Origin of the sequence: Pseudovibrio sp. Ad26 (assembly GCF_001623285.1) — a bacterium.
GTDB classification, from domain to species: Bacteria; Pseudomonadota; Alphaproteobacteria; order Rhizobiales; family Stappiaceae; genus Pseudovibrio; species Pseudovibrio ascidiaceicola.
The window spans coordinates 221,743-279,413 of record NZ_LMCE01000094.1 but is presented as its reverse complement, the minus strand read 5'-3'; the positions used below and the strand labels follow the sequence as shown (position 1 = coordinate 279,413).

Annotated in this window: 42 protein-coding genes and 1 pseudogene (2 of these 43 only partly in view); 35 read left to right on the top strand and 8 right to left on the bottom strand. The window is 51.6% G+C overall.

Annotated elements, in window-relative coordinates; all coding sequences use genetic code 11:
• From PsAD26_RS20990 to PsAD26_RS20900, 19 genes and pseudogenes are all read left to right on the top strand, one after another.
• Nucleotides 1-124 carry the 3' portion of a phage tail tape measure protein gene (locus tag PsAD26_RS20990; RefSeq protein ID WP_063311969.1) on the top strand. Its footprint begins 422 nt before the window's first position, so the window shows 124 of its 546 coding nt (coding positions 423-546); its start codon lies off the left edge, out of view; it ends in the stop codon at nucleotides 122-124.
• A 210-nt stretch (nucleotides 125-334) separates the two neighbouring features.
• Nucleotides 335-979: a DUF2460 domain-containing protein gene (locus PsAD26_RS20985; protein WP_082831095.1), complete on the top strand. Its 645-nt coding sequence runs from the start codon at nucleotides 335-337 to the stop codon at nucleotides 977-979.
• Nucleotides 980-1,001: 22 nt separating this feature from the next.
• Nucleotides 1,002-1,889: a DUF2163 domain-containing protein gene (locus PsAD26_RS20980; RefSeq protein WP_063311968.1), complete on the top strand. Its 888-nt coding sequence runs from the start codon at nucleotides 1,002-1,004 to the stop codon at nucleotides 1,887-1,889.
• Nucleotides 1,890-1,891: 2 nt separating this feature from the next.
• Nucleotides 1,892-2,332, top strand: a complete 441-nt coding sequence (locus PsAD26_RS20975) for a peptidase P60 (RefSeq protein WP_063311967.1) — start codon at nucleotides 1,892-1,894, stop codon at nucleotides 2,330-2,332.
• Nucleotides 2,333-2,350: 18 nt separating this feature from the next.
• Entirely contained in the window at nucleotides 2,351-6,229 is a 3,879-nt protein-coding gene (locus PsAD26_RS20970; protein ID WP_063311966.1) for a glycoside hydrolase TIM-barrel-like domain-containing protein, read from the top strand.
• A gap of 137 nt (nucleotides 6,230-6,366) precedes the next feature.
• On the top strand, nucleotides 6,367-6,660 hold the full coding sequence (locus PsAD26_RS20965; RefSeq protein ID WP_208985787.1) for a hypothetical protein: 294 nt from the start codon (nucleotides 6,367-6,369) through the stop codon (nucleotides 6,658-6,660).
• A 107-nt stretch (nucleotides 6,661-6,767) separates the two neighbouring features.
• On the top strand, nucleotides 6,768-7,433 hold the full coding sequence (locus PsAD26_RS20960) for a response regulator transcription factor (protein WP_057465896.1): 666 nt from the start codon (nucleotides 6,768-6,770) through the stop codon (nucleotides 7,431-7,433).
• Nucleotides 7,426-8,847, top strand: coding sequence for an ATP-binding protein (locus PsAD26_RS20955; RefSeq protein ID WP_063311964.1), 1,422 nt, complete (start codon nucleotides 7,426-7,428; stop codon nucleotides 8,845-8,847). Before PsAD26_RS20960 ends, PsAD26_RS20955 begins: the two co-directional genes overlap by 8 nt.
• Before the next feature lie 224 nt (nucleotides 8,848-9,071).
• Nucleotides 9,072-9,503 carry an RT0821/Lpp0805 family surface protein gene (locus PsAD26_RS20950; RefSeq protein ID WP_208860523.1) on the top strand — a complete coding sequence of 144 codons (432 nt, stop codon included), beginning with the start codon at nucleotides 9,072-9,074 and terminating at the stop codon, nucleotides 9,501-9,503.
• 208 nt (nucleotides 9,504-9,711) lie between these two features.
• On the top strand, nucleotides 9,712-11,178 hold the full coding sequence (locus tag PsAD26_RS20945) for a hypothetical protein (RefSeq protein ID WP_063312031.1): 1,467 nt from the start codon (nucleotides 9,712-9,714) through the stop codon (nucleotides 11,176-11,178).
• A gap of 138 nt (nucleotides 11,179-11,316) precedes the next feature.
• Entirely contained in the window at nucleotides 11,317-12,477 is a 1,161-nt protein-coding gene (gene ccmI / locus PsAD26_RS20940; protein WP_063311962.1) for a c-type cytochrome biogenesis protein CcmI, read from the top strand.
• Between the two features lie 155 nt (nucleotides 12,478-12,632).
• A complete protein-coding gene (ccmE, locus tag PsAD26_RS20935; RefSeq protein ID WP_084403756.1) occupies nucleotides 12,633-13,106 on the top strand; it encodes a cytochrome c maturation protein CcmE in 474 nt (157 codons plus the stop codon).
• A 70-nt stretch (nucleotides 13,107-13,176) separates the two neighbouring features.
• Nucleotides 13,177-15,192: a heme lyase CcmF/NrfE family subunit gene (locus tag PsAD26_RS20930; protein WP_063311961.1), complete on the top strand. Its 2,016-nt coding sequence runs from the start codon at nucleotides 13,177-13,179 to the stop codon at nucleotides 15,190-15,192.
• A 5-nt stretch (nucleotides 15,193-15,197) separates the two neighbouring features.
• Complete coding sequence (locus tag PsAD26_RS20925; RefSeq protein ID WP_206600023.1) at nucleotides 15,198-15,680, top strand: cytochrome c-type biogenesis protein; 483 nt, start codon at nucleotides 15,198-15,200, stop codon at nucleotides 15,678-15,680.
• A 167-nt stretch (nucleotides 15,681-15,847) separates the two neighbouring features.
• Nucleotides 15,848-16,603 (top strand): annotated as a pseudogene (locus tag PsAD26_RS20920) (alpha/beta hydrolase); the annotation flags it as partial.
• Nucleotides 16,604-16,778: 175 nt separating this feature from the next.
• Complete coding sequence (locus tag PsAD26_RS20915) at nucleotides 16,779-18,329, top strand: Do family serine endopeptidase (RefSeq protein WP_063312029.1); 1,551 nt, start codon at nucleotides 16,779-16,781, stop codon at nucleotides 18,327-18,329.
• A 299-nt stretch (nucleotides 18,330-18,628) separates the two neighbouring features.
• Nucleotides 18,629-19,309: a response regulator transcription factor gene (locus PsAD26_RS20910; RefSeq protein ID WP_063311959.1), complete on the top strand. Its 681-nt coding sequence runs from the start codon at nucleotides 18,629-18,631 to the stop codon at nucleotides 19,307-19,309.
• Nucleotides 19,293-20,789: a HAMP domain-containing sensor histidine kinase gene (locus PsAD26_RS20905; protein WP_063311958.1), complete on the top strand. Its 1,497-nt coding sequence runs from the start codon at nucleotides 19,293-19,295 to the stop codon at nucleotides 20,787-20,789. Before PsAD26_RS20910 ends, PsAD26_RS20905 begins: the two co-directional genes overlap by 17 nt.
• Nucleotides 20,753-23,782 (top strand): bifunctional [glutamine synthetase] adenylyltransferase/[glutamine synthetase]-adenylyl-L-tyrosine phosphorylase, encoded by a 3,030-nt coding sequence (locus PsAD26_RS20900; protein ID WP_063311957.1) that lies wholly within the window; start codon nucleotides 20,753-20,755, stop codon nucleotides 23,780-23,782. The genes PsAD26_RS20905 and PsAD26_RS20900 overlap by 37 nt, the downstream gene beginning before the upstream one ends.
• A 74-nt stretch (nucleotides 23,783-23,856) precedes the next feature.
• Here PsAD26_RS20900 and PsAD26_RS20895 read toward each other — a convergent pair whose 3' ends face one another.
• On the bottom strand, nucleotides 23,857-26,232 hold the full coding sequence (locus PsAD26_RS20895) for a PAS domain-containing sensor histidine kinase (RefSeq protein ID WP_063311956.1): 2,376 nt from the start codon (nucleotides 26,230-26,232) through the stop codon (nucleotides 23,857-23,859).
• 192 nt (nucleotides 26,233-26,424) lie between these two features.
• A complete protein-coding gene (pepN, locus tag PsAD26_RS20890; RefSeq protein ID WP_063311955.1) occupies nucleotides 26,425-29,061 on the bottom strand; it encodes an aminopeptidase N in 2,637 nt (878 codons plus the stop codon).
• Nucleotides 29,062-29,331: 270 nt separating this feature from the next.
• Between pepN and PsAD26_RS20885 the strand changes: the two genes are divergently transcribed.
• From PsAD26_RS20885 to PsAD26_RS20855, 7 genes are all read left to right on the top strand, one after another.
• Nucleotides 29,332-30,507: a CaiB/BaiF CoA-transferase family protein gene (locus PsAD26_RS20885; protein WP_063311954.1), complete on the top strand. Its 1,176-nt coding sequence runs from the start codon at nucleotides 29,332-29,334 to the stop codon at nucleotides 30,505-30,507.
• A 171-nt stretch (nucleotides 30,508-30,678) separates the two neighbouring features.
• Complete coding sequence (locus tag PsAD26_RS20880; RefSeq protein ID WP_208985786.1) at nucleotides 30,679-32,466, top strand: adenylate/guanylate cyclase domain-containing protein; 1,788 nt, start codon at nucleotides 30,679-30,681, stop codon at nucleotides 32,464-32,466.
• 140 nt (nucleotides 32,467-32,606) lie between these two features.
• Complete coding sequence (locus PsAD26_RS20875) at nucleotides 32,607-34,508, top strand: ABC transporter ATP-binding protein (RefSeq protein WP_063311952.1); 1,902 nt, start codon at nucleotides 32,607-32,609, stop codon at nucleotides 34,506-34,508.
• The gene (locus PsAD26_RS20870; protein WP_063311951.1) at nucleotides 34,505-36,421 is read left to right on the top strand and encodes an ABC transporter substrate-binding protein; all 1,917 of its coding nucleotides are present in this window, start codon (nucleotides 34,505-34,507) and stop codon (nucleotides 36,419-36,421) included. The genes PsAD26_RS20875 and PsAD26_RS20870 overlap by 4 nt, the downstream gene beginning before the upstream one ends.
• A 126-nt stretch (nucleotides 36,422-36,547) precedes the next feature.
• A complete protein-coding gene (locus tag PsAD26_RS20865; protein WP_063311950.1) occupies nucleotides 36,548-37,576 on the top strand; it encodes an ABC transporter permease in 1,029 nt (342 codons plus the stop codon).
• Nucleotides 37,573-38,745, top strand: a complete 1,173-nt coding sequence (locus PsAD26_RS20860) for an ABC transporter permease (protein ID WP_063311949.1) — start codon at nucleotides 37,573-37,575, stop codon at nucleotides 38,743-38,745. The genes PsAD26_RS20865 and PsAD26_RS20860 overlap by 4 nt, the downstream gene beginning before the upstream one ends.
• Nucleotides 38,746-38,762: 17 nt before the next feature.
• A complete protein-coding gene (locus PsAD26_RS20855) occupies nucleotides 38,763-39,347 on the top strand; it encodes a class I SAM-dependent methyltransferase (protein WP_063311948.1) in 585 nt (194 codons plus the stop codon).
• On the opposite strand, the gene PsAD26_RS20850 is transcribed toward PsAD26_RS20855, so the two are convergent.
• From PsAD26_RS20850 to PsAD26_RS20830, 5 genes are read right to left on the bottom strand one after another with little or no spacing between them, the layout of a single operon-like run.
• Nucleotides 39,331-40,242, bottom strand: coding sequence for a polysaccharide deacetylase family protein (locus PsAD26_RS20850; protein WP_208985785.1), 912 nt, complete (start codon nucleotides 40,240-40,242; stop codon nucleotides 39,331-39,333). The genes PsAD26_RS20855 and PsAD26_RS20850 overlap by 17 nt on opposite strands.
• Nucleotides 40,172-41,371, bottom strand: a complete 1,200-nt coding sequence (locus tag PsAD26_RS20845; RefSeq protein ID WP_063312027.1) for a glycosyltransferase — start codon at nucleotides 41,369-41,371, stop codon at nucleotides 40,172-40,174. The genes PsAD26_RS20850 and PsAD26_RS20845 overlap by 71 nt, the downstream gene beginning before the upstream one ends.
• Nucleotides 41,371-42,501 carry a glycosyltransferase family 4 protein gene (locus PsAD26_RS20840; protein WP_063311947.1) on the bottom strand — a complete coding sequence of 377 codons (1,131 nt, stop codon included), beginning with the start codon at nucleotides 42,499-42,501 and terminating at the stop codon, nucleotides 41,371-41,373. The genes PsAD26_RS20845 and PsAD26_RS20840 overlap by 1 nt, the downstream gene beginning before the upstream one ends.
• On the bottom strand, nucleotides 42,501-43,739 hold the full coding sequence (locus tag PsAD26_RS20835; RefSeq protein WP_063311946.1) for a glycosyltransferase family 4 protein: 1,239 nt from the start codon (nucleotides 43,737-43,739) through the stop codon (nucleotides 42,501-42,503). The genes PsAD26_RS20840 and PsAD26_RS20835 overlap by 1 nt, the downstream gene beginning before the upstream one ends.
• Before the next feature lie 2 nt (nucleotides 43,740-43,741).
• A complete protein-coding gene (locus PsAD26_RS20830; protein WP_063312026.1) occupies nucleotides 43,742-44,983 on the bottom strand; it encodes a glycosyltransferase in 1,242 nt (413 codons plus the stop codon).
• Between the two features lie 253 nt (nucleotides 44,984-45,236).
• On the opposite strand from PsAD26_RS20830, the gene PsAD26_RS20825 reads away from it, so the two are divergent.
• The 8 genes from PsAD26_RS20825 to ilvD all read left to right on the top strand — a co-directional run bounded on the left by PsAD26_RS20825 (nucleotide 45,237) and on the right by ilvD (nucleotide 56,523).
• Nucleotides 45,237-47,828, top strand: a complete 2,592-nt coding sequence (locus PsAD26_RS20825) for an ABC transporter ATP-binding protein/permease (RefSeq protein ID WP_063311945.1) — start codon at nucleotides 45,237-45,239, stop codon at nucleotides 47,826-47,828.
• A 100-nt stretch (nucleotides 47,829-47,928) separates the two neighbouring features.
• Nucleotides 47,929-48,369, top strand: coding sequence for a cyclic nucleotide-binding domain-containing protein (locus PsAD26_RS20820; protein WP_193758324.1), 441 nt, complete (start codon nucleotides 47,929-47,931; stop codon nucleotides 48,367-48,369).
• Between the two features lie 13 nt (nucleotides 48,370-48,382).
• A complete protein-coding gene (locus PsAD26_RS20815) occupies nucleotides 48,383-49,204 on the top strand; it encodes an MBL fold metallo-hydrolase (RefSeq protein WP_063311944.1) in 822 nt (273 codons plus the stop codon).
• A gap of 86 nt (nucleotides 49,205-49,290) precedes the next feature.
• The gene (locus PsAD26_RS20810; protein WP_063311943.1) at nucleotides 49,291-50,760 is read left to right on the top strand and encodes an adenylate/guanylate cyclase domain-containing protein; all 1,470 of its coding nucleotides are present in this window, start codon (nucleotides 49,291-49,293) and stop codon (nucleotides 50,758-50,760) included.
• 111 nt (nucleotides 50,761-50,871) lie between these two features.
• The gene (locus PsAD26_RS20805; RefSeq protein ID WP_057465964.1) at nucleotides 50,872-51,639 is read left to right on the top strand and encodes an SDR family NAD(P)-dependent oxidoreductase; all 768 of its coding nucleotides are present in this window, start codon (nucleotides 50,872-50,874) and stop codon (nucleotides 51,637-51,639) included.
• 184 nt (nucleotides 51,640-51,823) lie between these two features.
• Complete coding sequence (locus tag PsAD26_RS20800) at nucleotides 51,824-53,164, top strand: FAD-binding oxidoreductase (RefSeq protein WP_063311942.1); 1,341 nt, start codon at nucleotides 51,824-51,826, stop codon at nucleotides 53,162-53,164.
• An 18-nt stretch (nucleotides 53,165-53,182) separates the two neighbouring features.
• Nucleotides 53,183-54,484: an FAD-binding oxidoreductase gene (locus PsAD26_RS20795; RefSeq protein WP_063311941.1), complete on the top strand. Its 1,302-nt coding sequence runs from the start codon at nucleotides 53,183-53,185 to the stop codon at nucleotides 54,482-54,484.
• Between the two features lie 191 nt (nucleotides 54,485-54,675).
• Nucleotides 54,676-56,523, top strand: a complete 1,848-nt coding sequence (gene ilvD, locus PsAD26_RS20790) for a dihydroxy-acid dehydratase (protein ID WP_063311940.1) — start codon at nucleotides 54,676-54,678, stop codon at nucleotides 56,521-56,523.
• 83 nt (nucleotides 56,524-56,606) lie between these two features.
• On the opposite strand, the gene PsAD26_RS20785 is transcribed toward ilvD, so the two are convergent.
• Nucleotides 56,607-57,257 carry a peroxiredoxin gene (locus PsAD26_RS20785; RefSeq protein ID WP_063288202.1) on the bottom strand — a complete coding sequence of 217 codons (651 nt, stop codon included), beginning with the start codon at nucleotides 57,255-57,257 and terminating at the stop codon, nucleotides 56,607-56,609.
• 238 nt (nucleotides 57,258-57,495) lie between these two features.
• On the opposite strand from PsAD26_RS20785, the gene PsAD26_RS20780 reads away from it, so the two are divergent.
• On the top strand, nucleotides 57,496-57,671 hold the 5' portion of the coding sequence (locus tag PsAD26_RS20780) for a metalloregulator ArsR/SmtB family transcription factor (RefSeq protein ID WP_063296315.1). The gene runs 163 nt beyond the window's last position; the window shows 176 of its 339 coding nt (coding positions 1-176); it begins with the start codon at nucleotides 57,496-57,498; its stop codon lies beyond the right edge, outside the window.

The window sequence follows — 57,671 nt, the reverse complement described above, 5'->3', positions numbered from 1 at the left end:
CAACACGCAGCCCAGCGTCACAATAAATGTGGCGACACAGGATGTGCGCAGCTTTGAAAGATCTCAGGGGCAGGTTGCGATGATAATGGCCCGCGCCACCGGACGGGGGCGACGCGGGCTATGACGTCGGCATTGAAGAGGAGGGACTCAAGGACCGACGTGGCTTTGCTACCGGACGGTGGTAGCAAACTTTTTGGAAAAATCCGTTGCTTTGCAAAGAGGGAGGAGCATCGACAACGGGTCTACGCAAATCACGCAGACAACTTTCCCATATCAAATCTATTAGATGCTTCGCGGGCGCCCAGCCTTGAGCCAAGTCAAACCGGAGGGTGAAATGCAACCATGTTTTGTTGATGAATCATTCCCACTTGGAATTTCCCTAGGGGCTTCTGTCAGAGTAGAAAAACGCAGTCAGGTCACAAGGTTACTCAATGGCGCCGAAACCCGAAACGCCATCTGGAAGGGAACGCGACGGCATTTTGATGTGGGGACCGGATTGCGCAGCTCAGCAGACCTGCAACGAGTACTCTCCTTCTTCGAAAAAGTGGGTGGTCGCCTCTGCGGATTCCGGTTTCGTGACCCCATGGACCATAAATCCTGCAGTTTTGATGCAACTCCATCTGCAACCGATGTCGCAATCGGAACAGGCGACGGGACAACAACGACGTTCCAGCTCATCAAGCAAGTGGGTGCTGCAAGCGTCACCTGGCAGCGTAGGATCACGAAACCAGTGGCCGGAACCGTGTCTGTTGCAGTCGCTGGTCAACTGAAAACCGTCGGCAGCGATGTGCTGCTCGATCCGTTAACAGGCATCCTGGAATTTCAAGCAGGCCACATTCCCTCAAATGATCAGGCGATCACGGCGGGCTTCCTGTTCGACACGCCCACACGCTTTGAAAGCGACCAACTGGAAATCAACCTCCTACACTTCGAGGCAGGGCAGGTGCCGTCCATCCCACTCGTCGAACTTCTCATCTGAAACCAACTCCGCGAGTAAACCCATGTTCAATGCTGCTTTGAAAGAACACCTGACCGGTGAGGGCACAAGCGTGGCCTATTGCTGGCGCTTAATCGCCCCATCTGGCCTCAGCCTAGGTTTCACCACCCACGACCACCCCATTACATTGCTTGGCAAATCCTATGAGCCCGGCATCGGGTTGGATGGCACGCAGACCATGGCTCAATCCGATTTTCAGACCGGACAGGAAGAAGCGCTGGGCTTCCTTTCTTCCGACAGCTTGAGCGAAAAGGAGTTGAGTGCGGGCCTTTGGGACAATGCTGAGGTCGAGGTCTATCTGGTCAACTGGCAAAATCCAGAACAACACCAGTTGCTCCGGCGCGGCTCTCTTGGCGAAATCACAAGAGATGCCGATGTGTTCCGTGCTGAGTTCCGCTCATTGGCCGCCAAACTTTCCGAGCCCAAAGGCCGACAACTCTCCCACCAATGCCATGCGGATCTGGGAGATGCCAAATGCGGGATCGAGCTGAACACAGCCACCTATTCGAGACAGGTGAGTATCATAGGCAAAGAAGACGGCAATCGGCTGATCATCCAAGGCAATACCGATATCAGCACAAACTGGTGGTCCTTCGGCAAACTCACCTTTCTGTCCGGCCCCTACGCCAATCAACCCCTGCGCATAGCCAGTCACCTCATAGAGCAAGGCAAGCACAAGCTCACGCTCTGGGCACCCTTGTTATTGGAGCAAACCTATCCGGTATCTGCATCCGTTTCCGCAGGCTGCGATAAAGGTTGGGGCAGCTGCCAGACTAAGTTCCAAAACACAGGAAACTTCCGAGGCTTTCCTCATATGCCTGGCAACGACTTCATCCTTGCCGGACCTGAAAGCCAATCAGCGGCCAACAACGGCGAGAAATTGGTGGGGTAATCATGCAGCAATCTCCCCACACCCTCCTAAGGGAAGCGCACAGCTGGGTTGGAACGCCTTACCAGCATCAGACAACGACCAAAGGCGCAGGCTGCGATTGCCTCGGTTTTATCCGCGGCCTCTACCGCTTTTTGCATCACACCGAGCCGCCCGTTCCCACCAGTTACGCACCAGAATGGGCAGAGCTGAAGGGGGAGGACCAACTGCTCAATGCCGCGCATCAATATTTGCATGAGATGCAAGGACCTTTGCAAAAGCCCAAACCAGCGGAGGTCATCCTGTTTCGCTGGGCGCCGCAGGTTCCCTGCAAACACCTCGGCTTCATGACAAGCAAAGACCGCTTCATCCATGCCTATGAGGCTGTGGGAGTGGTTGAAAGCCCGCTGGTGCCCATGTGGCGCAACAAGATTGCAGGGCGTTTTTCATTCTTCTCAAGTGAGTGATCTGGAAAGGACAGGACCATGGCAACAATGGTGCTTTCAAGCGCTGGTGCAGCCGTTGGCGGTGCACTTGGCGGTCCCATGGGCGCTATCATAGGGCAAACATTGGGCGCTCTGGGTGGAGCATGGATCGACCAGCAAATCTTCGGTGAAAACAGAGAACTCTCCGTCGGTAAGTTAGGTGACCTGCAATTACAGACTGCTGCTGAAGGGGCGTCATTGCCCTTTGTCTATGGCCGCGTGCGTGTCACCGGCAACATCATCTGGGCCACGCGGCTGGAAGAGGTCGTCTCCGAAGAAAAGCAGGGCGGAAAAGCCACGGGCTCTTCGACCACAATCACCAGCCACAGCTACTTTGCCAACTTCGCAGTTGCGCTGTCCGAGGGCCCCATCACAGCGGTACGCCGTATCTGGGCCAACGGTAAGGAGTTGGACTCCAGCGCGATCAATATGAGGGTGTATCTGGGGGCAGAAGATCAACAACCCGACCCACTGATTGAAGCCAAGCAAGGCACTGCGCCAGCCTATAAAGGCACCGCATACGTAGTATTTGAGCGCTTGCCTCTGGCAGAGTTCGGCAACCGCATCCCCCAACTCGCCTTCGAAGTACTCCGCTCCATTGAACCGCTGGAACAGCAGATCAAAGCTGTCACGCTTATCCCTGGAGCCGGAGAGTTTGCCTATCACCCGCAGGAAGTCATTGAGGAACTTGCGCCCGGCAACACCCGGAGCGTCAACCGCCATGGTAAGGGCGGGGAAACCGATCTGGTCCGTTCTTTGGATGAGCTTCAGACCCTCTGCCCCAACCTGAAAAGCGTTGCACTTGTCGTCGCCTGGTTTGGCGATGACCTACGCGCTTCCCAGTGCACCATTCAGCCCAAAGTGACCTACCAGACCACAAAGCACTTACCTGAGAACTGGAGCGTTGCAGGCCTGACCCGCGCTGAAGCGCAGGAGGTCTCCCGCATCAATGACAGACCTGCTTATGGTGGCACGCCCTCCGATGCTTCCGTCACAGAAGCCATCAAGGAACTGAAGCGTCGTGGCCTTGCTGTCATGTTCTACCCGTTCGTGATGATGGACATCCCCGATGACAATCAGTTGCCCGACCCATATGGCGCAACCAAGCAGTCCAGCTTCCCCTGGCGCGGACGCATCACCTCTGACATCGCAGCAGGACAACCCGGAACGCAGCAGGGAACCAGCGCAGTTACGCCTCAGATAGACGCTTTTGTCGGCTCAGACAGTGACTGGCGGTTCCGCCGTTTCATCCTGCACTATGCCAATTTGGTAAAAGAGGCCGGTAGTGTGGAAGCGTTTCTCATCGGCTCAGAAATGCGCGGTCTCACCCAATGTTGGGCGGGCGGCAACGCGTTTCCTTTCGTTGATCACCTGAAAACACTAGTCTCAGAGGTCAGTCAGATTGTCGGCGACCAGACCAAACTTTCCTACGCAGCCGACTGGAGCGAATATGCGGGCCACAGCCCTCAATCCGGTGACCTGCGCTTTCCTCTGGACCCACTCTGGGCGCATGCTGACATCAATTTTGTCGGCATCGATAACTACCTGCCACTATCGGACTTGCGTCAGAACGATGACCCGCAAACAGCCTACAACCTCAAGGAACTGCGGGAGGGAGTAGCCTCCGGCGAATATTACGACTGGTATTATGCCAATGACACAGACCGAGCTGAGAAAACCCGCAGCCCGATTACAGACGGAGCCTACAACAAGCCGTGGGTGTTCCGGCAAAAAGACCTTAAGAACTGGTGGCAGAACCAACATTTTGAACGTGTTGCAAGTGCTGAACAAAACACGCCAACCCCCTGGGTGCCACAATCCAAACCCATCTGGTTCACCGAGCTCGGCTTTCCTGCTGTCGATAAAGGAACGAACCAGCCCAATGTCTTCGTGGATCCTAAATCTGCCGAAAGCGCATTGCCGCACTTCTCCAGCGGGCAACAGGATGACCTTGTCCAGCGTCGTGCATTGGAAGCAAGCCTCAGTTATTGGGGAACAGACCATCCGGACTGGCCGCAAGGCGACAATCCAGCCTCAAGTGCCTACGCAGGTACGATGGTCGATGCGGACAACTCCTTCCTCTGGACATGGGACGCCCGCCCGTTCCCCGAGTTCCCGACATATTCTGATGTCTGGGCAGATGGTCAGAACTGGCAGCTCGGCCATTGGCTGACAGGTCGTCTCGGTGCAACCTCTCTCTCAGGCCTCATCCGTGCCATGCGTGATGATTTTGGACACACACAAGAGCTGACAGAGATCGCTGAACTGGGCGAAACCCTCGAAGGCCTGATCGTGACAGGCCCAACGTCCTTGCGTTCTGCGCTCTCTCCCATCCTGCAACTCGCTGGAGGCATCGCCGTTGATCGTGGAACCCATCTGGCCATCCTCCCCAAATACGCCAAGGCCAACCCCAATGGGAAACTGAGCCTTGCTGACCTGTTGGAAGCTAAAGAGGAGGAAGGCTACATCTCTATCAGCCGCAATGATGGCAGTGATTTGCCAGCAGAACTCCGACTGCGAAGTATGGACCCCAATAACAATTATGAGGCTCTTGTTGTCTCTTCTCGCCGTCTGGAGGGCATGGATCGGCGCACGTCCAGCATTCAACTCTCCATCACAGCCTCGCTCCCCTCTGCCCAAAAACTGGTTCAAAAAATGCACCAGGGCTTATGGCTGGATAGGGAGACTCTTCAGTTCAGACTTGCTCTGAGCAAAATCGACCTGAGACCGGGGGATATACTGGAACTTCCCGGCGAGCTTTTGGGTGATGACACGACGTCCTTTCAGTGCCGGATTGATCAGATCTCATCTGGTGCTCATCTGGACGTTCAGGCCATACGGCTCAACGGATACCCTAATATAGCTGCAGCAGTCACGGATGGATCATCACAGCGATCTTTCAACGACACCACCTCAGGTCCGCCGGTTGTCAGTATCTTGGATCTGCCAAGGTTTCACGGTGAGGGAGCGGACGACGGAAGCCCGGTCATCGCTGTCTACAATTCAAACTGGCCGAGTGCCTATCAGCTCTATGCTTCCAGCTCAGGTGAAGAGTTCACGCCGCTATTGCAGGTGACGGAACCAGCCACCATGGGCATGTTGCAAGAGCCTCTCATCTCTGGCCCACTTTGGCGCTGGGGTCTGGCCTCCCATATCACCGTAAAACTCTATGGAGGCCAGCTACAAAGCCGAAAGCTGCTCGATGTGCTCTCAGGCGCAAATGCCTGTGCCGTTCGCAAGAATGAGGAGTGGGAGGTGATACAGTTCTGCAAGGCTGAACTGATCGCCCCCATGACTTACAAACTCACGCAGTTACTCAGAGGGCAATTGGGGACGGAGCATCTGGTTGCTTCGTCGAGCGCTGAGAACGCTGAGTTCATCCTGTTAGATCAATCCCTGCTGAAACTGCCATGGACCAGTGACAAAGTAGATGTTGCCCTCTCATATCGGATAGTACCAGCTGGAAAGCCTCTGGGCTTTAAATGGGCAGAGAACACAAGCCATGCTGGAAAACAAAGCTCACTAAAACCATTCGCACCCGCTCATCTAAAAGCAAGCCAAACAGATAATGGGGATTTAGAACTTAAATGGATTCGCAGAGCTAGATGGGAGGCGGACAGCTGGGCAATTCCAGATATTCCCCTCCAAGAGGATAAACTTCAGTTTTCGGTCACGCTTTATCGTCAGGATGGGAGCGAAAATGAACGAACTGTTCTGCGTGAATACGAGCCGACACAGGAAAGCCTGATAATCCCGCATACCGAGTTACAATCGCTCCTTGAAGCAGGTCAGCATCTTCTGACGTGTGAAGTTGCTCAAAACTCAACGAAATTCGGTTTGGGGACAACTTCAGATTGCTTGGTGAGCGTAACACTTTAACAATTGCTTTTACCGGATTATTTGCAAACCAAGCCAAGAAACATCACAGACCCCAGAGAATCTGCTAGGTCTTTGTTTTGAAATAAATAACACCTCGTTCATGTGAGGTTCAGCCAGTGCCAGTTAGAAGACGCCCTATGAGACACCAATTCCACAACCTCTTTTTTCGCTCATTGATGGCACTGGCTTTGGCAGCAACGGTTTTTACATGGTCGGCACCTGCGCAGGCCGCGTGTTTGTCCTCCAGTCAGACAAGGCAGGCTGTCGCCAGCGGTCAGGCGCGGCCTCTGGGCTCGCTGCGGGTCAATGGGCAGATACTCTCAGCTAAGCTCTGTCAGCAAGGAGGGAGATTGGTCTATGTGCTTTCCGTACTCAACAACGGCAACGTCTCTCAAGTGACGCTGGATGCACGAACAGGGCGCCGGTTGTAACCGAGCTGAGAAGAACTCTGGATAGAGATTTTTCTGCCTGAATTTGAACGAATTTTAAAAGCGATATTAGGCAACAAAAGCCTGAGTGTTGGTGTGGGGTAGATCTTATGCGAATGTTGATCGTTGAAGATGATCGCGATTTGAACAGGCAACTGTCTGAAGCGTTGGAAGACGCAGGCTACGTTGTCGACAAAGCATACGACGGTGAAGAAGGCCATTTCCTCGGCGATACTGAACCCTATGACGCTGTCATTCTGGATCTTGGCCTGCCGCAAATGGATGGTCTCAGTGTGCTGGAGCGCTGGCGCAGAGACGGTCATTCCATGCCGGTCCTCATCCTGACAGCGCGCGACCGTTGGAGCGATAAGGTCGCTGGCATTGATGCTGGTGCAGATGATTACGTTGCAAAGCCGTTCCATATGGAAGAAGTGCTGGCACGGGTGAGGGCACTGGTCCGTCGCGCGGCTGGTCTGGCCTCAAACGAGATCTCCATTGGCGACATTGTTCTGGACACCAAAGCAGGCAAAGTGACGAAAAACGGCATGTCCGTAAAACTCACCTCTCACGAGTTCCGTCTGCTGTCTTATCTCATGCACCACAAAGGCCGTGTAATCTCCAGAACTGAGCTGGTTGAGCATCTGTATGATCAGGACTTTGACCGCGACTCCAATACGATTGAGGTGTTTGTAGGACGACTGCGCAAGAAGTTTGGTAGTTCATTGATCGAAACCGTACGTGGATTGGGTTACAGGCTACAGGAAGAAAATGCCTGATCAGAACAGCTCAGATACCAACGACCTGCAAGGGCTCCTTAGTTGGAACCCCATCAGGTTCATTCGCAAGAAACAACAGGCGTCATTGGCATGGCGTCTGATTTTTGTTGCGGGCCTGTGGGCTCTTGTCAGCTTGGTGGTCGCTGGTGCCATTCTTGTTGCTCTGTTTCGCGAAGCTGGTGAAAAGGCACTGGATGAACGCCTTGAAGTGCATATGACAGCAATTGTCAGTGCGCTTGCTGCGGAAGGCGACCAGCAAAACCCTGCACTACGACGTATTGGTGACCCACGGTTCAACATGCCGCTGTCGGGTTGGTACTGGACCGTGCAACGCGGTGGCAAAGTTCTGTTTGAAAGCGAATCTCTTTTTGGTGACACGCTACGCCTGCAAAACATGAAGGGCGAACTGGAACTCAAGCAAAACGTTACTGGTCCAGCTGGTCGGGATCTGCGTCTGCTGCAAAAACGCATCCAGTTCGGTGGACTTCAGCCGGTGACAATAGCAGTCGCAGGAAGCACCCGCGAGCTGGGCGAGAGTACGGCATCCTTTGCATGGCAAGCGGCGATCACACTTGGTGTTCTTGGGCTTGGCCTTGTCGCTGCCATCTTCTTGCAGGTGCGCTTTGGTTTACGTCCGCTAACTGAACTTCAGGAGAGTCTTGGTCGCGTTCGTCAGGGAAAAGAGGAAGAAGTTCAGGAAGATCTGCCCAAGGAGCTGAAACCGCTTGCTGTTGAACTCAATGCTCTTATCCACTCAAACAGAGAAGTAGTGGAACACTCCAGAACTCAGGTGGGAAATCTTGCTCATGCCCTGAAAACGCCTCTGTCTGTTATTACCAACGAGGCTAGAAGTTCAGATGAACCGCTCGCCCTGAAGGTTTCGGAGCAAGCGGATCTTATGAGAGGGCAAGTTCAGCACTATCTGGAAAAAGCACGAATGGCGGCTCAGCGCCGGGTGATCGGAGTGTCATGTGAGGCTGCTCCTGTCGTGTCGCGCATGGCGCGCGCTATGGAAAAAATCCATCGCGACAAAGAACCAGAGATCACGGTTGATATGGATGAGACTCTGTTGTTCCGTGGGGAACAACAAGATCTGGAAGAAATCCTTGGGAACTTGTTGGATAACGCCTGCAAATGGTGTGATAAAAAAGTGTCAGTGACGCTGAAAAACAACAATTCCTCTGCGTCACTCATCGCTCTGATCGTGGAAGACGATGGTCCTGGACTGGGTGCTGAAGAGAAAAAACGTGCACTGCGCAGAGGGCAAAGATTGGATGAAACTGTCCCCGGAACGGGTTTAGGTTTATCCATAATTGTTGACATTGCAGGTATTTACGGTGGTTCATTTGAACTTGGCGACAGCGAGTTAGGTGGATTGAAGGCAACGGTGATCTTGCCGTCTCTGACAATCTGATCTGTTTTGGGGCAGGGGTTGCATCTGTTTCAAACAGTACTGATAGTAAGTGTAACTGTGTTTTAAGGGGTTGCTCCACGAAAGCGTTTTCAAGCTAATGACGCTGCTTTGGTTTGAGGCCTTACTGGAAGACCTTGGAAGGGACGAAAGTGCCTTTCCGGAAAACGGATAAGTCGCAGAAGCGACAAAGAGGATGCATGTTGGTGCGAAACTGGAAAAAACTGATGGTCTTACCTGTCGTTGTTGGCGGTTTAGCCAGCTGTGCGACATCTGATCATGTCACCAGTGCTCAAACCGATGCGTCCTCCTCATCGATTTTCGGTTTCTGGTCTTCTGACAGTGAGCAAAACGCGGCCGCCCAGGCAGCAATCGACAGCGCCACAGAAGGTGAGTTGAAGCAGCTGCTCAGAAGCGGTGATCTCGACACTGTCTATAAAGCACAGAGCAAAGCGTTGAATGCGTCTGATGCAGGCAACAAAGTTGTCTGGCGCAACCGATTCTCTGGCGCACAAGGCACAGCTAAGTCTGGTCCCGTTTATTACGTGAATGATCGTCGCTGCCGTGATTTCCAGCATACCATCGCGTATGATGAGAAAACTCAGGTGATCAAAGGCGCGGCATGCAAGGACGGTGAGCGCTGGGCAGCGTTGAACTAACCTGAAATCCCTTGTTATAAGCAGTTTTTACTGAAGGAAACGCATCTTTCGCATGCGGAAAGGGACGCTTATCAAGATTTGATTAAGCAATTCCGCCGATAGTTTTGATCAACAAATACAATTTTAGCAGTTGTCGTCTGCTGCGTGTTGTGAGGGTTGAGCGTGTATGAGTTCAACCAGTGTAAAGCTGAGTACCAGAGAGATTTGGATGCACGAGGTCAACCATAAAGCATTGCAAATGGAGAAGGTGTTAGGAGCCTTGTCTCAATCTGCTTTGCGGATGTTGGAACGGTCCGTCGATGATTCCGTGCAAAGCGGAACATCTGTGCCCAACGCCGAACTCATGCTACTCACTATCCGCAGGCTCCTTGGCGAAGCCTCCTACATTCCCGAAAATAAGCTGTCTCTGGATACGCCGCTTAAACGTGCCATTCTAAGCCCCCTTCAACCGTTCCTCATTCAAATGCCGTTGAGCACGCCGCAACAAGGTCGGATAGATTCAGCCGTAATGGATACACTCTGGGCCTACATGCGTCAGGTGCTTCTCTCTAATGAGTTCACCGAGGCCGTAGAGGCTTTGGAAGAGCTATGTCAGCAACAAGATTTGCCCACAACGCACGAAACCATCCAGAAAGCACTTTATACATGTGCTGAAGGTCTTCGCCTGCGTTTGGTTGCAGCTGCTAAGAAAGAGCTGGAAGCAGCGGATCAAGACATTCAGATAAAGACAAAGCTTCGCCGCAAGGTCGGAGGCCACGTCAATTTTGATTTCCTACGGGATGTCCTGGTGATCTTGGAAAGAGCGCCTGCATGGGAAAAGGTGATGGCAAACACTCCACCTTTTGCAGAAGATATCCTGTCCATGTCTTCCGGTAAAGACTTGCACAACATGCGCGCCCATATGGAGCAGCATAGAACTGAGGCCAATTATCTTGCAGCGCTCTCATTCCTTCGTCTGGACGAAGCGCCTGTTGAACTCATAAAACTGGCTCAAGCGCTCGCTGCTGTCTCTGCTCTGAAAGATGTTACGGGCACGCCTTATGCGGCCTTCATAGAGTTTGCTTTGTCTTCTTTGGAGCAGAGCGTTTCTGTTGTTGAAGGCTGGCGTATGGAAGAGGAGGCCATTGTCGGACTTCCGGAAGCAGCCAACGCCTGTCTGCTGCATTTTGAGGAACTGGAAGACCTTGAAGGCTTCAGTGCTTGTGGTCAATGGAATCAACGCGCCGTACAGCTCAAAAACCGTTTGTGCGTTCTGCTACGTGATGAGCTGCGCAACCTCCCGGCTCAACTGGAAGAGGCAATCGCCTCTGAAACAAAGCCTGACATTGCAGATTTGCAGGGCGGTTATCGGTTGGACCAGATTCAACGTGCCTATCACAAATGTTTGAGGGGATTAAAACTCGCCAAGTTAGCGTCGCAATATGCAGGTGTGCTCGGGTTGAACGAGTTACAAATCTCAACCAGAGATCATGTCGAACGTTTCATCGATCGCAACTCCGAGAAGCTTTTGACAGCTCCCAAAGACGAGCAAAACGAGACCGAAAACCTTCCGAATTATGGCGAAATTTCGAGAAAATTGAGCCGTTTAATCTCGATGAGTGAGATCTCTTTAGAGCCGGAAGACACTGCGAACCTCATCCGCAGGCAGAAGACTTATCTGAAAGATGCCGCCTAACCCCCTAGTAGTGCATGCGTCTTTTAGAAAATAAGTGCAACTTCATAGGTATTTTGTGGGTATATGGCTTGTGCGACTGCCCGTCGCAGGGGGGGAACTGTTGCCTTTCACATTTAGAACCTGTCTATTTAAGCCACTATGACATTCTGGTTAGTTCTCGCAATTTTGACGGCGGCGGTCGCATTGGCCGTACTCGTTCCATTGGCTCGCTCTCCCAAGGTTAGTCCTGATGAGCGCAATGATGAAGCTGTGTTTCGCGCCCAGCTCGAAGAAATACAAAAAGATCTTGAGCGCGGTGTAATCGCGCCGGACATGGCAGAAGCCGCCAAAATTGAAGTGTCGCGTCGCTTGTTGGCCGCGCACAAGCAAAACCAGGGAGACCACCAGTCAGCTCCCTCTAAAATGCGTGTGCGCATTGTGCAGCTGACAGCGGTTGTTTTGGTGCCTTTGGCAGCGCTAGGTATGTATTTACAATACGGTTCTCCGGAAATCCCTGACCAACCAAGAGCCGAGCGCTTGGCTGAAACAGCAGGGCAGGCCGATCTTGAAGTGCTGATTGCCAGGACTGAGGATCACCTCAAAGAGAACCCGAACGACGGACAGGGTTGGGCTGTAATCGCACCTGTTTACATGCGTACCAGCCAATTTGATAAGGCCCGCCGCGCCTATGCGCAGGCGTTGAGCCAGTTCCCTGAAAATCTCGATTTTATGGTTGGTTGGGCTGAAGCAAGCATTTTTGCAAATGAAGGACAAGTGTCCGATGAAGTTGAAAAGGTTTTGCGCCGGATCAATCTTGCTAAGCCTGAAATGCTGCAACCCTACTACTATCTGGCAATGGCTATGGGCCAGAAGGGCCAGATAAACGAAGCGCTGGCTGCCTGGAACGCTCTGCTGAAGACTGCAGATCAAAATGCACCTTGGGTGGATGCTGCAAAGGCACAGCGTGACGAACTGATCGCGCGAGGCGCCGTTGTATCTGGTGAGGCTGTGGCAATCCCGGCACTTGGACAGCCTGCAGGACCTTCTGCTGATGAAGTTGAAGCAGCAGCTGAGATGAGTGCGGAAGATCGCAATGAAATGATCAACCAGATGGTTGTTCAGCTGGATGAACGCCTTAATGAACAAGGTGGTTCTGTTTCCGAGTGGGGACGCTTGATACAGGCCCGCATTATTCTCGGGGAGCAAGTGGAGGCCGCAAAAGCAGTCGCCCGCGCAAAGCAAAACCTCAAGGACGATGCAGCTGCACTGGAACAGATCAACCAACTGGCCACGAGCCTGAATTTAAGCCCTGCCGAATAAGGCGGGGGTTGCATATCTCTGATGAATGCCAAGCGGTTTTCGGAAATAAGATATGCCTAGGACAAAGAAATAGAGCTTCTTTTGATGTTCTATTGAGCTGCAGAATACAAACGCCGTAAGGCATTAGTTGGCAACGTATCTACGGAACTGCGAGTATGACACGTAAACAAAAAAGACTCGGGCTTATTGGTCTTGCGGGATTGGTGCTGGGGTCGGCTGTCGGCTTGGTTCTTTATGGACTCTCCAGCAGCGTGACCTATTTCCAGAGTCCAAGTGACATCGCTGAACAGCAAGTTGAAGTTGGGCAACGTATCCGTCTTGGCGGTTTGGTTGAAGATGACTCTCTCGATAAGAGCCAAGGCTCCGTGATCCTCTTCCGTGTAACCGATCAGGCAGAAGCTATTCCGGTTTCTTACAAGGGCATCTTGCCTGACCTGTTTCGTGAAGGGCAGGGCATCATTGCCGAAGGCCACATGAACGAGAAGGGTGTCTTTATTGCAGACACCGTTCTGGCCAAGCATGATGAAAGCTATATGCCAAAAGAGGTCTACGAGACCTTGAAGGAAGATGGCCACTGGATGGAAGAGGAACAGGCCGCCTCCGCAGAGCAAAGCACCAAAGTAAACTAAAAAGTTAAATCAACCGGCTCTACCCAAAAGGGCCGGTTATCCAGCGCCAAATGGATACTAGGATATCGTAATGATAATTGAACTTGGCCACTATGCACTCATTCTGGCATTGATAGTCGCGGCTGTTCAGTCGGTCTTTCCAGTGTGGGGTGCAGTGAAATCAGACCACCGTCTGATGGGGATGGCACCTGGCCTTGCCGTACTTATGTTCCTTTTGACTTGCGTTGCCTTCGCCGCATTGACCTGGGCATACCTGAATTCAGACTTCTCGCTTCTGAATACCTATCAGAACTCCCATAGTGACAAGCCGCTGGTCTATAAGATCTCCGGTGTGTGGGGCAACCACGAAGGTTCTATTCTTCTCTGGGTGCTTATTCTGGTGTTGTTCGGTGCGTTGGTTGCAGTGTTTTCACGCAACATTCCGCAGCGCCTCCGGGCTGCTACTCTTGGCGCTCAGGGCTGGGTTTCCTTTGCATTCCTGCTCTTCGTCATTGTTGCCTCTAACCCATTCACCCGTATCAGTCCTGCACCGTTGCAAGGCTCTGGCCTCAACCCAATGCTGCAGGATGTCGGCCTGGCGATCCATCCGCCAATTCTTTACATTGGCTACGTTGGCTTCTCCATCGTGTTCGCGTTTGCGGCAGCTGCGCTCATTCTTGGCAAACTGGATGCAGCATGGGCGCGTTGGGTACGTCCTTGGATCCTGGTAAGCTGGATCTTCCTGACCCTCGGCATCGCAATGGGCTCTTACTGGGCTTACTACGAACTCGGCTGGGGTGGCTGGTGGTTCTGGGATCCGGTCGAAAACGCATCCTTCATGCCATGGCTCACCGGTACAGCTCTGCTGCACTCTGCAATCGTAATGGAACGTCGGGATGCTCTGAAGGTTTGGACTGTCTTCCTCGCACTGCTGACATTCTCCTTGTCGCTGCTGGGTACCTTCCTCGTCCGTTCTGGTGTTCTCACCTCCGTGCACGCATTCGCAGTTGACCCCGCACGTGGTCTCTTTATCCTTGCGATCCTGTTGATCTTTGTCGGCGGATCACTCACGCTGTTTGCATGGCGCGCACCATTGCTTCGTCAAGGTGGCCTGTTTGCGCCAATCAGCCGCGAAGGTTCATTGGTACTGAACAACTTGTTCCTGACAACAGCTTGTGCTGCAGTGTTCGTTGGCACGCTTTACCCACTCGTTCTGGAAGCCTTCTCTGGCGACAAGATCTCCGTGGGTGCGCCATTCTTCAACCTGACATTCGGCCCAATCATGGTGCCAGTGTTGATCCTGATGCCATTTGGCCAGCTTTTGGCATGGAAGCGTGGTGATGCGTGGGGTGTTGCCCAACGATTGACCTCTGCGTTTGTGATCGCAATGCTCGCGACTTTCGGTCTGATCTGGTTCATGGGCGTTAGCACAACAAGCATTATGACAGCGCTCGGCTTCGGCTTGGCATTCTGGGCAATCTTTGGCTCCCTTTGGGAAATCGTTGAACGTTCCCAGCTGTTCAAAATTGGCTTTGGTCGTTCCATGGCCCGTATCAAAGGTTTTACACCAACTGTCTGGTCTACAGTTCTGGGCCATGCTGGTCTTGGGATTACGGTTCTGGGTATTGTGACAACAATGGCGTTTGAATCTGAACGCGTTGAAGTGATGCGGCCAGGCGAAACGCTGGAACAGAACGGTTACAATGTGACCTATGAGAAGAGCTGGACCCAAAATGGTCCGAACTATCAGGAGATGGTCTCCCAGTATACTCTTCGCAAAGGTGGCAATGTCGTCGGTATCATGGAACCATCCAAGCGTGCTTATAATGCCAGTGGAATGCCAATGAGTGAAACATCCATTGCGACCTTCGGTTTCTCGCAGGTGTACTTTGCGACGGGTGACTCTGACGCAAATGGTGGTATTGTTACCCGCATCTACTTCAAACCGCTGATCACACTGATCTGGATTGGTACTCTGCTTATGTCTCTGGGTGGCTGTATTGCCCTCTTTGATCGTCGCCTGCGTGTTGGTGCTCCTGTTTCAGCCCGCAAGCGCAAAGGCGTAGCAGGCGGTGTTGCAACAGCAACCCCAACTCCGGCGGAGTAATGACCATGAAGATGAAGTTCGTACTGGTATTGATCTCTTCTGTTCTTCTGGGAACTCCAGCTGCTTATGCAGTCAACCCGGATGAAGTCTTGAAAGATCCTGTTCTGGAAGAACGTGCACGCGAAATTTCCAAGGAAGTGCGCTGCGTGGTTTGTCAGAACCAATCCATCGATGACTCCAACGCTAAACTGGCGAAGGACCTGCGTCTGCTGGTGCGGGAGCGACTGGTAGAAGGGGACAGTGACAAGGAAGTCATGGACTATCTTGTTGACCGCTATGGTGAGTTTGTCCTTCTCAAACCGCGCTTTGCGTTCCATACCCTGTTTTTATGGGGCGGCGGACCTCTTGCGTTGCTGCTGGGCGGCTTTTTCCTGTGGCGTACATCGCGAAAGAAAAAGCATGCGCCGCTGAAGAGCAGTACAGCGGGTGTCAAACCGCTCTCGGATGAAGAGCAGGCCGAACTCGACAAGCTCATATCTTCTAAATAAGACTGATTACAGAGCCTCGCAGACACAGTTTGCGGGGCTCACGTTTAATCACATCTTCTTGCAACCAGTTGAATTGTAAACGCGCCTGTAAGCGCGCACTAGATACCTGTCTCTTAATATATATTCCGAATGTGCCAGCTGCGCAGGAAATGACAGGAACAGTTCAAATGGCAAACGATCCCATTAAATTGGAATTTGAAGGCTCTCAGGGAGCGCATCTTGCAGCGCGTCTGGACACACCAGATGGTGAACCAAAGGCTTATGCCCTGTTCGCCCATTGCTTCACTTGTTCCAAGGATCTTTCTGCAGCACGGCGCATTGCATCTGCTCTGACCAAAGACGGGATTGCTGTTCTGCGCTTTGACTTTACTGGTCTTGGCAACAGCGGTGGTGATTTTGCATCCACCAACTTTTCATCCAACCTTCAGGACCTTGTTCGCGCGGCTGATTACCTGCGAGAGCATTATGAAGCACCAAAGCTGCTTGTAGGACATTCTTTGGGTGGCGCAGCCGTGCTCGCAGCAGCCTCAGAGGTCCCCGAGGTAAAAGCAGTTGCCACAATTGGTGCACCAGCCTCAGCAGATCATGTGATTCATAACTTCGGGGCTTCCCTCGATGAGATAAAAGAAAAGGGCGAAGCAACCGTCCAGCTAGGTGAACGACCGTTTAAGATTAAACGTCAGTTTATCGAAGATCTTGAAGCGCAGGACGTTCGGTCGCGCGTTGCTGTGCTGAAAAAGGCGGTGCTGGTTCTTCATTCTCCGATTGATGCCACGGTTGGTATCGAGAATGCTGCTCAAATCTTTGAAGCAGCGAAGCATCCGAAATCATTTGTGTCTTTGGATGATGCCGATCACCTGCTGTTTAAATACAAAGATGCAGACTATGCAGCACGTGTGATTGCAGCATGGGCAAGCCGCTACACGCAGGGCTAACAAAAGCGAGGTGGGAGCAACTACGAAGTTTTCCCATCATTACAGAAGATTAATGTGGCAGATAGGTGTTTGTAAGGTTCGCTCTGGCATAGTCATTCTCAACGAAATGCAAAAGCCCCGTTTCCCCAGTTGGGCTGAGATTGACTAAATGGAGTTGAGCCAAATGAAGTTGACCAAGAACGCAAGTTCCAACGTTGTTTCCCTGTCTGCTGCAAAACCCACTTCCAAACGTCGTTCCCGTCTTCTTAATGGCACCATGGCGTTGGCAATTGCAGGTGCAATGGTTGCTCCGCTGACACTTGTTCCAGCAACTGCTCAAGCCGAGCCTGTTCGCGTAAATGCGCCGGCAATGCCAAGCTTTGTTGGTTTGGTCGAAGCCGTTCAGCCAACAGTTGTTTCCGTTCGTGTTCGCTCTGAGGTTAAAGAGAATGATCGTCTGGCGGGCATTCCTCCAATGTTCCGCGATATGCCGGATGATCACCCACTACAAAAGTTCTTCCGCGAGTTTGGTGGTCCAGGTGGTGAGCAAAAAAAGAAAGCTCCACCACGCAAGCGCTTCGATCAATCTCAGGGGTCCGGCTTCTTCATCTCTGATGATGGCTATGTAGTGACCAACGAACATGTGGTTGAAGGTGGAACTGAGTTCACAATTGTAACCAGTGAAGGCGAAGAACTGGAAGCCTCATTGGTTGGTTCCGACAAGCGTTCTGATCTGGCTCTCCTGAAAGTAGAAAGCGAAGAAAAGTTTGAATACGTCGCCTTCACAGATGATGCACCGCTGGTTGGTGAATGGGTCGTCGCAGTTGGCAACCCGTTCGGTCTGGGTGGCACTGTAACGGCGGGTATCGTCTCCGCTCGTGGTCGTGACATCGGCGCAGGCATCTATGATGACTTCCTCCAGATTGATGCTTCTGTAAACCGTGGTAACTCCGGCGGTCCTGCATTCAACGTGAAGGGCGAAGTTGTCGGCGTGAACTCCGCAATTGTGTCTCCAAGCGGTGGCAACGTGGGCATCGCATTTGCGATCCCGGCACAGACTGCGAAAAAGATCATCTCTGACCTGAAAGAAGACGGCGCAGTAACCCGCGGCTGGCTTGGCGTTCAAATCCAGCCTGTTACCAAGGACATCGCTGAATCCCTCGGTCTGGAAAACGAAAACGGCACGCTGGTTGCCGAAGTTCAGGGTGATACCCCTGCAAAAGCTGCTGGCTTCCAGGCTGGTGACATCATCCTCAAGGTAGATGGTGAAGAAGTGAATGGCCCGCGTGAACTGGCAAAGGTCATCGCTGGGTACTCACCAAACACCGAAGTGGAAATTGAATACTGGCGCAATGGCGAAATCGACACCGCGACTGTAAAGCTTGGCACTATTCCTGAAGAGAAAAAACAAGCCTCAGCCAGCAAAAGCGAAGATGCGAATACCGCATTGGTAGACAGCCTTGGCCTGGAACTGGCAACTGCTGAACAGGCAGGTGTTGATGAAGAAGGCGTTGTTGTCACCAAGGTAGATCCAGATGGACCTGCTGCTGACAAAGGCCTCGCACCCGGTGCGATCATCACCGAAGTTGCAGGTGTTAAAGTTGAAACACCAACCGATGTTGCAGAACAGGTTGAAACAGCACGAGAACAAGGACGCAAGGCAGTTCTGCTGCGTGTCACGCGTGGTGAAAACACACTCTTTGTAGCGATCCCGCTGGAGAAGGGTGAGGAATAAGCCACTTACAAGAATGCGGATCACGAGAAACGCCCCTCTCGTGATCCCCTATCGAAGCACCAAGGATACTCTCACACGTGTTTCGGTTGTTTGAGGGGCTGATAGCAAGGGTAGCCCTCTACTTGATGTCAGCTCCAAAAACCAATGCTGGAAGAAAAGGCAGGAACCTTATCATCTGCCAACTTCACCTATAAAACTTATGCAAATGCTGACGGTTACCCCCAACAGCATTTGCTTTTTTTTATCGTTTCCCGTCAATGTGAGGAAACGAACAATGCCTTGCTCTGGGAAATGAAAAAATGAGAATCTTGATTATTGAAGATGATCGGGAAGCGGCAGACTATCTGCTCAAAGCACTGAAGGAAGCAGGGCACTCTCCTGATCACGCAGACAATGGCGAAGACGGACTTGAGCTGGCGATCTCCAACACATGGGATGTGCTCGTCGTTGATCGCATGCTGCCAAAACGAGATGGCCTCTCCATCATCGAAACATTGCGCGCCTCTGGCGATGAAACGCCAGTTCTGATCCTCTCGGCGCTCTCGCAAGTAGACGATCGCGTCACCGGCCTGCGTGCAGGTGGAGATGACTACCTCTCAAAACCCTACGCCTTTTCTGAGCTGCTAGCCCGCGTTGAGGTGCTGAGCCGCCGTAAAGCTGGCCCACAAGTGGAAACCAAGCTGCAGGTTGCCAACCTGGTGTTGGATCGCCTCGCTCACTCCGTTGCCCGAGCAGGGCAGGAGATCGTGTTGCAACCCCGTGAGTTCCGCCTTCTTGAGTACCTCATGAAGCATGCCGGACAGGTGGTGACCCGCACCATGTTGCTGGAAAACGTCTGGGACTATCATTTCGATCCGCAGACCAACGTGATTGACGTCCACATCTCAAGGCTTCGGTCAAAGATCGACAAAGGGTTCGACTTCCCGTTGCTTCATACTGTTCGTGGTGCAGGATACTCCATCCGTGACAGCTCTAACTAGGATCCTCTCAACCACAGCCTTCAAGCTGGCTGCAATCTATTTGACGTCGTTTACGGCGCTCTCTGTGTTTCTGTTCATCTTCATCTCGCAGAACACCGATGACCTGATGAACAAACAGGTGGTGCAGACGGTTGATGCAGAAATTCAGGGCCTTGCCGAACAATATGCCCAAAACGGCATCAACGGGCTTGTTGTCGGTGTAGAGCGTCGGGTCCGAAGTCCAAACTCAAACCTCTACCTCATTCTGGATTACTCCGGAAACGTCATTACGGGCAACATCGCCTACCTGCCTGAGAAAGTTCTCTCAGTGTCCGATGGCCGAATTCAGTTTGTCTCCTATACACCACTAGGTTTTGCTGAGACAGACCAGAACAAAGCCAAAGCGATTGTCCGCATCTTTGAATTGCCGGGCAACTTCAAGCTGCTGGTCGGACGTGATCTGGAAGATCAGGTCCATCTGAAAAGCTTATTGGGTGATGCTTTGACCCTCTGGTTGGTAGGAATGGTCGTTCTTGCTGGCATCACATGGTTCTTCCTCAATCGCCGTATCCTGAAACGCATCGACAACCTTTCCATGAGCTCACGCCAGATTATGGAAGGTGATCTTGCTGGACGCCTTGATGTGACTGGTAACGGAGATGAGTTCGACCGTCTGGCAAGCAACCTCAACGTGATGCTGGATCGCATTGAAGAACTGATGAAGGGCCTCAAGGAAGTCTCCGACAATATTGCTCATGATCTAAAAACACCACTCACACGCATGCGTGGGCGCGTGGAAGCTGCATTGCGGCAAAACTTGAGTGAAGATGAAGGCAGGGAATGTCTTGAAGAGACACTGGTTGAGACCGACGAGCTGATAAACACCTTTAACGCACTGCTGCGCATCGCACGTGTAGAAGCTGGTTCCACTGGAGCTGAGCTGCAATCAATCAAGCTGGGCAACATCGTCAAGGACGTGTGCGAACTCTATGAGCCCGTTGCCGAAGATGATGGTGTCGAGTTCTCTGTCTCACTGGAAGATGAGCCTGTCATCGAAGGTGATCGGGAGTTATTGGCGCAAGCTCTCGCAAACTTGATAGAAAATGCTCTCAAATACGGTCGCCCAACCGAAGAGAATGTCAAACCCACAATCAAAGTCGTACTGTCTGGAAATGATGAGCAGGCTATACTCAGTATAGAAGATAATGGTGCTGGTATTGCTGCTGCTGATCGTGAGCGGGTGTGCAATCGGTTTGTTCGGCTTGATAGCTCTCGCCATGCACCGGGTTCTGGACTTGGATTGTCACTTATCAAGGCGGTGGTAACTCTCCATCATGGAGAATTGCAGCTAACATCGGCTGGGACAGCAGATGATTCTGAAAGTGATAAGCAATCTGGCCTACGTGCCCGGATTGTTCTGCCCTTAAACAAGGGGCAAAGAGGTGAGGGAGAGGGCAACGAAGCATGGGACAAGGCTCGGAAGAAGAACGCCACCAGCTAAAAAGCAGCATTCTGAAGCGCGAACATCGAGAAGGAGCTCTTGCCCCTTTATTTGAGCGCTTGGAACGCCAACCCATCTGTGAAGATGAAGATCTGGGTGATCGGCACCTGAAAGATCTTATTGAGAAGCTGGAACGTAAGGATCTCATTTCTGAGTTTGAGCAGCTCTGTCAGGGCGCGCCTCATCTGCGCAGCTTTATCAAAGGCTTTATGGTCAATGCGCCGTTCTTGCGCGAGACCATGCTGCGCGATGTTCAGCGCTTCCTGCGTATTTTGAACACGCCGCCGGAAGAGACCATTGCGATCCTTCTGCAGGACTGCCTGAATGCCCGCCCTGAAAGCGAAGCAGCGCTTATGCAGTCGCTGCGTCTGGCTAAACAGGAAATGGCTCTCACGGTTGCGCTGGCGGATATCGCAGGCGCATGGCCGCTGGAAAATGTAACGGGTGCTCTTACCAAGTTTGCAGATGCATCATTGACCGCCTGCCTACGCTTCTGCCTTCGCGAGCTTGAAGTAAGAGGCAAATTTATTCCGGTTGATCATGAAGAACCAGAGAAAGAGGCTGGCTTCTTTATTCTGGCCATGGGCAAGCATGGCGCTGGTGAGCTCAATTATTCCTCTGATATTGACCTGATCGTTCTCTACGATCCGGAGCGCAGTCGCTTGATTGGTGGTGCTGAAGCACCAGTTGAGTTCGTCCGCATCACCCGCCGTCTGGTGAAGCTCATGAACGAGCGCACCGGGGACGGATATGTGTTCAGAACTGACTTGCGCTTGCGACCCGATCCAGGAGCGACACCACTGGCAATCTCTGTTCCTGCAGCGTTGGTCTACTATGAAAGCTTGGGCCAGAATTGGGAGCGTGCCGCGCTTATCAAAGCACGTCCATGTGCAGGTGATATTGAAGCGGGTGAGATCTTCCTTGAAGAGATCCGGCCATTCGTCTGGCGCAAATATCTGGATTATGCCGCCATCTCAGATGTGCACTCCATCAAACGCCAGATCCATGCCCACAAAGGCTTCAGCAAAATCACAGTTGCTGGTCATAACGTAAAGCTGGGACGAGGCGGCATTCGTGAAGTTGAGTTTTTCGCGCAGACCCAACAGCTGATCGCAGGTGGCCGCAACCCGCAACTACGCGACCGGCGAACACTGATCACACTGGAAAGACTGGCTGACTGTGGCTGGATCGACCAATCCGCTGCAGAAGATATGGAAGAAGCCTATCGCTATCTGCGCGAGGTTGAGCATCGCATTCAGATGATTAACGATGAGCAGACCCACATCTTGCCTAAGGATGAAGAGGCATTGGCACGTGTCTACCATCTTATGGGTATTCGAGGCCGTTCTGAGTTTGCTGATATGATCCGCTCTAAGTTTGAGTTGGTGCAAAAGCATTACTCTGGCTTGTTTGAGCATGAGCCAGATCTGGCAACCAACCTCGGCAATCTGGTTTTCACAGGAGATGATGAGGACCCCAATACGCTGGAGACTCTCAGTCAACTAGGCTTCCAAAGGCCCGTTGATGCAATCCGCACCATCCGTCAGTGGCACTACGGCAGATATCCGGCGGTCCGTGCGCCAAAATCTCGTGAACGGTTGACTGAGTTCACCCCAATCCTGCTGGATGCATTGGCCCGAACTGAGAATGCAGATAAGGCGCTGCTAACATTCGACTCCTTCCTCTCCAAGCTGCCTATGGGAGTGCAACTCTTCGGGTTGCTTAAGTCCAACCCGCATCTGTTCAACTTGCTGACGATGGTTATGGGCAATGCACCGCGTATGGCCGAGATCGTCTCCAAACGCGTCCACGTTCTGGATGCGCTGCTTGATCCGGCATTCTTTGGTGGGGCACCTTCCGCAGAGCAGATTGAGACCGCCCTTGCTGTCACGCTCGATCAAGCAGGATACTATGAAGAAGCGCTCGACCGGGCACGTATCTTTGTACAGGAGCAACAATTCTTGCTCGGTCTGCGTTTGATCACAGGAACGATCACAGCAGCAGAATTAGGGCAGGGGCTTTCAACACTTGCAGACGCAGTGCTCTGTCAACTGCTGCCACGTGTTCAGCAAGAGCTGGAAGACGCCCACGGCAAAATTCCGGGTGCTGAACTTGCACTTGTCGCCATGGGCAAACTGGGTGGACAGGAAATCACCTGTGCCTCGGATCTGGACCTGATCCTGCTCTATGATTTCCCTGAGGATGTGGTGCAGAGTGATGGCAAGCGCCCGTTGGCCCCAAGCCAGTACTATAGTCGCCTCACACAGCGCCTTGTTTCCGCGCTGACTGCGCCGACGGCAGAAGGCGTCCTCTACGAGGTCGATTTCCGTTTGCGTCCCTCAGGCAACTCTGGGCCGCTTGCAACACGCTTTGCCTCCTTCAAGGATTATCAGTCCAATGATGCCTGGACGTGGGAGCATATGGCCCTGACACGTGCCCGTGTCATCACCAGCTCAAGTCCTGAGTTCGCTCAGCAGATCGACTGTGCAGTCTCTCAGTTGTTGCAGGACAAGCGAGACATTGAAAAACTGGCCCGTGATGTCAGCGATATGCGTGCGCGCATCCAGAAAGAAAAGCCGGCAAAAAGCCCATGGCAGATCAAAGGCATTCCGGGTGGTTTGATCGATATTGAGTTTATCGCCCAGTTCTTGCAGTTGGCTCATGGTGTTGAGCACCCCGAAGTCCTGCAGGCGCGGACAGAAGATGCATTGCTTAAGGCGCGTGATTTTGGAGTATTGAGTGAAGAGGATGCTGACACGCTCATTCCGGCGCTTCGAAACTATGAGGATCTGACACAGATCCTGAAGCTTGCTCAGACCGGTCACTTCGATCCTAAAACAGCTCCGGGCGGCTTGCTTGATCTTCTTGTAAATGCAGGAGGTGAGCCAGACTTTGAGCGTCTGACGATCTACATGCAAGAACAACAGATCATGGTCCGCAGAACCTTTGAGCATCTCATTGGCAAAGTGGAAGAAGCTGAAAAGACAAGCTAAGCCAATACCCATCGAAGATAACAAAAAAGGCCGCTGATGAAGCGGCCTTTTCTTTGAAGAATGTCTTCTTACGCTTAAGCAGCGTTCAGGTTGCTGATGCCCGTCAGGCGGCCTTTTTCGCGTCCTTTAGCCTTCAAGGGCAGCTTGATCGTAACCTCGGTGCCTGTGCCAACTTCAGAGGCGATTTCCATGTAACCGCCGTGCAGTTCGCTGAGAGACCGTGCAATCGCCAGCCCAAGGCCAGAACCTTTGTGTGTCTTGGTGAACTGGTTTTCGACCTGAACAAACGGCTTGGCGAGACGGTCGATATCTTTCTTGGATATGCCGATACCGTTGTCAGAGATCTTGAGTTCTGCAAAGGCACCAACCTTACGAGCAGAGACCCGAACCTCACCATTGTCTGGTGTAAATTTGATAGAGTTTGCAAGCAGGTTGAGCAAGATCTGTTTAACAGCGCGGCGATCAGCCTGCAGATGCATATGAGGAAGGTTTTCGCTGACAACCTTGATGTTTTTCTCAGCAGCAGTTGCGGAGATAATCCGAGCTGCATCCTGAACAATTTGCTGGATCTGAACATCTTCAACTGACAATTCAATCCGGCCTGCTTCAATTTTGGACATATCCAGAATGTCGTTGATCACGTTCAGCAGGTAATTCCCGGAGGAATGAATGTCCTTGCAGTATTCTTTGTACTTGTCTGAACCAAGATCACCAAACATGCCTTGATCCATGATCTCAGAGAAGCCGATGATCGCGTTCAGTGGCGTTCTCAGCTCGTGGGAGATGTTGGCAAGGAATTCGGATTTCGCTTGGTTTGCATCTTCCGCGCGGGTCTTCTCATCCGCATACTTCTCAGTCAGTTCCACCAGCTGTTGAGCCTGTAGCTCAAGTTTCTGGCGGGACTGACGCAAGTCGGCAATGGTTGCCATGTGACCGCGCTCAGACTCAAGCAATTTCTCTTCTTTACGTTTCAGTTCTGTAATGTCGGTGCCAACGGAAACGAAGCCACCATCTTTGGTACGGCGTTCCGATACCTGCAACCAGCGGCCACCTTCCATCTCAACCTTGTAGGAACTCCCCATATCGCTGTCGATGTGGTCGCCTTCCTCAGGCTCGGAAATAATTGGTTGGCTCGCAGAGGACATAACAGTGGCGTAAGGCGTACCTGACTGTACAACATGGTCTGGCAACTGGTGCAGCTTGCGGTAGTTGGAGTTACACATCACCAGATGATTGTCAGCATCCCACAAGACAAAGGCCTCGGAGATGTTTTCAATCGCATCACGCAGGCGTAGATCCGCGGTACGGCTCTGTTCCGCCAAACGCTTCTGCTCAGTCACATCCATACAGATGCCGATCAGATGAGGTTCGTTGGTGCCTGCATCGGTTTGAACTTCAGCGCGAACACGCAGCCAGACCCAGGAACCATCAATGTGACGCATGCGCCATTGACGATCCACATTGCTCTTACCGGTGTCCAGCAGGCTCTTTGCAAGATCATACAGATCAACGTCATCTGCATGGGTTAGCGACTGGATTTCGGCAAAGCCCATAATATCATTGCGTGGATCCATGCCCAGCATCTCATAGAGCGAGGCGGACCAGAACACGCGGCCACGAGAAAGATCCCAGTCAAACAGACCACAGCGACCACGGTTAAGGGCGGCGTCTATGCGAGAGCGCGTCGCCGAGTAAATGCCATCTGCCTGCTGCGCTCGGGTTGCCTGCGCAAAATAGGCGTAGATGATGACCAGCAGCACCATGGAGGTTGCGACGAAGATCGTGACATTGGCGGAAAGTTCAGCGCGCCAAGAGGAGAAGATCGCGTTTTCTGGCTGCATGATAGCAACCATGCCAAGTTTGTTAGGTAAATGATGAACCGTTGCGCGGGTTGCGTCCTTGGTGCCCTCATTGAGCGTTAAAACGCCAGCGCGCTTTCCAAAAAATGTCATCGGCTGAGTGTCACCGAGGAAACTGGTGATCTTCAGCCCTTCCATATTGGGACGGGTTGGAGCGCTGGCAACAATGGTGCCGTTCGGATCAGTCAAAAGAATCTGGCGGCTTTGGCTGGTGGCCCGCGGGGGAAGGGCCTCAGAAAGTGCACGCTGCAAAGCAGAAGTCAGGCCGGCGGAGCCTTTTTCTTGCTCAGAAATTTCAATGCTGGCGGTCAGGGCAGTTGCAATAAGTGTGAGATCGTCTTGAGCTTTTTGGCTGACATTCTCATAATTGTAAGCAATCTCAAGTCCGCGGAAAATAGCGGTACACGCAATGAACACGATGCAAAGAGCAGGAATAATTCTGCGCATCATTGGTTCCGTGGTTAAGAGACGTTGGTAGGCTGGTTGAGCGAGCAACTTGATATGTCCGGTCAGAGCGTCTTTTTTGCCTGCCCGTTTGGTCGAACTCAAGAGTCGTCGAGCGGTCGCGCCCCCCGCAAAGGCTCGTGCCATGAATGCCCCCATGTGTCAGATTCCACCGCAAATAACTCAGGTTGCAATTCACCCGAATCACATTCATTTGAATCTATCCGAATCAACTTGTCCAGAGTCTCGACACAAAAAAATGGTTAACGGCAGCACTTTTTGCTGCCGTTAATTTTCATAGGACTCTCAGAGACTTCGTAGGATGCAAAGTAGACTGTCTTAGTTTAGGCATAGTTCAACTATTTCTTTGACGTCAGTAGAGAGTTGCTGGTCAGCTTCAAGAATTCGCTTTAAAGCGGCTTCTGCCTTTACTCTGCGTTCTGCATTCATATTCTTCCAGGTGCCAAAGCTTTTGACCATTCTGGAAGCAACCTGAGGGTTAGTCTTGTCCAATTGCAACGTGATTTCAGCAAGATAATCATATCCTGAGCCATCAGCTGCATGGAAACCTCTTGTATTGCCACCCAGGAAGCCACCAATAAGCGCATAGATACGGTTTGGATTATCCCAAGAAAATGCAGAGTGTTCTGTAAGAGTACGTAGGGCGCCAATGGTGTCTTTGCTTGGTGCGCTAGCTGTAACACCCAGCCATTTATCCATGGCAAGAGCAGTACCGTTGTGGCGTTCCTCAAAGGAAGCCATCGCTTCTTGTGCTCCTGCCAGCTCGAACTTAACCAGACAGTTCAGGGCGCTGATCCGGTCAGTCATATTATCAGCAGCGTCAAAATGCGCTTTAGCCAGAGCAGCGCTGCCTTCACCTGCACTTGCTGCTATGTAAGTCAAACAACGCAGCTTCAGTGCACGCTTCCCAGCAGATAGAGCATCCGGGTTAAACGTTGCAGGCATCTCCAATGCATCATAGATACGTTTGAAAGTATCATAGAGTGCAACGCCGATCTCTTTGGAAAACGCATCACGTGCATTGCCGATCGCATCTGTGTCGACATCTTTGCCGATTTCAAGCGCGATTGCCTGCTCGCTAGGCAACATCAGGCCAAAACCACGGAATGCATGATCAAGGTTCTCATCCGCTGCCATGTGACCGAGCGCTTCAATAAAGGCGTCCTTGCCTGTCGGCTCTGAACCATTGGTCAGCTCAATAAGCAGCTCAGTCATCAACGTCTGAGCAGCCTGCCAGCGATTGAACGGGTCGATGTCGTGGCGCATCAGGAAGATCTGATCTTCACGGGGCAAGCCTGTTTCCAATTTAACTGGAGCAGAGAACTCGCGCAGCAGGGAAGGAACTGGTCTACTGGCAATACCATGGAAGACAACGGTTTGTTTGTTGTCGCTTAGGCACAGCAAGTCGCCATCGACTTGAGCGCCTTCGGCACTGGAATAGGCGAGATCGTCCCCATTCGGGCCAACCAGGCCAAAGCGAATAGGAATGAAGAATGGTTTCTTTTGGTCTTGTCCAGGTGTTGGAGCATTAATCTGCTCAAGATCCAAAGTGAAAGTCTTTGCGGCCTCATCGTAAGAGCCCTTTGCTTTCACGACTGGTGTACCGGACTGGTGGTACCACAGGCTGAAATGAGATAAATCGATCTGGGTGGCATCTTCAAAGCATTTGATGAAGTCCTCAATGGTTGAGGCATCTCCGTCATGTCGCTCGAAATAAAGGTCCATCCCTTTTCTGAAGTTATCCGCACCAAGAATAGTCTTGATCATACGAACAAGTTCAGCGCCTTTGTCATAGACAGTCGCTGTATAGAAGTTGTTGATCTCTTTGTATTCTGTTGGGCGGACTGGATGTGAAAGAGGCCCCTGATCCTCAGGAAACTGGCGGGACTTCAAGCGGATCACATCTGCAATGCGCTTCACCGGGCGGGAACGCTCATCAGAAGAGAACTCTTGATCGCGGAATACTGTGAGGCCTTCCTTCAGGCAGAGCTGGAACCATTCGCGGCATGTGATGCGGTTGCCAGTCCAGTTGTGGAAGTATTCGTGGGCAACAACGGTCTCAATACCTTCGTAATCTGAGTCCGTAGCTGTGTCGCTATCTGCCAGAATGTATTTGTCGTTGAAGATGTTGAGGCCCTTGTTCTCCATCGCGCCCATGTTAAACGCAGAAACAGCAACAATGTTGAACACATCCAAATCGTACTCGCGGCCAAACACCTTCTCGTCCCAACGCATGGACCGGATCAAGCTGTCCATGGACCAGTCTGCGCGTTCCTCATTGCCCTTTTCGACAAAGATGTTCAGATCGACTGGTGTACCGGAAGCTGTGGTGTACTTCTCTGAAATGCAGGCAAGGTCGCCAGCAACGAGCGCAAACAAATAAGCTGGCTTCGGGTGCGGGTCATGCCATACTGCAAAATGACGGTCAGTGCCTTCAATGTCACCTGTGTCCTGTGGGTTACCATTACCCAGCAAGATCGGACTAGATGCTTTGTCAGCTTCAATACGTGTGGTGAATACGGAAAGCACATCCGGGCGGTCATAGTAATAAGTGATCCGGCGGAAACCCTCTGCCTCACACTGAGTGCAGTAGATGCCCTGAGAAAGGTAAAGCCCCTCCAGCTTGGTATTTGTGGTTGGGTTCACCTTGGTGACAACTTCCAACTGGAAGCGATCAGCAGGTGGTGCATGAACCACCAACTTCTCTGGGGTGGCTTCATAGTCACTCTCCGCCAAAGCCGCACCATCGATTGCGACGGAAGTAAGTGTGAGATCATCCCCATCAAGCTCAAGAGCAGTTCCTGCTTCGGTGCCTTCGCGTTTGGAGAGGGTTAGGGTGGAGATCACCTCGGTTGCTTCCGGTTGAAGCTTGAAGACCAGAGAAACATTCTTAATGACGTAGGGTGTTTCTTTGTAGTCTTGCAGTTTGATGAGCTGAGCTGTCTCAGAGCGCATACCGGTTCTCCCAAGAGGTGTTGAAGCAGCTTTATCGCCTCTTGGCGCAGCGCTTCCAAATTTTTATATAGATCGGCGGTACCGTTGAAAACGGTTCCGGTCAAATGCAGGGAATGAAAACCTCATCACTTTTGCACCCAAAAATCAAATTATCAAGCAAGGGAAGGACTGGAAGGAGATCATGACAGATCCTCGTAAGCACTATCCCGAAAAAACAGGTAGCACTGGGCTCTTGAAACAGATCTATACAAAAAAGCTGAGGTTGCTTCCGTGACGGCTCCCCTGGAAAACATAAAAGTATTGGAACTGGCGCGTATTCTGGCAGGCCCATGGATTGGACAAACCCTCGCAGATTTGGGGGCGGATGTCATCAAGGTAGAAAGCCCGCGCGGTGACGATACCCGAACCTGGGGCCCTCCGTTTATTGAGGAGGAAGGTGGCAGCAAAAGTGCGGCCTACTTCCACGCTTGTAACCGTGGTAAGCGATCCATTGCAGCCGACTTTTCAAAGCGGGAAGACCTTGAGCTGATTTATGATCTGGTACGCCAAAGTGACGTGCTGATCGAAAACTTCAAGGTTGGCGGATTGGCCAAGTTCGGCCTCGACTATGACAGTCTCAAGAAGATCAATCCAAAGCTGATCTATTGTTCTGTGACTGGGTTTGGTCAGGATGGTCCGTATGCCCACCGTGCAGGGTACGATTTCATGATTCAGGGCATGGGTGGAATTATGGACCTGACTGGCTCTAAAGGCGGCGAGCCACAAAAAGTAGGTGTTGCATTCGCCGATATCTTCACGGGTCTTTACGGCGTCATCGGTATTCAGGCAGCTCTGCGCCGTCGTGATCTGACCGGTGAAGGTGAATGGATCGACATGGCTTTGCTGGATGCTCAGGTCGGTGTTTTGGCCAATCAAGCGATGAATTATCTGAGCAGCGGCAATGTCCCCAGCCGTATGGGGAATGCTCATCCAAACATTGTTCCATATCAGGTCTTCGAAGTGAATGACGGTCATCTCATTGTGGCAGTTGGCAACGACACCCAGTTTGTGAACTTCTGCAAGATTCTCGAGCAGGAAGAACTATCTGAGGACGAACGTTATGCCACCAACCCATCTCGGGTGAAGCACCGTGAAGAATTAACAGAAAAGCTTCAGGCACTGGTTCTGAACTTCAACCGAGATGAACTCCTGTCAAAAATGGAAGAACGTGGCGTTCCGGCAGGTCCGATCAATACAGTTGGCGATGTTTTACAGGATCCTCAAATTGAACATCGGCAAATGAAGGTCAACTTGCCAACAACCTCTAAGGATCAAGGCGAGCAAACCTATGTGCGCACGCCAATTCAATTTACTAATTCTAAGCTGAAACTAGAGAAGGGTGCGCCAGCTCTCGATGAACATAGAAATGAGATATTGAGAGAATTGGGCAAAGAAGCAGTAGAATAAAGACTAGCGACACCATGTGCAGGAAGGCAGTTTGACCCTCGGTCCGGGGAGTGGTTTAACGGGCTGGCATTCCTCACACAGGTGGGTCACGGTTTGAAGCTTTGGAATAGGATCAGACGTAAAGCAATCGGTATACGGCGATGCTATTACAAGCTATCACTGACATGGCTGGTGAGTTTGACCTTTGTGACCGTAGTGACGTTGTGCGGCGGTATTGTGCTGTACATGTCGGTTCATACCAACCTGAAGAATACCCGGAGCCTTATTGAAAAAGCTTCGATTATGTCCACCGAGGCAATCAACAACGCCTTAGGTGCCTACATGACCCCGGCATTCTCCTCGGTACACGCAATCAAAGTTTATGCGGAAGAACAGCCAACAGCGCAAAATGCGATCTTTCGTGCTCGCCAGACATTTCGCGGTGTTTTGTTCGGCGTAAAAAGTGTCGAAGGCTTGGTGTTGTCATTGCCCAACGGAACTGTCTGGGGCTTACGTCACGCCGAAAATCGGCAAGATCTGGTCTCATTCCACCCAGAACAAGATCTGTTTGAATTCTCCAAAATGCAAAGCATTGATGCGCAAACCGACGAAGACCCATTCTGGGGGGATTTTTATGCATCTGGTGAAGATCCTTTTGCGACGGCCACGAGCGCAATTGAGTTCGATGGAGAGACGATCGGCTACGTTTCCGCAATCATCACGATGAAGGGAGTTGGCTCGGTCCTCGCCTCTTCGAATGAGGATGGTCTTGGAAATGAAATTGGCGAAGAGGATGTCACTCGATTTATCCTGACCGACAAAAATCGAGTGCTCGCATACTCCTCACCAACTAATGAGCTACAGCAACACAATCTCCTGGCTCATGTTGAAGAGTTTGGGGATCCCGTTCTTGCTAAGTTCGAGGGGAGTAAAGCTCAGCCTTTTAGCCAGCGTGCGCGCAAACGAGGCGTGGAACTACATCTGATTTATGACGGTGAGGACATGTATGTTCTTGTCTCACAAAAGCTTGTTTCACCGGATGGCGAAGTCTACTACGTCGGGGAATACCAGCTGGCAAACTCGCGCTATGATGAATTCACCCGCCTGATCAATTCGGTCTTTGCAGGCGTAGCTGTTGTGTTCCTGTCCGCACTTGTCGCGATCTTCTTTGCGCGGCGTTTGTCATCCCCGTTGAAAGGCATCGCTGCACGCGCTCAAAAATTCGGTGCTTTAGAGTTTGAACATCTCGAACCGTTGCCGCGCAGTCATATTCGTGAAGTGGATCAGATCACGTCCGCAATGAATGCCAGCACCAGTGGCTTGCAGGCGATGAGTAGGTATATCCCGAAGTCGCTCTATTCTAAATTGATGGCTATGGGCATCGACCGGGCGGCCAAAGCGAAAGAAGCTGAACTGACAATCCTGTTTACGGACATCGAAGGCTTCACGTCGATCTCTGAACATAGAAGCGCAGGTGAAGTCGCTGGTCTGCTTAATGACCACTTCAAATTGCTGGTATCTGCTGTCGAAGCTCATCAGGGTACAGTCGATAAATTTGTCGGTGATGGGATGCTCGCTTTCTGGGGTGCTCCAAATGAGATGGAAGACCATGCCCGACGTGCGATCTCCGCTGCAGAAGATATGGTCAGAGCTATCCAGCAGGCTAATGAAGCCGCGCCTGAGAATGCACTGAACGTTCGGATTGCCATTCACACAGGTCCAGTAATTGTTGGCAATGTGGGGGCCGTAGAGCGTTGGAATTACACCATTGTTGGCGATGCCGTGAATGTGTGCAGTCGCCTGCAAGGCCTTGGCGGCACCATCTCCTCCGTTAAAGGAGCATGTGTGGTGTTGAGTGGTGAAACTGTCGAGAAAGCGGGCCGACCAGATAATGTAACCCATCGTGGGAGCCATGATATTCGTGGCCGGAAGGGTAAGGTCGAGGTTTGGCAGCTCAACTCGACCATATGCGACGACTAAGAATCCCGGCATTGTCTTCTAGTTTAATTTAAGTGTCCCGCGTAACCCAACCTCATTGAAAGAAAGCCCTGTTCTAGTGTGGAAGCCGCGAAAGGTTTTCTCGCGTGCGCTAGCAACAGATCAGTGAGGAAGGGACGCACGTGAACCTGCTTGACGTCAAAGGGTTGTCGGTAGAGTTTCATGGAGATGAAGGGCATCACCAAGTTGTCCGCGATGTGTCTTTTAGTGTCCCGGAAAACAAGTGCGTCGCTTTGGTAGGTGAATCAGGGTCTGGTAAGACCGTGATCTCCAGAGCAGTGATGGGTATACTTCCTGCAAAATCTCGTATCACTGCCGGGCAAATCCTGTTCCGGGACAATCGTAAAAACGGTGAGCAAATAGATATTGCAAAGCTGCCCCCAGCTGGTCCTGCCATGCGTGCTATTCGTGGTGATCAGATTGCGATGATCTTTCAAGAGCCCATGGTCTCGCTATCACCGCTGCACACCATCGGCGATCAGATCAGCGAAGCGGCAAAACTCCACCGCTTTGTTGGATCTAAAGAAGCGCAGGAACTGACCAAGGATATGCTGCGTTTGGTTCATTTTCCTGAGCCTGAGCGAGCAATCCGTGCTTATCCATTTGAGCTCTCTGGTGGCTTACGGCAACGTGCACTCATCGCAATGGCGATGATCTGCCGGCCCACACTTCTTATCGCAGATGAACCGACAACTGCGCTGGATGTCACCATTCAGGCCGAAATTCTGAAGCTGATTAAGGAAGTGCAAGCTGAACTGAACATGACACTGCTCATGATCACGCATGACTTTGGTGTGGTCACAAACATGGCTGATGAAGTTGTCGTGGTCTACAACGGTGAAGTTATGGAAAAAGGCAGTGTTGAGGATCTTTTCCAGACCCCGCAACATCCTTATCTGAAAGCTCTGCTCAATGCGGTTCCATCGCTTTCCATGGAACCCGATGAACGCCTCGTCCCAATCAGGCCAATCAAACCACGCACTCATCACTCTGATTTGCAACCACAGCCGGTTGGTAAGACACATGCGTTTCGTGGAACGTCACTCATAGAGCTTGATGGAGTTTGTAAGAATTTCACATTCAAGAACCTGCGTGGCAAAAAACGCAGAGGCATGACAACGGCACTCGACAATGTTTCTTTGACGGTCCGCAGGGGGGAATGCCTTGGCATTGTTGGAGAGTCTGGGTCCGGTAAGACCACTGCATCCCTTGCTATGTTGCGTGCCTTTCCTCTGACACGAGGTAAAATCTCTTACACCACGGATGATGGGCCACGCGATATTCAGGGCTTTTCAGAAAAAGAGCTCTTCCAATACCGAAAACGGGCCCAGATTATATTTCAGGATCCGTTCTCTTCGTTAAACCCACGCCGAACACTCAACGAGATTCTGCAGGAACCGCTGGTCATACACCGCATGGGTGATAGCCTCAGTCAAGGCGCACGCATCCGTGAATTAATTGACCTCGTTGGCCTGTCGCCAAGGTATCTGCGTCGTTACCCGCATTCCTTCTCCGGAGGCCAAAGGCAACGTATTGGGATCGCGAGAGCCCTGGCGCTCAATCCGGAGTTCTTGATTTGTGATGAGCCAACATCAGCGCTGGATGTGTCTGTACAGGCACAAATCCTGAATCTGCTCAAAGACCTCAAAGATGAGTTGGGCCTCACTTATGTTTTCGTCAGCCACAACCTTGCAGTGGTTGACTACATTTCCGACCGTGTTGCAGTCATGTGCAAAGGCAAGGTTGTTGAAGTCGGACCGACGCGGCAGATCATAGACAATCCCATTCACCCCTATACGCGTGCTCTCCTCAAAGCGGTGCCGGAACCCTCTTTGGATCACAAACTGGATTTCTCTTCGCTGGCAGGAACGGCAAGCTCAGACCCGATACAATGGCCGTCACCCTACCGGATGCGATACACGACCGTTCCATATTTGGTTGAAATAGAAACAGACCATTGGGTGTGTGCTCCGGGTATGGAGAGCATGCGTGATATTGTTGGTTTGGGAGGCAGCCATATATGACAAGACTTAGCCTCCTTACCCCCGCGGTCATGTTTATCAGCCTAGCAGTACCCACTGTCTCGGCGGCTCTGATCCTCAAGGAAACTCCGGGGATTCCACCGGGCCTGCCATCCGTGGTGGATCGTGTGCCCAAAGAACCTCTGGTGACATACCCCGATGATATTGGTCGTGTAATCGGCGTGCAGGGCGGTGCGCTGCATACGCTTATCTCACGGCCTAAAGACGTTCGCCTGATCAATGTGTGGGGTTATGCACGGCTGGTCGGGTACAATGAAAATCTCGAGCTAAATCCAGACATCTTAGAAAGTGTAGATAATCACTACGACAAGGTCTTCACTCTAAATCTGCGTGAAGGCCATAAATGGTCTGACGGCAGCTCCTTCAATGCAGAAGATTTTAGGTTTTGGTTTGAAGATGTTGCCTTAAATGAGGAACTTAACCCTATCGGTCTGCCGGGGTTCATGTTGGTGGATGGAGAAGGCCCCGAGTTCTCAGTTGTCGATGAGACCACAGTTCGCTTTGAGTGGCATGAGCCAAACCCTTTGTTCTTACAGGAACTTGCAAAAGCGCGCCCGCCGTTCATTTACCGGCCAGCTGCCTATATGAAGCAGTTCCATGAAGAATACGGAAACCCGGAGTTTATCCGCCAGATTGCCCGTATTGAGAAAGTGCGCGGATGGGCACCTTTATTCAACCGCATGGATGACATGTACGGAGCCTCCAATCCGCATATCCCTACATTACAGCCATGGGTGCCACGAAACACTTCGGGTGATCGCAGGGCAGTCATGGAACGAAATCCGTTTTTTCACCGGGTGGATAGTGCAGGCCAGCAACTTCCTTACATCGACCGCATCATTATGGATGTGGTGGATGGAAAACTTATCCCAGCAAAAACGCTGGCAGGCGAGAGTGATCTGCAAGCGCGTGGACTAGGGTTCTCTGACATTTCCGTGCTTAAACGCGGTGAGCAAACACAGGATTACGACACGCGCCTTTGGCTCAACTCAAAAGGCTCTGAGATTTCGATCCTGCCTAATCTCAGCGTTAAAGACCCGGCATGGCGTAAACTCATGCAAGATCGTAGATTTCGCCACGCGCTTTCATTGGGCATTGATCGCGAACTCATAAACAAAGTGCTCTATTTTGGTTTAGGCCAAGCGGGCAACGACACTGTTCTCAATATTTCTCCGCTGTATCAGCCAGATTTTCAAACGGCCTGGGCGGAGTTTAATCCAGATCTTGCCAACCAGTTGCTGGATGATATCGGACTGACAGACAGGCGAGGGGACGGCGTTCGCTTGTTGGAAGACGGGCGCCCGCTGCAACTTATCATCGAAACCACGGGCGAAAGTGCTGAACAAGATGATGCACTGGAACTTGTTGCAGAAACATGGAAAGAGATCGGCGTCTCCGCCTTCATCCGCCCAAGCCAACGCGACACGATCCGGGCCCGCGCACTTTCTGGCGCTTTAATGATGTCGGTTTGGTCCGGTTTTGAAAATGGCGTGCCAACAGCAGATATGCCGCCGATAGACTATGCTCCCACGCGTGAAGATTTTCTCTCATGGGCTCCCTGGGGCAATTATTATGAAAGTGACGGCCACGCAGGTGTGAAACCTGACTGGCCCCCTGCGATTCGCTTGGTGGAGCTCTTCGACCAATGGCTGGTGAGCAGTAGTTTTGAAGAACGAGATATGATCTGGGAGCAGATCCTGCAGATACATGCGGATGAGACAATCCATATCGGTCTGGTCAACGCCGTCCGTCATCCAGTCGTTGTTATGGGGCTATTGAATGTACCTGAAATGGGCATTTATGGCTGGGATCCCGGAGCACAGTTCGGCATTCACCGCATGGATCTCTTCTTCTTTGAAGAGCTCTTGCCTGATGAAGATGATCTGTCTCGTTGATTTTCTAACTTGCCTTAAGCGCGGACTAATAGGGCTTCTCAAACCTGATTAGATTTTCTCAGAGAAAGCCAAGAGAGCTCCTTTAGACTTCTCCCACGAGTGGTGTGAGAAAAGAAAGGGAAGCGGGTGCTCAATTACATCCTGCGGCGACTGTTGGTGATGATGCCAACGCTTGCTGCCATCAGTTTCCTGATTTTTTTCATCATCGAATTGCCAGAAGGGGATTACATCTCCAACCAGATCTCCATGCTCCGCTCTACCGGAGAAAGTGCTTCCATTGGCAGATTGGAATTTTTGCGCAAAGAGTTTGCTCTCGACCGCCCGTTTGTAGAGCGCTACGGCATATGGGTAGGTCTATGGCCCGGACCCAATGGGTTTGATGGATTAATTCAGGGCAATTGGGGATGGTCTTTTGAGTATGATCAGCCGGTCGGAGAAGTAGTTGGCCCAACCTTACCACTCACAGTTGCACTCAATCTTGCCACAATCCTCTTTATTTACTGCGTTGCCTTTCCCATCGGCATTTACTCCGCAACGCACCAGTATTCGGTCGGAGATTACACCTTTACGCTTATTGGGTATCTTGGCCTCGCAACCCCGAACTTCCTCTTGGCATTGGTTTTAATGTACCTGGCGAACAGTTGGTTCGGACTGACGGTAGGCGGCATCATGGAGGAGCACTACATTGGCGAGCCCATGAGTGGTGGCAAAGTTCTGTCTATTGTGGCGCATTTGATTGTTCCGGTGATCGTCATCGGAACATCTGGCACTGCTGCGATGATCCGTCGACTACGCGCCAATCTATTGGACGAAATCTACAAGCAATACGTCACCACTGCTCGTTCCAAAGGAATGCGAGAAAGCAAACTCCTCGTCAAGTATCCCCTTCGTGTCGCCCTCAACCCATTCATCGCAGATATCGGCAACCTTATTCCTTCGCTTGTGTCAGGTTCGGTTATTGTTTCTGTCGTTCTCAACCTGCCCACTGTCGGTCCCGTCCTTCTTGGAGCGCTTCAATCGCAGGACCAGTTCCTTGCAGGGTTTATTCTCCTCTTCGTCTCGATCCTCACATTGATTGGCATGTTGGTCTCTGATGTCTTGCTTGGGTATCTGGATCCACGAATTCGCCTTGGAAAAGAAGGGGCGAGACAATGAGCCCGGGTAAACGTGGAGAGGACAAAGCAGAGCACTACGTCAACCCTAAGGGCTTTGATCCTAAAGATGTTGAGATACTAACCCGAGAGCAGGAGAGATATTATCAGGCTCCTCAATGGAAGATCATCTGGTGGAAATTCCGCAAACACAAACTGGCAGTTCTCTCCGCGATCGTCCTCTTCTTCTTCTACCTGTGCGTGCCCTTCGCAGAAATCATTGCACCGTATCCGGTGGCAAAACGAAACGTAGACTTCCTCTTTGCCCCACCACAAGCCATTCACCTGTTCCATGAAGGCAAACTGGTAGGACCCTTTGTGTATGGCCTAAATCCTTCAGTTGATCTGGAAAATCTGAAGTGGGTCTACGAGACAGATACTACAAAAGTCCAAAAAATTCGGTTCTTCTGTAAAGGAGAACCCTACAAGTTCTGGGGGCTGTTTCCCGCGAGCTTTCACGTCATTTGCCCCGCGAAAGACGGCACGCTTTTCATCGCAGGAACGGACAGATTGGGGCGAGATCAGTACTCTGGGCTTGTCTATGGAGCACGGCTGTCTCTTACAATTGGCCTCGTTGGAGTAAGCATATCCATGGTGCTTGGCGTCTTGCTGGGCGGACTTGCTGGCTTCTTCGGAGGGTGGATCGATAGCTCAATTCAACGCGTTATAGAAATTATGCGCTCGCTGCCAGAACTCCCGCTCTGGATGGCTCTGTCTGCAGCTTTGCCGATAACATGGTCGCCGGTCTGGATTTACTTTGGCCTGACCGTCATTCTGGGTCTGCTGGACTGGCCGGGCTTAGCGCGTGCTGTCAGATCAAAATTGCTCTCGCTGCGAGAAGAAGAATATGCCAAGGCCGCGGCGCTTATGGGTGCCAGCCCAAGTCGTATTATTGTCAAACATCTGCTTCCCGGCTTTACAAGCCATCTGGTCGCTTCCGCAACGCTTTCCGTGCCAGCGATGATACTTGGTGAAACGGCACTTTCTTTCTTGAATCTTGGACTGAGGAGGCCTGCTGTCTCATGGGGCGTTCTTCTCAATGAAGCTCAGAATATTTCTGTCGTTACCATTTATCCGTGGTTGATGGCGCCGGTTATTCCGATCATCATTGTCGTGCTTGCCTTCAACTTCATGGGCGACGGGTTGCGCGATGCAGCTGATCCTTACAAGTAGCTGGAGTTTCATAGATAATGGAAGATCTCTCAGATGATTGGGATCGCCAGTACGAGGCAGGTCGTTGGCATTTTCTGAATGATATCAAAGAGGCTGCTCGCTACGGAATCCTCTCCGCGTGGCTAGGGCAGACTGAAACAACGCGGGCAGTACTTGATGTCGGCTGTGGTGAAGCAATTCTGTATCACTATCTCAAGTCATCAGGCCTGCAACGATACTGTGGTGTAGACCTCTCAGAAATTGCTCTAGGCAACGCTAATGTGGCAGAGGAATGTGTGCAGCTTGTGCAGTCTGACCTTGAGAGTTTCCACGTTAAAACGGCGGATAAATTTTCAGCAATTGTCTTCAATGAAGTGCTCTATTTCTGCGAGGAACCAGAGCTACAGCTCAACCGTTACGCAAAATTTCTTGATGACGATGGCGTTATCGCAATTTCCATGTACACACCTGCACGAGAAAAATCGGGAGCAAACAGATCTATCCAGAAGGTTTGGGGTGAAACAGACAAATCTGACCACTGGAAGGTACTCGATGATCTGGAGCTGAAGTCATATTCAAAGAATGTCGGTTGGAAACTCCGGCTTGTCAGACCTGTCCGGTAGCCAAAGTAAAATCGCGTTTTGCTTCATCCAGAAGGTCTTGAGAACTAAGCCACTTAACTGCAGGGTGAGCAGAGGTGAGTTTGAAAAATACCTCCAAAAATTCAGAGCATCCTTCACCATGGTCAAGGTGATGTGTCAGTAATCCAATCGGCTCACTTGTATTGGTTCGCCGTCGGCAAAGCTGCAGGTCTAGCCGTCTACGAGCTGCATCCCAACCGATAAAGCGCTTGTTTTTCTTCCATTTAATGATGTCGATATGGCTTTGGAGACGTGGAAGGCGAAAATGATTGATCCAGGTGAATGCGGATAATCCGTAGTCTCCCTGTTGCCTGAGAAGTTGCACTGCGGGCGGTGCAATCCGGTTCCACGGAGGCACAAATAAAGGCACAAAGTGCTTTCCAAATAAATTTTGTAGGATCGCCCGACCTTCTGCTAATTCTTTTGCCATCTCTTTTGATGTTCGTCGCCACCCAAACTCACTGGCCTTCTCGCCGTGCGATTTCATCTGATAATTCTTGTGTTGCCAACCATGATGAACGATATGAACCTCTTGCGTCGTGACAAGACGCTGGGCGAGTGCTTCTGTCGCAAATTTTGGAATAACGGCAAGCGAAAGCGGAATGCCGAACTGGCCAGAGAACGCAAGTAGCTCTTCAAGTGCAGGTGTTGGCGAAACAGCGTCATCGTCCCGCCACCAGAACTTCACTGTAAGGCCGCGCTCTTCGAACCAATTGAGGTGCTGGCTGAGCTGCTGTTCAAATGCCTCTTGGTCGTTGCCGGCAAAATATCCTGTCCCTGGAACGGACTCAATGACGGGGGCAGAACTAGAGATCACGAGAAACGTTCCTTTCCCAGATAATTCCGAGCGCGTGATCCATCGGCGTTTCCATGCCAAGATCTGCGGCCAGCACTTGAGCTGAAATCTCCGCCCCATTGAGTGCCACATGTAAATCTGGGGCGGGAAGGGAGAGTGCTTTTCGTGCTGCTTGTGCAAGCGTATTAGCACTAAGCACTTTTTCGGGAACGGCGACGGCTCGATGATGTTTCATAAGGCTGAGTGCGCGTTGTGTCTGTTCGGTCTCAGCTTCTTGCGCAAAAGGAACAAGAACGGATGGAATGCCTGCGCGTAGAATATCGACAACCGTGTTGTAACCAGCTTGAGAAATAGAAAGTTTGGCGTTCTTCAGAAGCGCGGGGAAGTCTTTGCGAGCTCGCTCTATAATGAGCTGTGATGAGGAGTGTTTGGAAAGCTGGCGGAATTCAGCGTCGGGAACATCCTGTCCAACGAGCACGCGCCACCGATGACTGATGTTGGGCGACATATGGTTGGGAGCAGAAAGCGCGGCCCGCAACAAAGCAGAGCCGACAGCCCCACCTCCACAAGAAACGATAATTTCGTCCACCCCGTCAGTTGACGTTGCAGATGTTGTACGGTCATCACTGATGTAACCCGTGTAGCGGATATGTGAGTTCACCTTGTTTGAGAAAGGAAAACTCTCGTCAAACGTAATGAGCTGCGGGTCTGAATGGACAAGGATCCGATCATAAAAGGCAGAGGCTTGTGAGGCCATCCATTCTTCTTTCCAAAGCTCGTCCTTGCGCACCAGAATATCACGCACGGAGCAAACGACCCACGGTGGGGTGAGTTTGCTACCAGCGCACTCAAGAAGACGCGTCATCTCAGCTGCAAACATCCTGCGCCCAAACGGGTAGGTTTCCGTGATCAGCAGGTCAAAATGCTCAGAGGAAAAAGCAGAAAGCGTAGCTGTGATGCGCTTTTCCCACCAAGCTTCATCAATCGGGGTATTATGTTCGTCCAGCAAAACATCAAACTTCGCGCTGGCAGCACGTACAGCAGGTAACCGGACAACAGAAAGGCCATCGCAATTAAGCGTGTCAGGAATACGGTTCCCAGTTGCCAGTGTCACTGCAATGCCTTGACGAACCAGCGCCTTGGCGAGCGCCACAGCCCGAACGATATGGCCCGAGCCAAGCAAATGCTGAACATGGATGAAGGCTTTCATCATCGGCCTCCGTGAACTCTCCGCTTAAACTGGTGATGTTCAAGAGCAGTATTGAGCACCCTGTCCAGCCCTCTTGCTCCAGCTTCAAGACTATGGTTTTTGTGAATGTTCTCTATGGCTGCAAGACCCATATTCTCGCGCTTGTGTGTGTTTTTTATGAGAGACATCAGGTTCTGAGCCAAAGCAGAGGCGTCGCCTTCATCTGAAAGCAATCCACTGGTGCCTTCCTCCACGATATCAGGCACACCAAACACCCGCCCGCCAACCACCGGTAGACCGCAGGACTGGGCCTCCAGAAACACAAAGCCAAAGGCTTCACGAATGGCAGGCCAAACAAAAATGTCGTGAGACCTATAGAGACGCGGCATTTCCTGCCAGGGAATAAGCCCGACAAACTCGGTGCGTTCCCGATCAAACAGTGGTTCAATCTCGCCTCGTGCCGGTCCGTCTCCGGCAATGGTCAGTCGCCATGGCAGATCAGCAATTTGCTTGAGAGCAGCAGCTAGCACCATGTACGAAAACTGCTTGTCTCCTTCACGCATCATGCCTGCGCAAAGCAGTCGGATCTTTCCATCAGCCGAGCCCTTGGTGACACTGTGACTGACTTCAAATTTTGCCGTCTCCAAAAACGGAGGCAAAACCGTGAGAACGTCTTCATTCAAGACTTCCTTCAAGCATTGAGCATCAGATTTCGTCAGGGCGACGACTTGGCTGGCCTGAGCAAGAGCTGCATCAGCTGCATTGAACCCAAGAGCCCAATTGCCTGCCTGTCGTTTAGGCGCACGGCTGGCTTCCACGACCACATAAGGAATGTTGAACTTGGCGCAGAGATAGGGCCCAATCCAATCAGGTGCCTTGTGGTAGAGATGATACGTGAGAAATACATCGGGCACTTCACTGTGTTCAATCCAGCGCTCGGCGATTGCTTTCGCCTCTGCAAGCGCAAGCTCTTTCACGTCGCGTGTCACGTCCTCACCACCTTCAGCGCGCCAGCTGCGAAAAGTGGAGGCAATCTCAACCTCATGCCCCGCCAAATGCAATGCTCGTACGATCAATCGCCCCATGGTTCGGTCTCCCGAAGGCACAGGGTGGTCAATAGGCTTCATGGGCGCTGTAAAGGCGACTTTCATCAGCAGGGCTCCAAACTTCTCGAGAACTTCTCCTCCAGAAAATCCAAACCGGGCGAGGCACTGAACCGGCGATGAACGCTTTCAAATGCATTGGTTCCAATGCGCTCTCGCTCAGAAGGGTGTGTGATCAGAAGCTGCAGTGCCTCTGATAAGGCTGAGATGTCTTCAGCAGGGCAAAGCAGGCCAGTTTCGTTACTTTCAATGATCTCAGGAAGAGCAGATACCTTTGTTGAAACACATGGCAATGCCATAGCTTGTGCTTCCATCACCACGTTCGGTAGACCGTCCCGGTCACCTGACTTTGAGACACGGCAGGCAAGGGCGAAAATATCGGCGTTTCCCATCTCCTCCAACACCAGCTTCCTCGGTTGGGCTCCCAGCCACGATATACGGTCATCCAAACCAAGTTGCACACCAAGGTCCTTGAGTGAACATGACAGATCACCTCCACCAATGTGGGTGAAGTGCCAGTTCAGGTCCTTTGGGAGGTTGCTGAAAGCGCGCAGCAAGTTGTCATAACCCTTCTTGTCTACCAGTCGCCCGACGGAGATAATCCGAACGCTATCTGCTTCTGTTCCATCCCGTAACGTGGCAGGACGGGGGGCCTCAGGAAATCCGCAAAAAACGAGACCATGATAAACAAGACTGATTTTGTCAGGTTCCTTGCAAAGTGAACGCAGATAAACAAGGTTTGCTTTGGTACAGGTTACTCCCCAGGCAGCATCAGTAAGTTTTGTCTCAAGCTCCCATCGCTCCGTGGTCCATATGTCTTTGGCATGGGCGGAAAACGACCAGCGACGATCAGAAAGCAAAGCTGCATAGCGTGCAACAGTGCAAGGGCTGTGGAGGTAGTGCGTGTGTATCCAGATCACATCCTCTGGCAACTCATGAGCCATCACACAAGCTTGCCCCCATCGGCGGAAGCGTTCAGCATTTTTCTTGTGTTTCAGATCGTTCTCAAAGCATGCTCTGGCGGATGCATATGTCGATTGTTTTTTCGCCCATGCCATAGCTTTCTGGACACGAGGAGGATCATCCTTGAGATACTCGGTGAGGTAAAGCACATCGGAAGTGATCTTTTCGTGGACGTCATGCACATAGGGATCATAAGGGTGACGCAGCGCAACAATGAGCTGACCTATCCCACGCTCCTGTAGGCCATAAATCTCTTGGGCAATAAAGGTCTCGGAAAGACGGGGATACCCTTTAACAACCACAGCAATGCGTCCAGCTTCCATCGTTACCCCGCATTATATGTGAGTTTGACATCGCCACGTGAACCAAGACGTTGTGATAGCTGCTGCTCACGCATGCCAAGAATCTCGGCAGTTCGCAGATTGATAATATCCAATCCGCCCAGATAGTTTTCTGAATGTGCGTGAGATGGTGGTGCGATAAACGGAAGGTTCGCCAGTGCTTTCACCATCAGCTCAACACTTGGGTATGAGTCAATCGGAAGCATCTGCGCAAGGCCCAGTCGCTGGGCTTGCTCTGCTCGAATAGCCTGCTCTCTGCGTGGCACCACACGTGGAACCAGGAGGGCTGGATTATCAAAGGAGAGGATCTCGCAGAACGTGTTGTATCCCCCCATGCCGATCACTGCAGTTGCATTGGCCATGTAAGGTTCAATTTCGGGGGTAAATCGCAGAATCTCAACATCCCGTAAATGAGATGCACGCGTTGAAAACGCTTCCACATCTGCCTTGCTCATGAAGGGTCCAAGGACAATGAGAGCTGGGAATAAGGGGCGCAAACGTGCTTCATAGGCCCGTATGACCCAATCGACAAGCTCAACACCGTCGCCGCCGCCACCCGGGGTCACCAATACATAAGGGGCTCCGTCAAAGGGCGCTGTGAAATCCTGAGCTGAACTTGGCATTGACCGGCGCAGGTAACCGGTAAAGAGCGTCTTTTCAATAACAGACTGGTCAAAGCCAAGCCCATCCAATGGATTGTTCATCACTGAAGGGCCGTAAACCCAGATCTCATCATAAAGATCATTAAGGGCAGGGTAGGCGCGTTTGCGAAGCCACTCCTCCTTCAGAACGTGCGGGTCATCCATCACATCGCGAAGACCCAAAACCAGCCGCGTTTTTTGCCCCTTGAGGTATTGAAGCGAAGGCAAAACTTCGCCGCGCAGCCCAAGTGGCTCCTTATCGACGATGAAGATGTCAGGCTTAAACACCTTGGCTGTGTGCTCAATGATGGACGACCGGATGGCGATCGTCTCGTTGATATCAAGCTGTAACGACAGCGAAGTGTATTCGCCGCTGCGTAGTTTGATCACGCCCGGAATACGGACAAAGTCGACCCGAGAACGAAACTCAAAACTACCAATGATGGGAGATCCTGAAAGGATGAGGACGGACATTTCCGGGAAGGAGCCAACCAAAGATTGTGCGATTGTGCGGCACCGCCGCAGATGGCCCAATCCAAAGGTGTCATGGCTATAAATCAGAATTTTTGGCGTCATTACCGTCATGCGCTTCTTATTCCATCTGCTGCGCATAAACCTCAGCATCAGATCAGTTTGGTGGAGGAGGGCCACCAATCAACGGTCAAACCTGCTTTGTCGCGTTTAAACGCCAAAGTAGTACCCCCATAAATCCAAGGGATCTGGCGGGTTTATGCCGTTTTTTAAGATCTTGAAGCGTAAAGTTCCCTTGCGTCAGTTAGAGCGTAAATCGCATCGCCTTAGTTTGGGTTAGCCTGATCTGAGCTTAATCGGAGTGGACATGGAAAAATCGCTTTTCCAATTCATCTGGAAGAACTCATCCCGCTATCAAGTGGCGATTCTTCTAGTCACCATATTGTCCTATCCGGTGAGTTACATCCTGCTGGATCTACCTAAGACAATTACCAATGAAGCAATTCAGGGTAGCAATTTCCCAGTAGAACTTTTCGGAGTGCAACTCGGGCAGATTCAGTATCTGGCGGTGCTGTGTATTTTGTTTTTGGTTCTTGTTGTTGTTAGCAACTGCATCAAACTCTACCTCAATGTCTACAAGGGTAGACTGGGTGAGAGGATGCTACGCCAGTTGCGGTTTGAGCTGTTTCAGCGCGTACTTCGCTTCCGCCTGCCTCACTTTAAGAAGGTCAGCTCCGGCGAGATCATACCAATGATTACCGCCGAGGTCGAGGATGTTGGTGGTTTTGTTGGCGAGGCCTTCGCTTTGCCTGCCTATCAGGGCGGCATGCTAGTCGTTCAGGTCGGCTTTATTTTCATGCAGGACCCGCTGCTTGGGCTGGCCGCTATCTCCCTTTACCCGGTGCAGGGATACATCATTCCCAAGCTTCAGCAGAAAGTGGTTCGCCTGTCTCGCCAGCGTGTGAAGAATGTGCGCGTGATCGCTGATAAGGTTGGAGAGAGCATCTCCGGTATCTCCGAGATTCATAGCAACGACACCTCGGCGTGGCACTCCGCAGACCTTTCAGACCGGCTCTATCGAAACTTCCGCATCCGTTTCGATATCTACAATCGCAAGTATTTCATCAAGTTCGTCAATAACTTCATGAACCAACTAACCCCGTTTTTCTTCTATTTTATCGGTGGCTATCTGGTCATCAAAGGACAGCTCAGCATCGGTGCGCTGATCGCGGTGATCGCAGCTTATAAGGATCTGGCAGGTCCATGGAAAGAGCTGTTGGCCTACTACCAGATGACGGCGGATGTTTCAGTCAAATACCAGACGGTGGTTGAGAACTTCGATCCACCTGATCTTTACGACAAACAACGCCTGCTTGATGATGAATCTCTGGTACTCAAAGGCCCTCTCACATTAGACAAACTCGGGCTTTCAGGAGTAGGGACTGGGCAGGAAGTACATGGCGTTTCACTTAAGGTTGAACCGGGTAAACCACTAGCCATATCTGGTGTGGACGGTTCTGGGCGTGCTGAACTATTGCAGATGGCAGCTGGATTGCTGAGCCCCACGTCAGGGTCGGTCAGCGTCAACCAAACCAGTTTTGAGAACATGTCGGAGTCCACGCTAGGCCGGCAGATCGCTTATGTTGGCGGACACTTGCATGTCTGGACTGGGACAATTCGCGATAATCTGTTCTATGGGTTGCGTCACCGACCTCAGGAAAAGGTCGAGTACGAAGGCAGTGATTTGAGAAAGCGGCAGCGCCAGTTGAAAGAAGCTGCAATGACGCTAAACCCATATTTTGATTTGAAAGCGCGTTGGGAAGATTACGAGTTGGCCGATGCCGGTTCCATGCAGGAGTTGGAAGACAAGGCCCTCGAGCTTTGTAAACTCGCTGGTTTCTCGCGTGATCTTTATCTTCTGGGTGTCGAGACCGTTATAAACCCAAGCGAGACAGAAGAACTCAATGGCGGCCTCATGCCCAAATTGGTTGAGGCGCGCAAAGCTTTGCGTGAGAAAATCCAGAATGATGTGAAACTCCAGAACCTCGTCGAGTTTTGGGACCCCGAAAAATTCAACATGTCCGCCAATTTGGCGCAGAACCTGTTCTTTGCCAGCCCCAAGGAACACTTCATGACCATTGAGCATGTCCCGAATGACCCGCAGATTTCAGCTTTTCTAAAAGAGACCGGCTTTGATGTTCTCCTGACGGACATCGGACTGCAAATTGCGAAGACCATGGTCGAACTGTTTGCTGATGTGAGCGCAGACAGTGAGTTGTTGAACAGGTACTCCTTCATTAGCCGTGAGGACCTGCCGGAATTCGCCCGCATAGTGAATGAACAAAAAGGCGAACAGCGGCGTAAACGGCTCAAAGATGTAGACCGGGCTCGTTTGATTGCATTGGCACTCAAACTCATCCCTGCCAAACACCGTCTTGGTGTTCTGGATGATGATATGCGCGATAAGGTCGTCGCAGCGCGAGCAAAATTCATGGAAACAGTGGGTAGAGACAATGAGCGGTTCGAGTTCTTTGATCCTGACACCTATCTCACCACGCTGAGCATTGAGGACAATCTGGTCTTCGGTCATGCAAGGTTGGACCGACGAGATGCCCGTCAGAAAATACAACAAGTCCTGCAAGAACTCGTGCGAGAGCGAGACCTGATCGGCCCAATCCGCCGTGCTGCCTTTGACTATCAGGTGGGCGTTGCTGGGGCGAAGTTATCCTCCCATCAGCGCAGGTTGATCTGTTTGGTTCGTGCTTTGTTGAAAAATGCGCACATCTACGTTCTGGATGAGACTGCAAACAGCGTGAGCGAAACGGATAAGACCCTTCGCGAAGACCTCAGGAAGCTCATGTCTGATAAAATCCTCATGTTTGGAGTAAGTAATGAAAGCGTTGCTGAGGAGTTTTCTACGACGGTTCACCTAGAAAATGGGAGGGTTATCGAAAGATAGTCTTGGGAACTATGGTGAAACAAAGGCGAGATGATGTGAGCTGTAACACAGTTTGCTGGGAGAACTTCAGCTATGCTCATCAAGTTATTGGGAGTGAAATGTGACTATTGATGCAGAAGTCCAAGCTTTAAGCCGAGTCCCTCTCTTTCAGGGGGTGGAACCAAGCAAACTGCGTCTTCTTGCGTTCATCAGTGATCGCATGGAGTTTCAGGATGGAGAGCATTTGTGCCATCAGGGAGATGATGGTGACAGTGCATTTGTTGTCCTTTCCGGTGAAGTTGCTGTGTTTGTTGATGAAAATGAGGTTGCACGGGTCGGTCAATATGCCATCATTGGCGAAATTGCGATCCTGTGTGATGTCCCAAGAACAGCGACCTTACGGTCAGTGGGGACAACTCACATTTTGGCAATATCAAAAGACGATTTTTTGAAGCTCATCGCAGAGTTTCCGAAAGTTTCACTCGAGATTATGCGTGTATTGGCGTTGCGATTGGAAAAAACGACCAGAGAACTTGCGCAGGCACGCCCTGCGTCCACTTGAAAGGCCGGATTACTTGAACGAGTTTTCGCTTAAAATTTGGGGTGTTCGCGGTTCAACAGCTGCAGCTGGTCCCGAAACTCTTAGATATGGCGGAGAAACAACCTGCTTCGAAGTTCGGGCGGGGGATGTTCTGTTGATGGTTGATTGTGGCTCTGGTGCTCGAAACCTTGGCAGCGAAATGATGAAGGGCAAAAACCGAGATATCGACCTGCTCTTCACCCACACGCATCTGGATCATATCTGCGGTCTTCCTTTCTTCGAACCTGCCTATGACCCAAGCTTCCGTATTAATGCCATGGCCGGCCATTTTAATGACCCGTGTGATTTGAAGGACATCATCTGTCGGATCATGTCACCCCCCATTTTCCCGGTAGGGGCGAACACGCTAAGTGCTGTTTCCTTTAAAAGTTTCAAGGCAGGGGACACCCTGAAGAAAGACAATGGGCTGATAATCAAAACTGTTGCGCTAAACCATCCTGGCGGTGCCTGTGGCTACCGGATGGAGTTCAATGGTAAGTCCATGTGCATCATCACAGATCACGAAATGGGGAGCGCATCTCACGATGCAGCTGTCCTAGAGTTTATCCGTGATGCAGATGTTGTGATCCAGGATGGGATGTACACCTGTGCCGAATACCCTAAGTATAAGGGTTGGGGACATTCCACATGGGAGCATGTGGTCGGAATATGCCAGCGCGCCAACGTGAAAACGCCCGTGATTTTTCATCACGATCCGCGTCGCACGGATGATGAATTGGACGAGATAGGTTTGGCTGCCCAGCAGATGCATCCACGAGCAATCGTGGCCTCTGAAGGGATGGTGTTCAAACCTTAAGTTCATTCACCCGTCGCTCGCAACAGATCGGATGAAACTGCGAGCAAACCAGCAACACCTGTTGAATGGTGTGACGGGAGACAAGTGTGGCAGTTGGAAGTGGTCCAGAAAATTCCGATCCTTCAAAAAAACGTGGATCTGAGAAAAAGCCGGATGTGGACTTGAGCGAAAAGTTCCATGGCATCTCTTACCAGAAAAAAGCTGAACCTAACTTCTACCAGCAGCTGAAGCGCGGTGTTTTAGGGCCAAAAGCTCCGGAAGGAGACTTGCCTTTACGTGTGCGTAGTGAAGTAGCGCGTCAGGAAGCGGCCTCCGAACGTCTGATCGGCATTGTCCAGCTCGGCGTTATCATCTTCTTCGCTGTTCTCTATGCCCTTGCTCCGAGGGCCGAAGGCACAATGGGCTTCAACTTCGTTCCCATCGCCTTTTCCTGTTATCTCGTCTTTACGCTTATTCGTATTTACGTCTCTTTCAGAACCACCCTGCCGGTCTGGTATCTGGTCCTGTCTATTATGGCAGACGTGGCGCTTCTGGTCGGATTGATTTTCTCCTTCCACATTCAGTATGCCCAGCATCCCACTTTTTACCTCAAGGCCCCGACCTTGATGTACCTGTTCCTGTTCATCGCTCTGAGAGCCCTCCGCTTTGATCCAAGATACGTGATCCTCACTGGCGTTTTCGGAGCCCTAGGTTGGTTAGGGTTGGTGTTCTATGCTCTGACCTATCAAGGTGGCTCAACACTCATCACTCGAAACTACATCGAGTATCTGACCGGCGAGGCGGTTCTCATCGGGGCAGAGCTGGATAAGTTGATAATCATCCTGTCAGTGACAGCGCTTCTTGCCCTTTCTATCTTCAGAGCCCGCCGGACCTTCTTCTCAGCCATTCGCCAAAAGAATGCAGTAAAAGACTTGAGCCGCTTTTTCACGCCGGAAGTTGCAAATTCCATTGTGGAATCTGAAAGCAGGCTTATGGCTGGAACCGGTGAAATCCGGGATGTTGCCATCCTTCTTGTAGACATCCGGTCCTTTACAAAAACTGCCGCCAAACTGCCGCCAGAAACCACCATGCGTGTTCTGAGCCTCTACCAAAAGAAAGCTGCAAAGGTGATTTTGGGAGAGGGAGGCAAGATTGATAAGTTCCTTGGTGATGGAATTCTTGCAACCTTCGGCGCTGTATCAGACAGCGAAACGTATGCAGCTGACGCGTTGCGAGCAGGTGTCGAACTGACTCACATTCTGGAGGAAGAGCGCGCCGATCTGGAAGCTGCAGGCTGGCCCATGAAATTTGAAGTTGGTGTAGGGGTCGCAGCAGGTCCGGTCAGTGTCGGAGTTGTTGGTGTACGGGACCGGTTGGAGTTCACCGTGATCGGTGATGCTGTCAACCGCGCTGCAAAGCTGGAAGCCGCCAACAAGGTCCAGGGCACACGGTTCCTGACAGATGGCGCAAGTTATTCCATGGCTCTACGACAAGGGTATAAGGGAAACATGATAGATTTAAAGTCCGAGTGTGTTGCGGGAATCAATGGAAAAGTAGACCTTGTGGCTTTGGCGTGAGAATGATTTTCTCATGCCGACCCGCAATCCAGCATTTTGCTGCTTTCAAAGAATTTTGGCGGGAGCTTTGAAAGACAGCGGGGCAAACAAAATGAATCGGGATGGGATTCCATGCAACTTAATAAAGAAATTGCAGCCGTTGTAACCGGCGGCTCATCAGGTCTTGGCGCGGCAACCGCACGGAAATTGGCTGGCCATGGCGTTAAAGTAACTCTTTTCGACGTGAATGAAGAAGCTGGTAAAGCACTGGCACAAGAGATTGGTGGTCAGTTCGTAAAAGTTGACGTCACCAGCGATGACAGCGTGAAAGCAGGTCTGGATGCAGCTGAAGCAGCGCACGGCCCAACACGTATTCTCGTCAACTGTGCAGGTATCGCGCCTGTTGCAAAAACCACCTCTCGTGGTGAGCCGCACCCAATGGATATGTTCCAGACGGTGATCAACGTAAACCTTGTTGGCACATTCCGTTGTACGTCGTTTGCTGGAACACGCATGGCAAATCTTGAGCCACTGACAGAAGATGGTGAGCGCGGCGTGATCATCTCCACTGCATCTGTGGCAGCATTTGACGGTCAGATCGGCCAGGCAGCTTATGCAGCGTCTAAAGGTGGCATCGCCGCTCTGACATTGCCTGTTGCACGAGACCTGTCCAAGTCCGGCATCCGCGTGATGACTGTTGCACCCGGAATCTTCGAAACTCCAATGCTTCGTGGTCTCTCTCAGGAAGTGCAGGACTCACTCGGTCAGCAGGTACCGTTCCCGTCCCGTTTGGGCCGCGGCGACGAATACGCTCAGCTGGTAGAAGCAATCTGCACCAACCCAATGCTGAACGGTGAAACCATCCGCCTGGATGGCGCAATCCGTATGGCACCGCGCTAAGCAATTCTCTGGTCTGAGAGCGTTGAGTTCTCAGGCCAGCTTCTGGTTGCGAAACAACCAGACCTACCAATATGGTCTAATCCAAAGGTCGACTAAGTGCTTAGGCACACCCTCGTGCAGTGGTATCTTAGTCCTGCTAAGTTCATCGGATTGTAATTTATAGATCCGATTCCTAGAGGCCTTCATGGCGACCTATACCAGCTCCACTCCCCAACAGTTCTTCGGCGACCTCCCAGAACAGACTGATGTTCTGATTATTGGCGGTGGCGTGATTGGTACCTGCACAGCCTACTGGCTGGCACAAAAGGGTGTGAACGTGACACTCTGCGAAAAGGGCCGCGTTGCCGGAGAACAGTCGAGCCGCAACTGGGGCTGGGTCCGCCAGCAAGGTAGGGATGCCGCAGAACTCCCCATATCCATGGAAAGCAGCCGGCTCTGGCAGCAGCTGATGAAAGAAACCGGAGAGGATCTCGGGTTTCGCCAGGAGGGTGTTTATTATCTGGCAGAAAAACAAGAGGACCTCAAAAACTATGAGGACTTTCTTGAACTTGCCAAACAGCATCAACTCGATACCAAGCTCCTCAGTAAAGACGAGGTCTACGCCAAAATTCCGGGGCGTGATGGCAAATGGGTTGGCGGAATGGTCACTCCAAGTGATGGCCGTGCTGAGCCATGGATAGCTGTGCCCGCGATTGGCAGAGCAGCGGAACGCAACGGCGCTGTGATCGTTGAAGATTGTGCAGTGCGTACGCTCGAGATTGAAGGTGGTAAACTCACAGGTGCTGTGACCGAAAAGGGGACGATCAAAGCAAACCGCGTCCTGATCGCTGCTGGTGCATGGTCCTCACTCTTTGCACAAAACCTCGGCGTGTCCATGCCTCAGTTATGTGTGCGGGCAACTGTAGCTGCGACCAAGGCTGTGCCTGATCTTTTCAATGGCAACGCAGCAGACGGCACATTTGCGTTCCGTAAAAGGGTAGATGGCGGCTACACGCTTGCGGTCAGTGATATTCATGATCACTACATCGGTAAGGACTCGTTTCGTCATCTCTTCAAGTGGCTTCCGGCTGTGAAAGCATCCTTCAAAGGCATTTCCTTTGGCATGAATCCACCCAAAAACTATCCAGATTCATGGGCACATAAACGCCATTGGTCTGGAGATGAGATCACACCGTTTGAAACATGTCGTGTACTAAACCCTGATCCAAGCCCGAAAGCTCTCAAACGCATTCAGGCTCGTCTGGTTGACCGCTTCCCACAGCTCAAAGGGCTGCAAATGGAAGAAAGCTGGGCTGGAATGATTGATGCAATGCCGGATTTTGTTCCGATCATGGATGAAGTTCCAACGCAAAAGGGCGTGTTTATCGCAACAGGTTTTTCCGGGCATGGGTTCGGTATAGGGCCAGCTGCTGGGCGCATCATGGCAGATTTGCTCATGGATAAACCCGCGGGCTACGACCTGACACGCTTCCGTTATTCGCGGTTTTCCGATGGCTCCAAGATCAAGCTCGGACCCTTTATCTAACCTCCTTGAGTAAGTGACGTGATTTATTCAGAAAATACACCGCAGCAGTTCCATGGAGAACAGCCGCAGGAAACTGACGTGCTCATCATCGGCGGCGGCATCATTGGTGTTTGCACCGCGTATTACCTTGCTAAGAAGGGCGTAAGCGTCACCCTTTGCGAAAAGGGGCGTGTTGCAGGCGAGCAGTCCAGCCGCAATTGGGGGTGGATCCGCCAGCAAGGACGTGATGAACCGGAGATCCCGCTCTCGATTGAAGCACGCCGCCTATGGGCCGAGCTCAGCAAAGAGACAGGGGAAGACCTCGGCTACAGCGCGACTGGCGTCTACTACCTTGCTGAGAAGCATGAGGACTTGGAAAATTTCGAAAAGTTCGTCGAGCTTGGCCGGAAATATGATCTCGATACCTGCATGATCTCAAGAGCGCAGGTTCATGAAGACATCAAAGGTAAAGATGGGCGTTGGATTGGCGGAATGCATACTGCCAGTGATGGTCGGGCTGAACCCGGACAAGCAACACTCGGCATTGCAAAAGCTGCAGAGCGTCTTGGAGCTGTCATCTGCGAAAACAATGCTGTTCGTACATTGGTAAAATCTGGTGGTGATGTTGTTGGTGCTGTCACGGAGCAGGGTGAGATCAAGGCGGGGCAGGTAATGCTGGCAGGTGGGGCATGGTCTTCTCTATTCGCCGCCAATGCAGGTATTAAACTGCCTCAGCTTTCCGTGGAATTGACGGTTGCAGCAACGCAAGTCGTGCCGGATGTCTTCCCGGCAAATGCCTCAGACAACACCTTCGCCATGCGCCGTCGTCAGGATGGTGGCTACACGCTGGCACTCAAGAACAACCAGACCCACCATATTGGTCTGGATTCTTTTAAGTTCTTGAAAGAATGGCTGCCCAACACGGCCGAAAACTTAAAAGGCACCAGCATCAAGCCGTGGTCTCCAAAAAACTACCCTGACCACTGGATGCAAAAACGGCGCTGGACCGGAGCGGACATAACACCATTTGAAGCCATGCGCGTTCTTAACTCCAAGCCTGATCAGAAAGAGCTGGGAGCTTTAACTGAGGCTCTTGTCGATCGTTTCCCTCAGCTCAAAGGAACGAAACTGCAATCCGCTTGGGGTGGTCTCATTGATGCTATGCCAGACTTTCTGCCTGTAATCGATAGAGCACCAAATCAGAACAACCTGCATATCGTGACTGGTTTCTCTGGTCATGGATTTGGTATTGGACCATCCATCGGACGCCTAATGGCAGACGTGCTCATGGGAAAAAATGCAGGTCATGATCTCTCCAGTTTTGCCTTTAACCGGTTCTAAAAACAGCAAGACTTGAGCCTCTGGCAGGTGACACCCGAGAAATGCTCAAGCGATCAGAAGGGGAGAGGCGTACCCGCGGGTACTCTTTTTCTCATTAGTGGTGTAAGCTGAAGAAAAGTTGCCAAATTAGTCCGATAAAACTAACTATACCGCAACGCGTAAAAAACATATTCGCCAGACTGGGGTTTTCGATGCCAAACTATCGTTCGCGCACTTCCACACACGGCCGCAACATGGCAGGCGCCAGAGGCCTGTGGCGGGCAACCGGTGTTAAAGAAAATGACTTCGGCAAGCCAATTATTGCTGTCGTCAACTCCTTCACGCAGTTCGTGCCTGGTCACGTGCATTTGAAAGACCTCGGTCAGCTTGTTGCTCGCGAAATTGAGCAGGCCGGTGGTATCGCAAAAGAGTTCAACACCATCGCAGTCGATGACGGCATCGCAATGGGCCACGACGGCATGCTCTACTCCTTGCCATCTCGTGAGTTGATCGCCGACTCAGTAGAGTACATGGTCAACGCACACTGCGCAGATGCCATGGTCTGTATCTCCAACTGTGACAAGATCACTCCAGGCATGTTGATGGCGTCTTTGCGTCTGAACATCCCAACCGTATTCGTGTCCGGTGGACCGATGGAAGCTGGCAAAGTAACGCTCGCAAACGGTGAAAAACGCAAAGTTGACCTTGTCGACGCAATGATCGCAGCAGCTGATGACAACGTTTCTGATAGCGACGTTGAAAGCATCGAGCGCAGCGCGTGCCCGACATGTGGGTCCTGTTCTGGCATGTTCACCGCAAACTCCATGAACTGTCTGACAGAAGCTCTGGGCCTTTCCCTTCCGGGCAATGGCTCCACTCTGGCAACGCATTCTGACCGTAAACGCCTGTTCATTGAAGCTGGTCACCTGATCGTCGATCTGGCAAAACGTTATTACGAACAGGAAGATGAGAGCGCACTGCCGCGTAACATTGCAAACTTCAAGGCCTTTGAAAACGCAATGATTATGGACATCGCAATGGGTGGTTCCACCAACACCGTTCTGCATTTGTTGGCTGCAGCGCAGGAAGGTGAAGTGGACTTCACCATGGAAGACATTGACCGCCTGTCTCGCATCGTACCAGTGCTGTGTAAGGTGGCTCCATCGGTTGCCAACGTTCACATGGAAGACATTCACCGCGCAGGTGGTATCCTCGGTATTCTGGGTGAATTGGACCGTGCAGGCCTCATCGATACCTCAGTAAAATCAGTGCATGCCAAAGACTTAGCCGATGCTCTCGAGCGCTGGGACATCAAACGCACAGACAGTACAAGCGTGCGCGAGTTCTTCTCAGCAGCACCTGGTGGTGTGCCGACACAGGTCGCGTTCTCTCAGAGCTCCCGCTATGCCGAAGGTGTTGATGAGGATCGTGAAAACGGCGTTATCCGCTCCAAAGAACATGCCTTCTCACAGGATGGCGGACTGGCAGTTCTCTACGGCAATCTGGCAGAAGACGGCTGTATCGTTAAGACAGCTGGTGTAGATGAGAGCATTCTCACATTCTCCGGCCCTGCACGCATCTTTGAATCTCAGGACACAGCCGTTAGTGCGATCCTGACTGGGAAGGTGAAAGAGGGCGACATCGTTCTCATTCGTTACGAAGGCCCTCGTGGCGGTCCGGGCATGCAGGAAATGCTGTATCCAACCAGCTACCTCAAGTCCAAAGGCCTCGGCAAAGCCTGCGCACTCATCACAGATGGCCGCTTCTCTGGTGGCTCTTCCGGCTTGTCCATTGGCCATGTCTCCCCGGAAGCAGCTGAAGGTGGCAATATCGGCCTGTTGGAAGAAGGCGATGTGATTGATATCGACATTCCAAACCGTAAAATCGAGATGCGTGTTTCTGATGAAGAGCTTGCCTCCCGTCGCGCTGCGATGGAAGCAAAAGGGAATGCTGCATGGAAACCTGTTGAGACGCGTAAGCGCAAGGTGACCACCGCACTGAAAGCCTATGCTGCCATGACCACCAGCGCATCCAAAGGCGCAGTTCGTAAAGTTGACTAAGCCTCAGGTTCAATAAGACATTCAAAAGCCCCGTAGAGATCATCTCTGCGGGGCTTTCTATTGCAGGAGCGTGTTCTGAGTGGTTAGCTCGGCGCGCTCACATATCGCAGATAGGGCAGGACTGTTTTCACAGAGCCAAATTTGACTTCTGCGTCTTCGGTACTGACAGCTGGGGGCACGATTACATCCTGACCAACAGTCCAGTCCGCAGGCGTTGCAACGCCCTTGGCAGACATCTGAAGCCCGTCTAGCGCGCGCAGGATTTCTGCGAAATTTCGTCCAACGGTCATTGGATAAGTCATCATCAGCTTCACTTGCTTGTCCGGCCCGATGATGAAGACTGAGCGCACAGTGGCAGAGTCTGCAGGTGTGCGGCCATCAGGTAGCACATATTCAGCAGGCAGCATGTCGAAGGCTTTGGCCATTTCAAGACCAGCATCGGCTACAATCGCAAAATCTGGCTTTGCACCGCCAACAGATTCAATGTCGACTTTCCACTTCTTGTGGTCTTCTACACCATCAACTGAAACGCCTAGGACTTTGGTGTTACGCTTTGCCCATTCTTCACTGAGCTTTGCCACAGCTCCAAATTCGGTAGTGCAAACCGGAGTAAAGTCTTTCGGATGCGAGAAGATAATTGCCCAGCTACCGCCAATCCAATCATGCAGGGTGATTTCGCCCTGATCAGTTTCTACGGAAAGGTTAGGGATAGTATCGTTAATGCGTAAAACCATGAGTAATCCTCTTCTTATCCAGTACTGCGCATCGCTCAAAAGGCCTTGGACCTCCCACAGCACCAATAACATTTAAGTACCGAATTTCTGCATTCAATGGGAGCGGCTTTCAGTTCTTGATACAATTTTGTGAAGTATTAGCGTGGAGAGTTTCAACCTGATCTCTCAATAGAATTTGTTAATGCAATCAAACATATTAATCAATTGACTTTGCGTTAGTCAAAGCTTACCGTAAGTTATGACTTACCAAGATATCCTTCATGCGCTGGCAGATGATACTCGTCGCAAGATATTTGAAGATCTTCGGGCAGGTCCTAAGAATGTCAAAGCACTCTCACAGGCAAAAGGCGTCACTCGGCCAGCTGTCTCTCAGCATCTGAAAGTGCTGGAACGGGCTGGGCTGGTGGAGGCCGA

Coding starts and splice junctions, on each gene's coding strand:
- PsAD26_RS20840 (WP_063311947.1), bottom strand. CDS start 42,501: ATGAAAGTCGCCTTTACAGCGCCCATGAAGCCTATTGACCACCCTGTG.
- PsAD26_RS20980 (WP_063311968.1), top strand. CDS start 1,002: ATGTTCAATGCTGCTTTGAAAGAACACCTGACCGGTGAGGGCACAAGC.
- PsAD26_RS20945 (WP_063312031.1), top strand. CDS start 9,712: ATGCACGAGGTCAACCATAAAGCATTGCAAATGGAGAAGGTGTTAGGA.
- pepN (WP_063311955.1), bottom strand. CDS start 29,061: ATGCGCTCTGAGACAGCTCAGCTCATCAAACTGCAAGACTACAAAGAA.
- PsAD26_RS20965 (WP_208985787.1), top strand. CDS start 6,367: ATGAGACACCAATTCCACAACCTCTTTTTTCGCTCATTGATGGCACTG.
- PsAD26_RS20950 (WP_208860523.1), top strand. CDS start 9,072: ATGGTCTTACCTGTCGTTGTTGGCGGTTTAGCCAGCTGTGCGACATCT.
- ccmE (WP_084403756.1), top strand. CDS start 12,633: ATGACACGTAAACAAAAAAGACTCGGGCTTATTGGTCTTGCGGGATTG.
- PsAD26_RS20910 (WP_063311959.1), top strand. CDS start 18,629: ATGAGAATCTTGATTATTGAAGATGATCGGGAAGCGGCAGACTATCTG.
- PsAD26_RS20895 (WP_063311956.1), bottom strand. CDS start 26,232: ATGGCACGAGCCTTTGCGGGGGGCGCGACCGCTCGACGACTCTTGAGT.
- PsAD26_RS20870 (WP_063311951.1), top strand. CDS start 34,505: ATGACAAGACTTAGCCTCCTTACCCCCGCGGTCATGTTTATCAGCCTA.
- PsAD26_RS20800 (WP_063311942.1), top strand. CDS start 51,824: ATGGCGACCTATACCAGCTCCACTCCCCAACAGTTCTTCGGCGACCTC.
- PsAD26_RS20915 (WP_063312029.1), top strand. CDS start 16,779: ATGAAGTTGACCAAGAACGCAAGTTCCAACGTTGTTTCCCTGTCTGCT.
- PsAD26_RS20805 (WP_057465964.1), top strand. CDS start 50,872: ATGCAACTTAATAAAGAAATTGCAGCCGTTGTAACCGGCGGCTCATCA.
- ilvD (WP_063311940.1), top strand. CDS start 54,676: ATGCCAAACTATCGTTCGCGCACTTCCACACACGGCCGCAACATGGCA.
- PsAD26_RS20960 (WP_057465896.1), top strand. CDS start 6,768: ATGCGAATGTTGATCGTTGAAGATGATCGCGATTTGAACAGGCAACTG.
- PsAD26_RS20855 (WP_063311948.1), top strand. CDS start 38,763: ATGGAAGATCTCTCAGATGATTGGGATCGCCAGTACGAGGCAGGTCGT.
- PsAD26_RS20970 (WP_063311966.1), top strand. CDS start 2,351: ATGGCAACAATGGTGCTTTCAAGCGCTGGTGCAGCCGTTGGCGGTGCA.
- PsAD26_RS20785 (WP_063288202.1), bottom strand. CDS start 57,257: ATGGTTTTACGCATTAACGATACTATCCCTAACCTTTCCGTAGAAACT.
- PsAD26_RS20975 (WP_063311967.1), top strand. CDS start 1,892: ATGCAGCAATCTCCCCACACCCTCCTAAGGGAAGCGCACAGCTGGGTT.
- PsAD26_RS20825 (WP_063311945.1), top strand. CDS start 45,237: ATGGAAAAATCGCTTTTCCAATTCATCTGGAAGAACTCATCCCGCTAT.
- PsAD26_RS20845 (WP_063312027.1), bottom strand. CDS start 41,371: ATGAAAGCCTTCATCCATGTTCAGCATTTGCTTGGCTCGGGCCATATC.
- ccmI (WP_063311962.1), top strand. CDS start 11,317: ATGACATTCTGGTTAGTTCTCGCAATTTTGACGGCGGCGGTCGCATTG.
- PsAD26_RS20900 (WP_063311957.1), top strand. CDS start 20,753: ATGGGACAAGGCTCGGAAGAAGAACGCCACCAGCTAAAAAGCAGCATT.
- PsAD26_RS20925 (WP_206600023.1), top strand. CDS start 15,198: ATGAAGATGAAGTTCGTACTGGTATTGATCTCTTCTGTTCTTCTGGGA.
- PsAD26_RS20955 (WP_063311964.1), top strand. CDS start 7,426: ATGCCTGATCAGAACAGCTCAGATACCAACGACCTGCAAGGGCTCCTT.
- PsAD26_RS20985 (WP_082831095.1), top strand. CDS start 335: ATGCAACCATGTTTTGTTGATGAATCATTCCCACTTGGAATTTCCCTA.
- PsAD26_RS20860 (WP_063311949.1), top strand. CDS start 37,573: ATGAGCCCGGGTAAACGTGGAGAGGACAAAGCAGAGCACTACGTCAAC.
- PsAD26_RS20930 (WP_063311961.1), top strand. CDS start 13,177: ATGATAATTGAACTTGGCCACTATGCACTCATTCTGGCATTGATAGTC.
- PsAD26_RS20830 (WP_063312026.1), bottom strand. CDS start 44,983: ATGACGGTAATGACGCCAAAAATTCTGATTTATAGCCATGACACCTTT.
- PsAD26_RS20835 (WP_063311946.1), bottom strand. CDS start 43,739: ATGGAAGCTGGACGCATTGCTGTGGTTGTTAAAGGGTATCCCCGTCTT.